At 72.0% G+C, this 56185-nt stretch carries 48 protein-coding genes and 2 pseudogenes (1 of these 50 only partly in view); 21 read left to right on the forward strand and 29 right to left on the reverse strand.

Features of this window, described 5'->3' with window-relative positions; all coding sequences use genetic code 11:
* Positions 1-104: 104 nt before the first annotated feature.
* From ACZ3X1_RS27745 to ACZ3X1_RS27760, 4 genes are all read right to left on the reverse strand, one after another.
* Positions 105-335: a DUF5133 domain-containing protein gene (locus ACZ3X1_RS27745; RefSeq protein ID WP_362632224.1), complete on the reverse strand. Its 231-nt coding sequence runs from the start codon at positions 333-335 to the stop codon at positions 105-107.
* A 524-nt stretch (positions 336-859) separates the two neighbouring features.
* On the reverse strand, positions 860-1072 hold the full coding sequence (locus ACZ3X1_RS27750) for a hypothetical protein (protein WP_467281366.1): 213 nt from the start codon (positions 1070-1072) through the stop codon (positions 860-862).
* Between the two features lie 690 nt (positions 1073-1762).
* Entirely contained in the window at positions 1763-1972 is a 210-nt protein-coding gene (locus ACZ3X1_RS27755) for a hypothetical protein (RefSeq protein WP_362632218.1), read from the reverse strand.
* A 97-nt stretch (positions 1973-2069) separates the two neighbouring features.
* The gene (locus tag ACZ3X1_RS27760) at positions 2070-3185 is read right to left on the reverse strand and encodes a glutamate--cysteine ligase (protein WP_467281367.1); all 1116 of its coding nucleotides are present in this window, start codon (positions 3183-3185) and stop codon (positions 2070-2072) included.
* Between the two features lie 166 nt (positions 3186-3351).
* Between ACZ3X1_RS27760 and ACZ3X1_RS27765 the strand changes: the two genes are divergently transcribed.
* From ACZ3X1_RS27765 to ACZ3X1_RS27775, 3 genes are all read left to right on the forward strand, one after another.
* Positions 3352-3534 carry a hypothetical protein gene (locus ACZ3X1_RS27765; RefSeq protein WP_030660954.1) on the forward strand — a complete coding sequence of 61 codons (183 nt, stop codon included), beginning with the start codon at positions 3352-3354 and terminating at the stop codon, positions 3532-3534.
* 609 nt (positions 3535-4143) lie between these two features.
* Entirely contained in the window at positions 4144-4623 is a 480-nt protein-coding gene (locus tag ACZ3X1_RS27770; protein ID WP_467281368.1) for a hypothetical protein, read from the forward strand.
* Between the two features lie 85 nt (positions 4624-4708).
* Positions 4709-6988, forward strand: coding sequence for a catalase (locus ACZ3X1_RS27775; protein ID WP_467281369.1), 2280 nt, complete (start codon positions 4709-4711; stop codon positions 6986-6988).
* Between the two features lie 682 nt (positions 6989-7670).
* On the opposite strand, the gene ACZ3X1_RS27780 is transcribed toward ACZ3X1_RS27775, so the two are convergent.
* The 6 genes from ACZ3X1_RS27780 to ctaD form a co-directional block, all read right to left on the reverse strand.
* Positions 7671-9863, reverse strand: coding sequence for a prolyl oligopeptidase family serine peptidase (locus ACZ3X1_RS27780; RefSeq protein WP_467281440.1), 2193 nt, complete (start codon positions 9861-9863; stop codon positions 7671-7673).
* A 57-nt stretch (positions 9864-9920) separates the two neighbouring features.
* A complete protein-coding gene (locus ACZ3X1_RS27785) occupies positions 9921-11702 on the reverse strand; it encodes an N-acetylglutaminylglutamine amidotransferase (RefSeq protein WP_467281370.1) in 1782 nt (593 codons plus the stop codon).
* 189 nt (positions 11703-11891) lie between these two features.
* The gene (locus ACZ3X1_RS27790; protein WP_467281371.1) at positions 11892-13331 is read right to left on the reverse strand and encodes a M20/M25/M40 family metallo-hydrolase; all 1440 of its coding nucleotides are present in this window, start codon (positions 13329-13331) and stop codon (positions 11892-11894) included.
* 356 nt (positions 13332-13687) lie between these two features.
* Positions 13688-14230 (reverse strand): cysteine hydrolase family protein, encoded by a 543-nt coding sequence (locus ACZ3X1_RS27795; protein ID WP_467281372.1) that lies wholly within the window; start codon positions 14228-14230, stop codon positions 13688-13690.
* Between the two features lie 458 nt (positions 14231-14688).
* The gene (locus tag ACZ3X1_RS27800; protein WP_390078117.1) at positions 14689-15027 is read right to left on the reverse strand and encodes a hypothetical protein; all 339 of its coding nucleotides are present in this window, start codon (positions 15025-15027) and stop codon (positions 14689-14691) included.
* Positions 15028-15040: 13 nt separating this feature from the next.
* Complete coding sequence (gene ctaD / locus ACZ3X1_RS27805; protein WP_390078119.1) at positions 15041-16780, reverse strand: aa3-type cytochrome oxidase subunit I; 1740 nt, start codon at positions 16778-16780, stop codon at positions 15041-15043.
* A 252-nt stretch (positions 16781-17032) separates the two neighbouring features.
* Between ctaD and ACZ3X1_RS27810 the strand changes: the two genes are divergently transcribed.
* The gene (locus ACZ3X1_RS27810) at positions 17033-17467 is read left to right on the forward strand and encodes an SPW repeat domain-containing protein (RefSeq protein ID WP_467281373.1); all 435 of its coding nucleotides are present in this window, start codon (positions 17033-17035) and stop codon (positions 17465-17467) included.
* Positions 17468-17479: 12 nt separating this feature from the next.
* Here the strand turns inward: ACZ3X1_RS27810 and ACZ3X1_RS27815 are convergent, their stop codons facing one another.
* Positions 17480-17884, reverse strand: coding sequence for a hypothetical protein (locus ACZ3X1_RS27815; protein ID WP_467281374.1), 405 nt, complete (start codon positions 17882-17884; stop codon positions 17480-17482).
* Positions 17885-18145: 261 nt separating this feature from the next.
* On the opposite strand from ACZ3X1_RS27815, the gene ACZ3X1_RS27820 reads away from it, so the two are divergent.
* The 3 genes from ACZ3X1_RS27820 (at position 18146) to ACZ3X1_RS27830 (ending at position 20488) form a co-directional block, all read left to right on the forward strand.
* Positions 18146-18577, forward strand: coding sequence for an NfeD family protein (locus ACZ3X1_RS27820; protein WP_362632195.1), 432 nt, complete (start codon positions 18146-18148; stop codon positions 18575-18577).
* Between the two features lie 2 nt (positions 18578-18579).
* On the forward strand, positions 18580-19593 hold the full coding sequence (locus tag ACZ3X1_RS27825; protein ID WP_467281375.1) for an SPFH domain-containing protein: 1014 nt from the start codon (positions 18580-18582) through the stop codon (positions 19591-19593).
* Between the two features lie 421 nt (positions 19594-20014).
* Positions 20015-20488, forward strand: a complete 474-nt coding sequence (locus ACZ3X1_RS27830) for a DUF1360 domain-containing protein (RefSeq protein ID WP_467281376.1) — start codon at positions 20015-20017, stop codon at positions 20486-20488.
* A gap of 169 nt (positions 20489-20657) precedes the next feature.
* Here the strand turns inward: ACZ3X1_RS27830 and ACZ3X1_RS27835 are convergent, their stop codons facing one another.
* From ACZ3X1_RS27835 to ACZ3X1_RS27845, 3 genes are read right to left on the reverse strand one after another with little or no spacing between them, the layout of a single operon-like run.
* Complete coding sequence (locus tag ACZ3X1_RS27835; RefSeq protein ID WP_467281377.1) at positions 20658-21326, reverse strand: DUF3618 domain-containing protein; 669 nt, start codon at positions 21324-21326, stop codon at positions 20658-20660.
* Positions 21302-21754, reverse strand: a complete 453-nt coding sequence (locus tag ACZ3X1_RS27840; protein WP_467281378.1) for a phage holin family protein — start codon at positions 21752-21754, stop codon at positions 21302-21304. Before ACZ3X1_RS27840 ends, ACZ3X1_RS27835 begins: the two co-directional genes overlap by 25 nt.
* A 1-nt stretch (position 21755) precedes the next feature.
* Positions 21756-22436: a hypothetical protein gene (locus tag ACZ3X1_RS27845; protein ID WP_467281379.1), complete on the reverse strand. Its 681-nt coding sequence runs from the start codon at positions 22434-22436 to the stop codon at positions 21756-21758.
* A gap of 590 nt (positions 22437-23026) precedes the next feature.
* Between ACZ3X1_RS27845 and ACZ3X1_RS27850 the strand changes: the two genes are divergently transcribed.
* Positions 23027-23275 (forward strand): type II toxin-antitoxin system RelE family toxin, encoded by a 249-nt coding sequence (locus ACZ3X1_RS27850; RefSeq protein WP_467281380.1) that lies wholly within the window; start codon positions 23027-23029, stop codon positions 23273-23275.
* A 635-nt stretch (positions 23276-23910) separates the two neighbouring features.
* The gene (dhaK, locus tag ACZ3X1_RS27855; RefSeq protein ID WP_390078136.1) at positions 23911-24915 is read left to right on the forward strand and encodes a dihydroxyacetone kinase subunit DhaK; all 1005 of its coding nucleotides are present in this window, start codon (positions 23911-23913) and stop codon (positions 24913-24915) included.
* 22 nt (positions 24916-24937) lie between these two features.
* Here the strand turns inward: dhaK and ACZ3X1_RS27860 are convergent, their stop codons facing one another.
* From ACZ3X1_RS27860 to ACZ3X1_RS27875, 4 genes are all read right to left on the reverse strand, one after another.
* Entirely contained in the window at positions 24938-25510 is a 573-nt protein-coding gene (locus ACZ3X1_RS27860; protein ID WP_467281381.1) for a DUF2231 domain-containing protein, read from the reverse strand.
* A gap of 87 nt (positions 25511-25597) precedes the next feature.
* Positions 25598-27943, reverse strand: coding sequence for an ABC transporter permease (locus tag ACZ3X1_RS27865; protein ID WP_467281382.1), 2346 nt, complete (start codon positions 27941-27943; stop codon positions 25598-25600).
* Positions 27944-27945: 2 nt separating this feature from the next.
* Positions 27946-28713 (reverse strand): ABC transporter ATP-binding protein, encoded by a 768-nt coding sequence (locus tag ACZ3X1_RS27870; RefSeq protein WP_467281383.1) that lies wholly within the window; start codon positions 28711-28713, stop codon positions 27946-27948.
* Positions 28710-29216, reverse strand: coding sequence for a PadR family transcriptional regulator (locus tag ACZ3X1_RS27875; RefSeq protein ID WP_030660918.1), 507 nt, complete (start codon positions 29214-29216; stop codon positions 28710-28712). Before ACZ3X1_RS27875 ends, ACZ3X1_RS27870 begins: the two co-directional genes overlap by 4 nt.
* A 168-nt stretch (positions 29217-29384) precedes the next feature.
* On the opposite strand from ACZ3X1_RS27875, the gene ACZ3X1_RS27880 reads away from it, so the two are divergent.
* The 5 genes from ACZ3X1_RS27880 (at position 29385) to ACZ3X1_RS27900 (ending at position 36304) form a co-directional block, all read left to right on the forward strand.
* Positions 29385-30659, forward strand: coding sequence for an ABC transporter substrate-binding protein (locus ACZ3X1_RS27880; RefSeq protein WP_362632172.1), 1275 nt, complete (start codon positions 29385-29387; stop codon positions 30657-30659).
* Positions 30660-30905: 246 nt separating this feature from the next.
* The gene (locus ACZ3X1_RS27885) at positions 30906-32621 is read left to right on the forward strand and encodes a glycoside hydrolase family 13 protein (protein ID WP_467281384.1); all 1716 of its coding nucleotides are present in this window, start codon (positions 30906-30908) and stop codon (positions 32619-32621) included.
* A gap of 44 nt (positions 32622-32665) precedes the next feature.
* The gene (locus ACZ3X1_RS27890; protein WP_362632169.1) at positions 32666-33997 is read left to right on the forward strand and encodes an ABC transporter substrate-binding protein; all 1332 of its coding nucleotides are present in this window, start codon (positions 32666-32668) and stop codon (positions 33995-33997) included.
* A gap of 10 nt (positions 33998-34007) precedes the next feature.
* Positions 34008-35342 carry an ABC transporter permease gene (locus ACZ3X1_RS27895; protein WP_390078148.1) on the forward strand — a complete coding sequence of 445 codons (1335 nt, stop codon included), beginning with the start codon at positions 34008-34010 and terminating at the stop codon, positions 35340-35342.
* The gene (locus ACZ3X1_RS27900) at positions 35339-36304 is read left to right on the forward strand and encodes a carbohydrate ABC transporter permease (RefSeq protein WP_467281385.1); all 966 of its coding nucleotides are present in this window, start codon (positions 35339-35341) and stop codon (positions 36302-36304) included. Before ACZ3X1_RS27895 ends, ACZ3X1_RS27900 begins: the two co-directional genes overlap by 4 nt.
* Positions 36305-36383: 79 nt before the next feature.
* On the opposite strand, the gene ACZ3X1_RS27905 is transcribed toward ACZ3X1_RS27900, so the two are convergent.
* A complete protein-coding gene (locus ACZ3X1_RS27905; protein ID WP_467281386.1) occupies positions 36384-37799 on the reverse strand; it encodes an amidase in 1416 nt (471 codons plus the stop codon).
* A 262-nt stretch (positions 37800-38061) separates the two neighbouring features.
* Here ACZ3X1_RS27905 and ACZ3X1_RS27910 point away from each other — a divergent pair, with 262 nt between their 5' ends.
* Together ACZ3X1_RS27910 and ACZ3X1_RS27915 are read left to right on the forward strand one after the other, a co-directional pair.
* Complete coding sequence (locus tag ACZ3X1_RS27910) at positions 38062-38685, forward strand: histidine phosphatase family protein (protein WP_467281387.1); 624 nt, start codon at positions 38062-38064, stop codon at positions 38683-38685.
* Between the two features lie 307 nt (positions 38686-38992).
* Positions 38993-39418 (forward strand): subtilase-type protease inhibitor, encoded by a 426-nt coding sequence (locus ACZ3X1_RS27915; RefSeq protein ID WP_390078152.1) that lies wholly within the window; start codon positions 38993-38995, stop codon positions 39416-39418.
* A gap of 217 nt (positions 39419-39635) precedes the next feature.
* Here ACZ3X1_RS27915 and ACZ3X1_RS27920 read toward each other — a convergent pair whose 3' ends face one another.
* The 5 genes and pseudogenes from ACZ3X1_RS27920 to ACZ3X1_RS27940 form a co-directional block, all read right to left on the reverse strand.
* A complete protein-coding gene (locus ACZ3X1_RS27920; RefSeq protein ID WP_390078390.1) occupies positions 39636-40373 on the reverse strand; it encodes an SAM-dependent methyltransferase in 738 nt (245 codons plus the stop codon).
* Positions 40374-40463: 90 nt separating this feature from the next.
* Positions 40464-41654 (reverse strand): annotated as a pseudogene (locus tag ACZ3X1_RS27925) (glycosyltransferase); the annotation flags it as partial.
* A 56-nt stretch (positions 41655-41710) separates the two neighbouring features.
* Positions 41711-42712, reverse strand: a complete 1002-nt coding sequence (locus ACZ3X1_RS27930) for a GNAT family N-acetyltransferase (protein ID WP_467281388.1) — start codon at positions 42710-42712, stop codon at positions 41711-41713.
* A gap of 67 nt (positions 42713-42779) precedes the next feature.
* Positions 42780-43421: a hemerythrin domain-containing protein gene (locus ACZ3X1_RS27935; protein WP_467281389.1), complete on the reverse strand. Its 642-nt coding sequence runs from the start codon at positions 43419-43421 to the stop codon at positions 42780-42782.
* A 123-nt stretch (positions 43422-43544) separates the two neighbouring features.
* Positions 43545-44438, reverse strand: a complete 894-nt coding sequence (locus ACZ3X1_RS27940; RefSeq protein ID WP_467281390.1) for a LysR family transcriptional regulator — start codon at positions 44436-44438, stop codon at positions 43545-43547.
* A 145-nt stretch (positions 44439-44583) separates the two neighbouring features.
* On the opposite strand from ACZ3X1_RS27940, the gene ACZ3X1_RS27945 reads away from it, so the two are divergent.
* Positions 44584-45798 (forward strand): glycosyltransferase, encoded by a 1215-nt coding sequence (locus ACZ3X1_RS27945; RefSeq protein WP_467281391.1) that lies wholly within the window; start codon positions 44584-44586, stop codon positions 45796-45798.
* A gap of 319 nt (positions 45799-46117) precedes the next feature.
* On the opposite strand, the gene ACZ3X1_RS27950 is transcribed toward ACZ3X1_RS27945, so the two are convergent.
* The 4 genes from ACZ3X1_RS27950 to ACZ3X1_RS27965 form a co-directional block, all read right to left on the reverse strand.
* Entirely contained in the window at positions 46118-46714 is a 597-nt protein-coding gene (locus ACZ3X1_RS27950; RefSeq protein ID WP_362632152.1) for a hypothetical protein, read from the reverse strand.
* Entirely contained in the window at positions 46711-48519 is a 1809-nt protein-coding gene (locus ACZ3X1_RS27955; RefSeq protein ID WP_362632151.1) for an alpha/beta hydrolase, read from the reverse strand. Before ACZ3X1_RS27955 ends, ACZ3X1_RS27950 begins: the two co-directional genes overlap by 4 nt.
* Positions 48516-48956: a hypothetical protein gene (locus ACZ3X1_RS27960; protein ID WP_362632150.1), complete on the reverse strand. Its 441-nt coding sequence runs from the start codon at positions 48954-48956 to the stop codon at positions 48516-48518. Before ACZ3X1_RS27960 ends, ACZ3X1_RS27955 begins: the two co-directional genes overlap by 4 nt.
* Before the next feature lie 186 nt (positions 48957-49142).
* Complete coding sequence (locus ACZ3X1_RS27965; protein WP_362632148.1) at positions 49143-49415, reverse strand: SH3 domain-containing protein; 273 nt, start codon at positions 49413-49415, stop codon at positions 49143-49145.
* A gap of 409 nt (positions 49416-49824) precedes the next feature.
* Here ACZ3X1_RS27965 and ACZ3X1_RS27970 point away from each other — a divergent pair, with 409 nt between their 5' ends.
* The 3 genes and pseudogenes from ACZ3X1_RS27970 to ACZ3X1_RS27980 all read left to right on the forward strand — a co-directional run.
* Positions 49825-51528, forward strand: a complete 1704-nt coding sequence (locus ACZ3X1_RS27970) for a M4 family metallopeptidase (protein WP_467281392.1) — start codon at positions 49825-49827, stop codon at positions 51526-51528.
* Positions 51529-51544: 16 nt separating this feature from the next.
* Positions 51545-53503, forward strand: a complete 1959-nt coding sequence (locus ACZ3X1_RS27975) for a M28 family metallopeptidase (protein ID WP_467281393.1) — start codon at positions 51545-51547, stop codon at positions 53501-53503.
* 643 nt (positions 53504-54146) lie between these two features.
* A pseudogene (locus tag ACZ3X1_RS27980) lies at positions 54147-54626 on the forward strand (NUDIX hydrolase); the annotation flags it as partial.
* 334 nt (positions 54627-54960) lie between these two features.
* Here the strand turns inward: ACZ3X1_RS27980 and ACZ3X1_RS27985 are convergent.
* Positions 54961-55164 (reverse strand): hypothetical protein, encoded by a 204-nt coding sequence (locus ACZ3X1_RS27985; RefSeq protein WP_467281394.1) that lies wholly within the window; start codon positions 55162-55164, stop codon positions 54961-54963.
* 334 nt (positions 55165-55498) lie between these two features.
* Between ACZ3X1_RS27985 and ACZ3X1_RS27990 the strand changes: the two genes are divergently transcribed.
* Positions 55499-56185: the 5' portion of an SGNH/GDSL hydrolase family protein gene (locus ACZ3X1_RS27990; RefSeq protein WP_390078167.1), read on the forward strand. The gene runs 123 nt beyond the window's last position; the window shows 687 of its 810 coding nt (coding positions 1-687); it begins with the start codon at positions 55499-55501; its stop codon lies beyond the right edge, outside the window.

Raw genomic sequence — 56185 nt, forward strand, 5'->3', positions numbered from 1 at the left:
ACCTCGGAGGCCGCGCCCGCCCTGTCGGCAGGGCGGCTGGGGTATCCGGCGCCTACCCACAGCATGTCGCCCCATCCCTCGGCCGGCCGTCGGCGGTGGGCCCGTCAGCCGGAGGCGAGCACGGAGTCGTCGAGGGCCCCCGCGCCGGGCAGGTGATGGCGGGCTGCGATCAGGGCGGCGTGCACGTCCGTCGTGCCGGTGGCCACGCACAGGGCTCGCTCGACGGCCTCGATCTCCCCGCGCACGGGAGAGTCGCCTTCTGCCGCATCGAGTACGGACAGCGCCCAGTAACGGTCGACGAGGCCGGGCAGCACGGCCGGGTGAGCCATCAGCATGGGTGTTCGCCTTTCGCCAGCGGATCGGTCACTCACGTGGCCCTCGCTTACCCTGTCGATCACCGTTGAACCCTGCCGGAGACAGTCGTCTCGCAGGTCACGACGGCTCGGCGGCGCTGTCGACGTCCGGGTTGAAGGGGGAACGGCGGTCAGGACGATGCCGACACGGGCGGCATGGGCGTGGTGGGGCGCTACGGGCGACCACGCAACGGTCGTCACCAGTCACGAGGCCGTCGACGCCTGACCCGGGTGCTGCTGCACCCCCCATCCGGCGCTGCCCCTCGTCCGCACGGACGGGCTCGGGATGCGGCCGCTGCCGGTGGCGCAGCGCGAGGCGAGGGAACCGAGGACCTACGTACGGCTGCGCTGTACGACTGCCCAGCCGCTGCTCTGCACCTGGTTCGGCGTCGGCCGCCGGCTGCGCGTCGGCCGCCGGCTGCGCGACCGCCACGGGGCCACCGCCGCGCAGGCCCTGCTGCACACCCACCGCCGCCCCGCTGCGGACGACCTCACCGAGGCGCTCGTCAGCGCCGCGCGCCCCCGCGGCAGGGCAGTGAGGCCGCTGGACTCGCGAAAGTCCAGCTGGCGAGGTCCACGACGAGGCGCTGATCCGGCTGGAGGGCGAGGCTGGTGACACGGTCGTGCAGTTCGCCGGCGGTGGCGCGGCCGAGGACTCCGACGACCTGCAGAGCCCGGCAGGTCGGGGCGCCTCGGCCGGTGATCTTCAGGTGGCTCATCCCGTCTTACCGGTTGCGGAGTCGGCAGCGGGTACGCGAGTGCGAGGAGTCCGGCGTCGTCGTCGAGGCCGTCGCCGAAACCGCCCGGCAGGCCGGTCGGGGCGTGAATGAGGGCGTGCGACGGTTCGGCGGCGTGGCCGGCGGTGCAGTCGCGTAGGGCCTCGTCCCCGTACAGGGTGGTGCGGTCCCGGCCGGCGCGGGCTGCGGTGAGGCCGTCGGTGTAGGGCGGGAGGGTGTCGGCGGGGCGAGGAGGGCCGTGGCGGCGGTGGATCGCGCGGCGCGCAGGACGCCGATGAGGAGGCCCGCCCAGGTGGGCGGGAAGTCGGCCGTACCGTCGGCCTGCATGGACCAGGGACGGGGCCGCCGGCGGCGGGCCGGCCGGCGACCCGGCCGCTGGCGGGATCGGGTCCGAGCAGGCCGAGGACGGCGGTGCAGTGGAGGGGCTCGCCGCCCGTGCACTACTGGTGGAGCCGCTGACCCATGGGGTCCCGACGCCCCGCGAAGAAGCGCGGGCAGCGAGGGCGAACGGCTCTACCTCGCCTCCGCGGCCGCACCACCCTGGCGACGGGGTCGACGGCGCGCCGGGCGCGAACGCCGTCCGGGCCGCCTTACGGCTCCGGGGTTGCGAACCATCCTCCACCGGGAGCCACGCGTCCGACGGCGTTCGGAGAGCCCCCTACGGGGAATCCGCTACTCGGGCATGCCGGCGTCTCCGGTCTTCTCGGCGGCCCGGCGCTGCGCACCGCTGTTCGGGGTCAGGGCGTCTCCGGCCTCGCCCTCGTTCGTTTCGGCGAGCGCCGCTTCGTCCGCTTCCTTGCGGGCCTCTGCGTCCCCGCTTTCGCCGGGTGCCTGCGAGGGCGGGGTGGGGGTCCGGCCGTGCTGCCGCCTCTGCTCACTCATCACGCGCTCCGATCCTCTGTGTCGACATCACCGTTGTGTCGACATCACCGTCGACATCACCATGGCTCGCGTCTGCCCCGGCGCCGCCCCCGCACTCTCACGGCCTGATCGTCAGCTCCGCGCACCGGGTGACGACGGACCCGAGGCTCTGCCCGTCGGCGTGCAGCCGTCGCTGCGTGCGGGCGCCGTTGCCCCGTTCGTGCAGCTGCGCGATCGCTTCGCGGACCCGTTCGTCGTCGTCGTGGTCCTTCAGCGCCTCGCGCACGTGCTGGTACAGGGCGTCGACGGCCTGCTCGGCGGACGTCTCCCGCATGGTTTCGGGGTGCAGCAGTGGCCCGTCCAGGCCCGAGCGACCGGCCCGCCAGGAGGCCAGCCGCAGCAGACCCGTACCGATCCGGGGCGGGGGCTGCCCGTCCTGCCAGGCGCGGGACGCCGTCTCGACCAGGCCGCGGATGAGCGCCGCGAGCAGTACGGGCGTGGACGCGTCCAGGCAGACGTCGGCGACCCGGACCTCCACGGTGGGGAAGGTGGCGGACAGGCGGGCGTCGAAGTAGATCATGCCCTCGTCGCGCAGCACCCCGGTGTCGATCATGGCGCGGACCTGTTCGTGGTAGCGGTCGGCGGAGCCGAAGACATCGACCGGGCCGGCGGAGGGCCACCGGTTCCACACCCGGCTGCGGTAGCTTCCGTACCCGCTGTCCTCGCCCTGCCAGAAGGGGGAGTTGGCGCTCATCGCCATCAGCACGGCCAGCCAGGGCCTGATGCGGTCCAGGACCGCGACACCCTCCTCGTCCGAGGCGACCGATACGTGGACGTGGCATCCGCAGGTCAGCTGTTCCTGCGCCGTCAGTCCGAACTGCTCGCCAATCCACCGGTAGCGGCGGCCGGCGTTGAGCGACGGCTGCACGGGCAGGGGCGATGTCGCGACCGCCGCGATCACGGCGCCAGCACTCGCGGCGTGGCGGGCCGCCTCGCCGCGGATTCGGACGATCTCTTCGTGGAGCTCGCCCATCTCCGTGATCGGCTTGGTGGCGAACTCCAGCTGTTCCTTGTGCAGTTCCTTCTCGAATTCGTGGTCCGGCCCGCCGCCGGTGCCGAGCTGCTGCCACGCCTGCCGGTCCGCGGCCGCCAGGACCGCCCCCGAGACGGCCCGTGGGGCACCGCTGTCCGCGTCCACGAGCAGCAGCTCTTCTTCCACGCCTACGCTTCGCATATCGCCACCTGTGGATCTAGTCGTCATCTGCCCCGCACCTGCCCCGACCCCCCGCGACCATGCCGCCGCGCCCGAACGGGGCGGCCCGTTGGCGCCGCCCCGGGCGCGGCTCATGATCCGGCCCGCACGGGGAACACGGCCGTCACCTACCGAAAGGGGCATGGACATGCTCGGCATCACCGCCGCAGTGCTGTTCTTCATCGCGTTCCTGATCAACGCGGCCGGCATCGCCACCAACGACGTGCTGAGTTCCACCAACTTCATGCTGATCGGTCTCGCCGCGCTCGCGCTGCACGTCGCCGGCATCGGCCACGGCTGGGCGGCCCGCGGACGCGGCCGCAGGCGCTGACCGGGGCCCACCCCCCGAAGGACGCTCCCCCGGCGTTTCCTCGGGTCTGCCTCTACGACCTGCGGCTGCGCGCATTCGTCCGGCTCTTACGGGGGCGCGAGCGCCTGAAGCGGGTGCTGATCCCCCTGTCGGTGGGCCGGAGCGTCGGCCCTGTGGCCCGGGGCCCGGCTCTGCGGCGCCGGGCCGGAAGGGGAGGCGGGATCCTGGTGCAACCGCGGCTGCACCCCTTGCATGTGGGGCGGCGGACTGGCCGCGTGGGCGTCCTCCCCACCACGTCGCCACCCCCGATCACCCCGCGCCCGCCCCCGCCCCGGAACCCCAGGAGGCCCATCCCGGCTTCGCCCCGTCGCTCTCACACCTGGCGGCGGCCGTGTTCGCGACCGCGTGGATCGCAGGGCGTTCACCGGCGGCGGATGCAGCGTTCCCCTCCGTTGCGCACTGCTCGGCACCCGCCGGCAGAGGTCGGCTGCCGCAGGCGCAGCGCGCGCGGTGCGCTGGTCGCACGGGCGTCTGCCGGACCAAGGGGGACGGTCGGACACGAGTGGTACCTTCGGGCGACCCTGGGGCCGAAAGGCTTATGCGGGCGGTCGGGCGGGGCACTGCCGAATTATGACGCGACGCGATGACGGCGGCCCCGAGCACGCACACCAACGCCCCGACGGAGTCAGCGACCTCACGGTGGAGGCCCTCGGGTCCTTGTCGAAGGCACTGGAGACGGTGGAACGCGCCCGCGGCCACCTGTACGGATTCCACCAGCTGACGGGCACGGCGGATCTGGAACTGGACCGCGCGGTCAGCCTGCTGAGGGCGGCCGGACACGACGGGTGGGCCGAACGCGTGGAGGAGGACATCCTGGGACGCAACGTCATCCCCGGCCACTGGACGTTCCAGATCGTGGAGGCGTACGACCGCACGTACTACGAGCCGTTCAGGAGTCTCGAACGGCAGGCGGTCGGGGCACTGGCGGCGGGCAGGCAGCACCTCTACGAAGCAAAGATGAAGGAGGCCCGCCGGACCGTCGGCCACCCCGACCACGTCGCCCGCCCCGACGATCTGCGGTCCGGCGCCGACGCCCCGGACCGGCAGTGACAGCCCGCACAGAGCAGTGCTCGTTTTCGAATGCACGGCTGAGGGTCACACCTGTAAGGCACCGTCCCCCGTGTCTGGAGATGTGATGTCAGAGAAGAATCCGATGAAAGCGGCCGCAGACAAGATCGCGGATGTCCTGCACGGCGACCCGGCAGCGGCCCAGGGTCCCGAGGAGGGGGTCCCCGGCAAGCCCGGACCCGTCTCGCCGCAGCTGAGCGAACCCGTCGAGCCGGTGGAGCCGCTGCCACCGAAGGCGGACCAGAGCGGTCCCGAGACGGTCGGCCCGACCGGTCAGCCCACCGGGGCGGACCATGCCCGGGTCGCGCAGAGCGGCGCGTACCTCACCACCGCCCTGGGAACGCGGCTGTACGACAGCGACCACTCCCTGAAGGCGGGGCCCCGCGGGCCGGTGCTGCTGCAGGACCACCACCTGCGCGAGAAGCTCATGCACTTCGACCACGAGCGGATCCCCGAGCGCGTGGTCCACGCGCGCGGCTCGGCCGCGCACGGCGTCTTCCAGTCCTACGGCACGGCGCAGGCGGTCACCAAGGCGGCGTTCCTCGCCCGGGACACCGAGACACCGGTCTTCGTGCGCTTCTCGACCGTGCTCGGATCGCGCGGCTCGGCCGACACGGTGCGCGACACGCGTGGCTTCGCCACGAAGTTCTACACCGAGGAGGGGGTCTTCGACCTGGTGGGGAACAACATCCCGGTGTTCTTCATCCAGGACGGGATCAAGTTCCCCGACATCATCCACGCCGGCAAGCCACACCCGGACCGCGAGATCCCGCAGGCCCAGAGCGCGCACGACACGTTCTGGGACTTCGTCTCCCTGCACACCGAAGCCACCCACCACACCCTCTGGAACATGTCCGACCGTGGTATCCCCCGCTCCTACCGGATGATGGAGGGCTTCGGAGTCCACACCTTCCGTCTCGTCAACGCCCAGGGCGTCACCACGCTGGTGAAGTTCCACTGGAAGCCCAAGCTGGGCGTGCACTCACTGGTGTGGGAGGAGGCGCAGATCCTCGCGGGGGTGGATCCCGACTTCCACCGCCGCGACCTCTTCGACGCCATCGAGTCCGGCGCGTATCCGCAGTGGGAGCTGGGCATCCAGACCTTTCCCGACACAGCGGACCAGACGTTCGAGGGCATCGACCTCCTCGACCCGACGAAGATCGTTCCGGAGGAGCTCGCACCGGTGAAGCCGGTCGGGCTGCTGACGCTGAACGCCAACCCGTCGAACTTCTTCGCCGAGGTGGAACAGGTCGCCTTCCACACCGGCCACTTGGTGCCCGGCATCGACGCGACCGACGACCCGCTCCTGGCCGGCCGGATGTTCTCCTACCTGGACACCCAGCTGACCCGGCTCGGCGGGCCCAACTTTCCGCAGCTGCCGATCAACCGCACCCACGCGCCCGTCAACGACATGCTGCGGGACGGCATGCACCAGACGGCCGTGCACCGCGGCGTGGCCCCCTACAAGCCGAACAGCCTCGACGGCGGCTGCCCCTTCTTCGCCGGCGCCGACACCGGGGCGTTCATCGAAGTGCCGGTGGAAGTCCCGGCCGGACGCAAGGTCCGCGAGGCGCCCGCGTCCTTCGGCGACCACTTCTCCCAGCCCCGCCTGTTCTGGCTCAGCATGAGCGCCGTCGAACGCGAACACATCATCGCCGCCTACACCTTCGAGCTGTCCAAGTGCTACGAGCAGGCCGTCAAGGAACGCACGCTGGCCGTGCTGGCCAACGTCGACGGTGAGCTGTGCGCCCAGGTGGCGGCCGGACTCGGGCTGCCGGTTCCGGCCCCCACCGAACCCCTCGCGGACGTCCGCCCCAGTCCCGCTCTGTCCCAGATCGGCCGCACCTGGCCCGTGGACGGTCGCACCGTCGGCATCGTCGCCGGCCAGGCCGTCGACATGGCCCACATCCACGAGGTCCGCAGGGCGGTCCTCGCCGCCGGCATGGTGCCCCTGGTCATCGCCTCTGCCGGTGGAGTCCTGGGCGCCGACGGCGACCCGGTCACCGTCCAGCGCACCTTCGCCACGGCCCGTTCGGTCGAATTCGACGCGCTGGTGTTCGCGGGTGCACCCGCAGCGGGCGCCGACGCCTACGGTGCCCGCGATGCCAAGGCGGCGGATCCCGGCCCCGCCGTCGGCGACCCGCGCGTCCTGGCACTGCTCACCGAGGCGTACCGGCACGGCAAAGTTCTCGCCGGCTGGGATGGGGCCGAAGCCCTCTTCGAGGCCGCCGGCATCTCCGTCGGCGAACCGGGCGTCATCGTCACGGACGGTGCCCGAGGACTGCCCCGGCTCATGGAACTGCTCGCGGCGCACCGCGTCTGGGAACGCTTCCCCGCCGCGATGTGACACTTCGGGCCCCGCCCGGGCGCGCCGTCACGGAACCGGGCCGCCCGGCGGCCGGCCCGATCGGCCGCCCGGGTGCCGGGTGCCGGGTGCCGGGTGCCGGGTGCCCGGCGACCCGCCGGGCACTTCTGAGCGCGGCCGGTCGGGAGGCCTCCGCCCGGGCCACTGCCCCGTACACCCGCACCACGGACGGACGCGCCCGGGTGGGGCCGGACCGGTCGGCCGCACGCCAGGACAGGACACCGGCAACGGGCCCCGCGCCCGCGCCGGGTCCCCCGCCGGGTGGTCGCCGCCGGGGTTTCGGCCGGCCCGGCCGCCGCGCTCCCGACGGGCTGCGGAGCGTCCGCCGTGCGGGTGGACGGCGCCCGGGACGCTGTGCGCCTCTGCGAGCGGGCCCTCCCGCGACTCCGCCGCAGCCCGAGAGGTACAGCCCGGCTCGCGGAGACGGCAAGCGGCGCGGGGCGGCCACTCGGCGACGGCGGGTGCACCACCGGATCGGACGGTGCTCGGCGCGGTGGGACCCCCCCGGCGAATCATCGTGGCAGGCACCCGCACGACCGCGGCCTGCTCCGGGCGCCGCGCCCGGCGCAGGCGGTGCGCGAGCCTGTGATCAGGCTTGACGCAGCGCCGGTGGGGGCCGCAGAAGCCGCCGGGCGGAGGGCACAAGGCCGCTGCACCCGGGCCGTCAGGGGGCCGGGCCGCCTCCGAGGTACCGCTCGAGCCAGTCCGCGGCGGCCCGCCGGTAGAGCCGCCTGTTGTCCGCCCGCAGGAACTCATGGCCCTCGTCGCGCAGCGTCAGCTGTCGGGCCGGCACCCCGCGTCCGCGTGCCGCACGGATGAACTGCTCCGACTCCGTCGGCGGCACGTTGGTGTCGTGTTCGCCGTGGACGGCCAGCACGGGAGCGCGCAGTTGATCGATGCGGCTCATCGGGGACAGGGCGCGCAGCAGCTCCCGGTCGTGTTCGGGGTGGCCGTACTTGGCGGTGGCGGACTGGGCGATCCACGGTTCCGTGCCGGCGAAGAACGTGGCGAAGTCCGACATCCCGCAGACGGCGACGCCGGCGCGGAAGAGGTCCGGATGCCACACGAGGGAGGCCATGGTGAGGTAGCCGCCGTACGAGCGGCCCATCACCCCGAGCCGCACGGGGTCGGCGTAGCCGAGCGCGACCACGTGCGCGGCGCAGTCGGCGACGTCGTCGATCGCCGCGAAACGGCCGGAGCCGAGGTCGGCGTCCACGAAGGACCGCCCCCAGCCGGAGGAGCCGCGGACGTCGGGGGCGAACACGTCCAGGCCCCTGCCGAGGAGCTCGTGGTAGAGCGGGCTGAACACCGGCCGCTCCTGTTCCTCCGGGCCGCCGTGGAGGTGGATGACGCACGGGGCGGGCCGGCCCGGTTCCCGGCCGGGTGCCCGGTAGTACCAGCCTCCCAGCGTCAGCCCGTCCCGGGCGCGGCAGCGCAGGGGCACCGGGCGTACGGGGGGCCGCCCGGGCGGCACCGCGTCCTCGTCCCGGGCCGACCAGCCGGCGCGCGCGGGCACGAGGCCCTGGTCGAGTTCCCAGATGCCGGGCCGGCGCCCGGAGCCCGCGAGCGCGGCGAACAGGCCGCCGCGTTCCAGGGGCGCGATGCGGGTCACGACTTCGTGCGGCAGGACCGGCCGGTGTCGCGGTCCGGTGCCGCCTTCCTCGTCGGCCAGAGGGAGGCCCACGCTCTCCAGCTCGGTCGCCCCGTGCACGTTCCAGGCGAGGAGGGCCCACCGTCCGTGGTCGGGCACGCTCAGCAGGTCGAGGGCGGACCCCTCGCGTTCGGCCGCCACGGACACGGCCGGGCCCGCTCCCTGCTCGTCCAGCCGTACCTTCAGGAGCGCCGCGAACTCGCGGTCGGTGTCGCTGCGCAGCCACACGGTGCGCGCGTCGGCGGAGAACCGCCCGATCCAGGGGTCTCCGTCGGCGACGTGCAGGGAGAAGGTGGTGCGGCCGGAGGCGGTGTCGAGGACGAGTGCCTCGCGCCGGCCCCGCGGACCGCGGCGGACGAGCGCGAAGCGGCCGTCCGGGCTCGTGTCGCACACGCGCAGCGACGCCGCTCCCTCTTCGCCGTACAGCAGGACGGGTGCGTTCGCGCCGTCCGGGTCGACCAGGTAGGCGGCCAGCCCGCCACCGCGGACCTGGCCGAGGTCCGGGACCGGGCCGCCCCTCACGTGCACGGACGACGCCCGGCCGCGGGGCGGGGAGGCCGGATGCGACGCCACGCCTCCGAGGAGGGTCGCGGTCGCCCCGCGTTCGGACCAGGCCGCGCCGGGGCCCCGCGCGCCGGCCGCCGGCACACCGTCGACGTCCGACGGGAGGTGTCCCGCCCCGGCGTGCTCCACGCCCGACACGGAGGGCTGGGCGACGGTGACGGCCAGGGCGGTGCCGTCGCGGGTCCAGCATCCGAGGTGTGCGGAGCTCCCGGGCTCGGCTCCGGCGAGCACCTGCCGGCCGGTTCCGTCCGGGCGCACCACCAACACGCGGGTGTGCTCCCCGCCGCCGGGCGCCGAGGTGTACGCGATCCAGCGCCCGTCGGGCGACCAGGAGACCTCGGTCACCGGATCGGGGTCGCCGTCCAGGACATGGGCATCGGTCCCCCGGGCGGGCCCGCTCCACAGCTGGGGGACGCCGGCCCGGTCGCAGATGAAGGCCACGTGCTCACCGGTGGGGTCGGCCGAGGGATACCAGCATCCGTGGGCGGTGAGCAGGGTGGGCGGGTCGGCGCTGAGGTGGTCGGGCATCCGCACGGGTACGGGTGCCGGGGCGGCCTCGGGCCCCCCTGTGCCCGGGGCCGCCACCTTCCCGCCCGCTGTACCGAGTGCCTCATCCACCGAGTTCGTCCGCTCCAGGGGCATGGCCACCTCTCCCAGGCTTCCGCTTCCTGAGTGTTCCCACCACTCGGTCCCGTCACTTCACCGGATGCCGTGCGCCTGGAGCCAGATCTCCAGCGTCGCCACCTGCCACAAGGTGTTGGCTCCGCGCCTGGCGCGGTGGCGGTTGGGCGCCGCGAGCAGCTCGTCCACGAGTCGCTCGTCGAAGATCCCGCGCCGGCGCGCTTCGGGGGCCGTCAGGGCGTCACGTACCCGGGCCAGTACGGGCCGGGCCATGTGGCGCACCGCCGGAACGGGGAAGTAGCCCTTGGGGCGGTCGACGACCTCGCGGGGCAGTACCGCGCGTCCCACGTCCTTGAGCACGGCCTTGCCGCCCTGCGCGAGCTTCAGCTCCGGCGGGCAGGCCGCCGCCAGCTCGACGAGGTCCTGGTCCAGGAACGGCACCCTGGCCTCCAGCCCCCAGGCCATCGTCATGTTGTCGACCCGTTTGACCGGGTCGTCCGGCATGAGTGCGTGGACGTCCATGCGCAGAGCGGCGTCGAGAGCGGTCTCGGCTCCGGGGGTGGCCATGTGGCGCCGGACGAAGTCCGCGGACGCGTCGCGGCCGAGGGCGAAATCCGGGTGGATCATGGCGGTGAGGTCGGCGTGGGTCCGGTCGAAGTACGCGCGGGCGTAGGCGTCGTCCGCTCCCGCCCGTGGGGCCGAGGCGATCTGCGGGTACCAGTGGTAGCCGGCGAACACCTCGTCCGCGCCCTGGCCGCACAGGACGACCTTGACCTCCTTCGAGACCTGTTCGGACAGCATGTGGAAGGCCACGGCGTCGTGGCTGACCATGGGCTCGCTCATGGCGCCGATCGCGGCCTCCAAGGCCGTGGGGAGCCGGTCGGACGGGATCAGGAACTGGTGGTGGTCGGTCGAGAACCGGCGGGCGACGAGGTCCGAGTACCGGAACTCGTCGCCGTCCTCGCCGTTCTCCTCCTCGAAGCCCATGGCGAAGGTCGGGACGTCGTCGTGTCCCTCCTCGGCGAGCATGGCGACCATCAGGCTGGAGTCCAGACCGCCGGACAGCAGCACACCCACGGGAACGTCGGCGACCGTGCGCCGCCGTACCGCCGTACGCAGCGCCTCGTGCACGGCTTCCCGCCAGAGCACGGGGTCGTCCCCGAGCTCTGAACGCCTGGTGTACGACGGCTGCCAGTAGCAGTGGTCGTGGCTGGTGCCGTCGGGCTCGACGACCCGGACGGTGGCCGGCGGGACCTTCCGTACGCCCGCCAGCACCGTGCGGGGTGCGACCACCGTGCCGTGCCAGCTCAGGTACTGGTGGAGGGCCACGGGGTCGATGGACGTGTCCACTCCCCCGCCCGCCAGCAGGGCCGGCAGCGAGGAGGCGAAGCGGAGGCGGTCGCAGTCCTCGGTGAGGTAGAGGGGCTTGATGCCCAACCGGTCACGGCCCAGAACGACACGGCCCGTGTGGTGCTCGGCGACGGCGAAGGCGAACATGCCGACGAAGAACTCGACGCACTCCCGGCCCCATTCCGCGTACGCCTTGACGACGACCTCGGTGTCGGAGTCCGAGAAGAAGCGGTACCCGAGCTTTTCGAGGCGGGCGCGCAACTGGCGGTGGTTGTAGATGCAGCCGTTGAAGACCACCGTGAGGCCCAGCTGTGCGTCGACCATGGGCTGGGCGCCGCGCTCCGACAGGTCGATGATCTGCAACCGCCGGTGCCCCATGGCCACCGCCCCCTGCGACCAGATCCCTCTGCCGTCGGGTCCCCGCGGCTCCATCGTATCGGTCATGCGTTCGACGGCTGCGAGATCGGGGCGCCCGCCGTCGAACCGCACCTCTCCGCTCAGGCCGCACACGGGGCACCTCCCCATGCGTCGGCACCTCGGGGCGCCCGGGTGACCCCGCTCTTCTCAGAGGACCAGGTCGCGTACTTCATGCTTCTACACTCCTGTGCCGGTTCAGCCGGCACGTGCGAGCCGGTCCGAACGGGCGATCGACATACCCCGCGCCTGCCCGCACCTGGGGCTTTCAAGCGGACGTCTCGCTCACCGCAGGCGGGTGCGGCGCGGCCCGGCCCTGCCGGGCCCGGCGTCCAGTTCGCCGAGGAACCGGGTCAGCGCACGTGTTCCGAGGCTGAGCGCGCGCATCTCCACGCGCTCCTCGGGGCCGTGCCAGCGGTCCCCCGGCAGGCCCGTTCCGAAGAAGAGCACGGGCGCGTCGCAGGCCCTGGCGAGCTGCGCGGCAGGGGTCGCCCCTCCGTTGCCGATGGGCCGGGCCGGAGCCCCGTACGCATGCCCGACCGCCCGGTGGAGCGCGGCGAGGGCAGGATGTTCCTGGGGTGTCCGGTAAGGGTCCGAGATGGTCGAGGAGACGTCCAGGTCGTAGGTGTATCCCGGCCGGCGGTGTCCCTCCACCCAGGCGCGCAGCTGGTCGGCGACCCGGTCGGCCCGCTGGTCGGGCACGAGCCTGAACAGCAGGTCCGCGCTCGCCGCCGCCGGGATGAGTCCGAGCGCCGGAGCGTCCGTACGGCCCGCCGTGAGGCGGGCGACCTCGGCGGAGGGGCGGGTCCACAGGCGTTCCGGCACCGAGAACCCGGCCTCGCCGGGAGCGGCGAACGTAGTGGTTTCGGCCCGCCAGGCCGAGAGGTCGAAGGGCAGGGTGTCCAGCGATGCGCGCAGGGCCGGGGCGGGCTCGGCCACGGCGTCGTAGAAGCCGGGCAGGGTGATCCGCTGCGATTCGTCGGTGAGCAGGTCCAGCACCCTGCACAGCTCGAAGGCCGCGTTGGAGGCGGCGCCTGACACGGCCCCGCTGTGGATGTCACGCCGCGCGCCGCGGACGGTGAGGGTCGCGGTGACGGATCCGCGGACCACGCCGCAGACGGCCGGTTCGTCCAACGACCAGAGCATGGAGTCGGAGACCATGACCACGTCCGCCCCCAGGTCGTCCGCATGCTGTGACAGCAGGTCGGCGAGATGCACCGAGCCGATCTCCTCCTCGCCTTCGACCAGGTACTTCACGGTCACGGCGGGAGCGGGGGCGTCGCGCTCGGCCGTGTGCGCGCCCAGAGCCCACAGGTGGCACATGACCTGCCCCTTGGCATCGGAGGCGCCCCGCCCGTACAGGCGATCGCCGTCACGCAGCGGGGAGAAGGGCGGCGTGATCCGCCACTCGGAGGGGTCGACGGCGTGTACGTCGTGGTGGCTGTAGACGAGCAGGACCGGTGCGTCGGAATCGGCCGCCGGCCGGCAGCCGTACACAGCCGGGAGGCCGTCCGTCTCCCAAACTTCCGCCCGGAGGAAGCCGGCGCGGCGCAGGGTGCCGGCCAGCCACCGGGCGGACTCGCGTACGTCGTCGGCCCGGTCCGGGTCGGAGGAGACCGACGCGATGCCCACCCACTCCGCCAGGTCCGCCACCTCTTTCCGGCCGGGCAGCGCCTGGCCGTGCACGGCGTCTGCAGTGTGCTCGGCGTCGTGCTCGGCGTTCATCGTCGCCGCGGCCGCGTCTTCACCGCTTGCCGCCGCCTGTACCGCGCGTGCGGCGGGGTGTCCTCGTCGGCACGGGGGCTGCGTCGCCCTGGCGGGCGCCTTCCAGGAGATCGAACATCTGGGCCAGGACCCTTTGGAAGTCAGTCCAGGGAGTCGCCCGGTCCTGGCCGTCGGCACAGGTGTCCGCAGGGCCTGCGCCCGCTCGGTTCGAGGTCATGTTCCACCTCTCGGGGTCATCGGCCGGCTCGTACCGGTTTTCGTCTCGCGCGCGCTCCGCGTGCCCGGGGCACCTGCCCCGGTGCCGGGGGTTCATGCGCGGCGGCGGCCTCACCCCGCCGGGGACCGTCGGCATCCGGTCAGCCGTCGAACTCGACGTCCTTCACCGTGCAGACGTCGGCGGACATGTTGCGGCTCATCATCTGCAGGGCCGCGTCGGCCAGATCCGCGTCGATGTGGGCCACCGCGTCGTCCGGCACGACGACGTCGAAGTGCCGGATGTGGGCGTCCAGCGCCGAATAGAGAACGCACTGCTCGGTCACCTGACCGCACAGGACCAGACGCTCCGCCTTCAGCTGGCCGAGCAGGTAGGCCAGCGGGGTTTCGAAGAAGATCGAGTGCCGTGCCTTGACCACGAAGAGCGAGTTCTCGTCCGGGGCGACCGGCTCCACCAGGCTCCGGTGGCGGCCCGCGAGGGCCGCATCGAGGATTTCGCCGTGGTGGGAGCGCCATTCGCCGAAATTGTCGTTCACGTAGACGACCGGCGAAGCGCTGGCGCGGGCGTGCTCGATCAGGGTCGCGATGCCGGGCAGCGCCTCTCGGACGGAGGCCACCAGAACCTCCGCGTCCTCGTGCTCGTAGGTGTTGATCATGTCGATCACGATGAGTGCCGTAGAGGGCATGGGGCCGCCGCCTTTCGTCTCGATCTCCGCGCGGTCTCTTCCCAGTCTGTGGCAGCCCGGGCCCCCAGGTTGTTTGCTCCCGCGGCGCAGGAATCGGTGGCTCGCGGCAGGTGTGGGAGGTCCGGTCCCGGGCAGACGGATCTCGCAGCCCCGCTCTCGGCGGGGCTGACCAGCTTCGCAGGGCGCACCGGTCGGGGGGCGGCGACCGGCGGACCCCGTTTCCGAGGAGGAGATCATGGTTCCCGCCGGGAACGACCGGGTGACCTACCGCGACGGCCGTGAGGACCCGCACCGGGGGCGGATCGAGGAAGTGCGCGATCCCGGCCGCACGCGGTCTACCGGATCCGCAACGAGCGCACCAACGAGCTGCAGATCATCACCCAGGAGCAGATCGAAGGAGAGCCGGGCGCGCCCGACGCTTGAGCGCGAGGACGACATTCCTCCGGCCTCGCGGCCCCTCAAAGACGGGACAGGAGCAGCAGCGCGCAGGTGCAGAGCGCGAAGGCGGCCAGGGCCAGGCCGGTGACCCTTCGGCGCAGGCAGGCGTAGCGGTGCGTGTACTCCGCTTTGAGTTCCTCAGCACGCGCCACGGTCGCCGCGAGCATCTCCTTGCGCAGGTCCAGATGGTGCTCGGCGAACCGGCGGCTGATCTCCTCCTGTTCGCCGGCGCCGAGCCAGGTGAGTGCGCGGGCGAACGCCTCGCCCTGCTCTCGGGCCTGCCTCAGCGCCGCCTGGCTCATCAAGTACCCCTCGATCCGGGCGAGCCCGGCCGCCGTCTCGTTCGGGCGGTCGCTCATCGCGGACCCCCGCCTATCGGGGCTGCTCCGGGTCCTTGCCGCGCAGGGACCCTCGGGGAGCGGAGGCCTTGTCCTGGTCGACGACGTCGCGTTTGTGGTCACCGGCGTAGTCGAAGGCGGCGATCTCCGGGTGGTGGAGGTCGAAGGCCGGGGACTCGGACCGTACGCGGGGCAGGGTGACGAAGTTGTGGCGGGGCGGGGGGCAGGAGGTGGCCCATTCCAGGGAGCGGCCGTAGCCCCACGGGTCGTCCACCTGCACGCGGGGCGCGAACTTGGCCGTCTTCCACACGTTGTAGAAGAACGGCAGTGTGGAGAGGCCGAGCACGAAGGCGCCGATCGAGGAGAGGGTGTTGAGGGCGGTGAATCCGTCCGCGGCGAGGTAGTCGGCGTAGCGGCGGGGCATGCCTTCGGCACCGAGCCAGTGCTGGACGAGGAAGGTCATGTGGAAGCCGAAGAAGAGGGTCCAGAAGTGGATCTTCCCGAGGCGCTCGTCGAGCATGGTGCCGGTCATCTTCGGCCACCAGAAGTAGAACCCGGCGAACATGGCGAAGACGACCGTTCCGAAGACCACGTAGTGGAAGTGCGCCACCACGAAGTAGGAGTCGGTGACGTGGAAGTCCATGGGCGGGGAGGCCAGGATGATGCCGGTCAGGCCACCGAAAAGGAACGTCACGAGGAACCCGATCGACCAGAGCATCGGCGTCTCGAACGAGATGGACCCCTTCCACATCGTGCCGATCCAGTTGAAGAACTTCACCCCGGTCGGCACGGCGATCAGGAACGTCATGAAGGAGAAGAACGGCAGCAGCACGGCCCCGGTGGCGAACATGTGGTGCGCCCACACGGTCAGTGAGAGCCCGGAGATCGCGACCGTCGCGCCGATCAGACCGAGGTAGCCGAAGAGCGGCTTGCGGGAGAAGACGGGGAAGATCTCGGTGACGATCCCGAAGAACGGCAGAGCGATGATGTAGACCTCCGGGTGTCCGAAGAACCAGAACAGGTGCTGCCACAGCAGCGCGCCGCCGTTCTCGGGGTTGAACACCTGCGCGCCGAAACGCCGGTCGGCCTCCAGGACCAGCAGTGCCGCGGCGAGGACGGGGAAGGCGAACAGCACCAGCACCGAGGTCAGGAGGATGTTCCAGGTGAAGATCGGCATCCGGAACATGGTCATGCCAGGCATGCGCATGCAGATGATGGTCGTGGCGAAGTTGACCGAGCCGAGGATCGTACCGAAGCCGGACAGCGCCAAGCCCATGATCCACATGTCGCCGCCCACGTAAGGGGTGCGTTCGCCGCCACTGAGCGGTGTGTAGGCGGTCCAGCCGAAGTCGGCCGTTCCCTGCGTGGTGAACAGGCTGGACACCACGATGATCCCACCGAACAGGAACAGCCAGAACGACAGCATGTTCAGACGCGGGAAGGCCACGTCGGGCGCCCCGATCTGCAACGGCATGATGGCGTTGGCGAACCCGGCGAAGGTCGGTGTGGCGAAGAACAACAGCATGATCGTGCCGTGCAGCGTGAAGACCTGGTTGTACTGCTCGTTGGAGATGATCTGCATACCGGGCCGCGCCAACTCCGCGCGCAGCAGCAGCGCGAGCACGCCGCCGATGACGAAGAAGCCGAACGAGGCGATCAGGTACAGGTGGCCGATCTTCTTGTGGTCGGTTGTCGTCAGCCAGGTGACGACCACGCTCCCCCATGAACGGCCCGGCACCGGGATCGGCGTGACGGGCTCGGTGGATGTCGCCATGGACGATTCCTTTGCGTCAGACACGGGGTCACATCACGCGCCGTACCGGAAAGTCTCTTACGCGCGGCTTACAGATGTACTACGGAAAGTGACGATGGGCTATGAGGCAGCCGCGCAGTGACCCGGTTGGCTCACGCGATGTAACCGGTGCGTGCGAACGAGCACGGGGCGGGTACGGCGGCGGCGCCGTCTCACGTGCCATGAGGGGCGTTACGGTCGGCGATAGGGGTAGGCGACGGTCAGGAGGATGCCATGGCTACCTACCACTCCCACCACGCTCCGGTCCCGGCGCGCCAGGCCCATGCCTACCGTCAGGGCATGCACGACCAAGTGATCGGACTGGTCATGTTCGCCGCATCTGCCGCCCTCTGGATCTTTCCGATGGCGACCCACGACGGGGCGAAGGACGCTCAGGTCAACGAGGCTGTGGTCGGGGGGATCCTGATGTTCGTCGTCGGCCTTCGGATCTACCGGGGCAGCACCTGGCGCTCCGATGCGGTCATCGGCCTGGCAGGCCTGTGGATGATCGCCTCTCCGTACGTACTGGGGCTGCAGAACGCCGCCGTCGACAACGGCAGCCGGGTCCTCGACATCGCCGTCGGAGTCGTGCTCGTGGTGACCTCGCTGATCTCCCTGCTGATCATGCGTGCCGACCGGCGGGCGCGAGGCGCTGACGCCGCTCCCTGATCGGCAGGATCGTCAAGACGAGGCCAAGACGGCGGTTCCCCACAGGCCGGCGCCCTGCCGCAGCAGAGCGAGGACCTGCTCGTCGTCGGGCGGGTCCGCTCCGGGGAGCCAGACCACGACGACGCGTCCGGTGGCGACCACCATCTCCGTCCAGGCCTCCGGCACGAGCCCGGGCGGAGGACGGTAGAACTCGACTCCGCCGTGGGCGACGACCACGGCGCCGTCCTGCAGGACCGCCGTCCAAGCCGTCGCGGGCCGCAGCAACTCTGCGACATCGGCGGGGAAGGGCCCCAGCCCCTTCCTCGTGAGCTGCTCGTGCACCGACTGCTCGTCGCCGTCGCCACCCGCGAACACCAGGAGCGGCAGATCGCCCACCGGTGTCCCCCGGAACCCGACCGTCTTGAACGCCCACGGCATGCGCTGCCCTCCGCTGCTCGTCGCCACCCCTCCCAGCCGGTCCGCTTCGGGGGGCCGAGGACCGGCCTCCGCCACCGTGCTCCTACCCGTGCCACGCCCTCCCATGGCCACTCGCAGGACGGGCCTCGGTGGAGGATTCGTCGCCTAGGGTCGCGCCCCGAGCGGATATCGGGTTCCTATGGGCCCAAATGGGTAAATTCCATGCGAAACGGAGCGGAGCGTGCCCGCACGTCTCCGTTCGCTCACGTGAGGAGGGCCTTCGTGGAGCCCTGGTTGATGTGGCTGATCGCCGCGGCGGTGCTGGCCGTCGCGGAGGTGTTCACCCTCACCGCCGCCCTGGGGCTGCTCGCCGCTGCCGCGTCGGTCACCGCCGCGGCCGCCGCGCTGGGTCTTCCCGTGCCGTGGCAGTTCCTGGTGTTCGCCGGCGTCGCGACGCTCAGCGTGGTCTTCGTGCGCCCCCTCGCGCTGCGCCGCCTCTCGCCCCGCCCAGAGGCGCGGTTCGGCGTGGAGGCACTGGTGGGGAAGCCGGCCTATGTGGTCAGTGAGGTGTCCGCGCAGGGCGGCAGGGTCCGCATCGGGGGCGAGGAGTGGACCGCTCGGGCCTACGACGAGACGCTGGTGATCCCTCCCGGAACGACCGCCGACGTGGTGGAAATCAGCGGCAGCACAGCATTCGTCTATCCCCGGGAGTGACCATGGAAGCCTGGGTCGTCGCCGGCGTCATCCTCGCGGTCTTCGCCGTCTTCACCGTGGTGCGGGCCGTGCGCATCGTGCCTCAGGCTCGCGCCCGCAACGTGGAACGGCTGGGCCGCTACCACCGCACCCTGAGACCCGGCCTGAACGTCGTCATCCCCTACATCGACCGCGTGTATCCCGTGATCGACCTGCGGGAGCAGGTCGTCTCCTTCAAACCCCAGCCCGTCATCACCGAGGACAACCTCGTCGTCGAGATCGACACCGTGCTGTACTTCCAGGTCACCGACCCGCGGGCCGCGGCGTACGAGATCGCCAGCTACCTCCAGGCGGTCGAACAGCTCACCGTCACCACCCTGCGCAACGTCGTGGGATCGATGGACCTGGAGAAGACCCTGACCTCTCGCGACACCATCAACAGCCAACTGCGCGGCGTGCTGGACGAAGCGACGGGCAAGTGGGGCCTGAGGGTCAATCGCGTGGAGATCAAAGCCGTGGATCCGCCACAGTCGATCAAGGACGCGATGGAGAAGCAGATGCGAGCGGAGCGGGACAAACGCGCCGCCATCTTGGGAGCCGAGGGGCAACGGCAGTCTCTGATCCTCACCGCCGAAGGAGACAAGCAGTCTGCTGTCCTGCGTGCGGAGGGTGAGCGCACGGCGGAGATCCTCCGGGCCGAGGGCCAGTCCCGTGCCATCGACGAGGTGTTCCAGGCGGTGCACCGCAACGACCCCGACCCCAAGTTGCTGGCCTACCAGTACCTTCAGGCGCTGCCCCAGCTCGCCCAAGGACCGGGCAGCACCTTCTGGATCATCCCCGGCGAGGTCACCTCCGCGCTCCAGACCGTCAGCCGCGCCTTCAAGGAAGTGCTGCCTCCGTCGCAGGCCACCCAGGACGGGCCCGCGGAGGACAGGGCGAACCAGGCCGCCGACGACGCCGCACAAGCCGCCGCAGCCGCCGCACAAGCCCTCGCGGACGCGGCCGAAGCCGACCCCACTTCCCGACCGCCGGCGTGAGGCCGCCGGCCACTTCCAGTGCCAGTTCGTCCGGGGCCTTCACCCTCGTACGACCGTGGTGCCGTAGGCCGACCAGGGTCCCATCCTGCGGTGCACTCCAGGGCCGACCCGAGTGGGGGCAACAGGCCGCCCGCGGTGCGCGATTCGCTGGTGCCCACCACCCAGTCCGCGGAACGCGAGGCGTCGGCGAGCACGGCCCACACCTCATGGGGGTGCGGCGTGGATGAGCACGGAGGTATGGGGAACGGCCGGGACCGCCCCTCGTGCCCGGCGCCTGCACGACCGGCGCGCCGCCACACCACCGCACCGCCTCGGCGTCCGACGCGTGTCCCGCCGGGAGCCGGGTAAGCGCCTGAGCAACAGCGGTGCCGCCGATCCACACGAGTGCACGAATGCCCGAGGGGCGGAGCGAGGCGATGAGATGCGGTCCATCCAAGGTCTGCGCACCCATTGCGGCCACGGGGCGGCGATGCTCGGGTTCGCCGCGTACACGGGCGGCTGGATCGTGCTGCGCCAGCGGCTCGCGCGCCCCCGTCCGGCCCCGCCCCGTCCTTGGGATCTACTGCTCACCGCAACGGCCGCGTTCCGCCTCAGTCGCCTGATCGGGAAGGCGACCGTGACGCGTCCTCTGCGCGCCCCGTTCACGCGCGTGGATTGCGCGGGGGCTCCGGCGGAACTCAACGAGTCCCCGCGCGAGGAGCCCGGTCGCAAGACCGCGGGCGAGCTGATGAGCTGCCCCTTCTGTCTGAGCGTGTGGTTGGTGACCACCCTCACCGGTGCCCGGGCCGTCTGGCCCGAGGCGACGAGCACGGTGACCGGAGCACTGACCGCCCTGACCGTCTCGGACGCGCTGCAGTACGGGCACTCGATGCTGTCCGAACGCGCCGGCCACTGAGCCTGGTTCCGTGGCGCGGGGTTCCGTGGCGCGGGTCAGGCCCAGGTGACGGGTAGGCGCCCGGTTCCCGCCTGCATGCTGCGCCGCCGGCCAAGCGAAGAGCGGACACGGCGCGGCCCGGCCTCCGGTGTTCTCGGAGGCCGGGCCCGCGTCGTCCCGGCAGCGTCTCCTACCCGGGCGGGCGCTGCGCGCCGGGGTCCGTGCGTATCTCGGCTGCGGTCTCGCGTCCGACCTCGCGCAGTTCGTCGGCGGTTTCCCGGCCGGCGCTCTGTGCGTGCCCGGCCGTCGTGGCCGCTGCCTCCTGGGCCGTGTCCTTGACGGAGCCCACGGCTTCCTCGACCGGCTCCTTCAGCTCGTCCCGGACTTCCTGGGCGGCATGGAGCGCGGTCTCCTTGACCGGCTCCAGCAGCTCGTCCGAGTGCTCGCGCAGTTGTCGGCCCGCCTGTTCCTCGACCTCGGTGGTCGGCAGGAGCGCGGCCGCGAGCATACCGGCGCCGAAGGCCATCAGGCCGGCCGCGAGCGGACTGCCCTGCGTCTGCCTCTTCATCCGGACCGGGGCCTGCTGAACGGCTTGCTGCACGTCGCCACCGATCTCCTTGGCCGTCCCCGTCACGCTGTCCGCGGCCTGGTGCAGGCTGGCGGAGGTGCCGTGCGCGGCATCCTGTGCAGTGCCCATTACCCGCTCCCTCACTCCGCTCACGTGGTCGCGCATGGAATCGACCTTGCGGCGGGCCACCCTGCGCGGGGTCATCCTGTCCGCCAAGCGGTCGACGTTGCGCGAGAGGTGTGCTCGCCGGTACTCCATGTCGCGCCTCAGCTCGTCAGGTGTCGTGCCCATCGGGCGTCCTCCTTCAAGGTGTCCACCGTCTGCTCCGGCTTGAGGTTGACCGTGCGCAGCCGCTCGCGGCCCTTCGCGTACAACACAGCGCCGACGACGGCCCAGACGGCGGTGACGATGAGAGCGGCCCAGGCCGGATCCATCACGTTGGCCAGGGCGAAGACCACGGTCAGGCTGGCGAACAGCAGGAACACGTGCCCGGCATATCCCGCTCCGCCCAGCATGCCGACTGCCTTGCCGGCCTTGGCCGATTCCTGCTTCATCTCGGCCTTGGCCAACTCGATCTCGTCCCGGACCAGCTGCGAAAGGTCCTGGCCGATCTCACCGACGAGCTCCCCGAGCGACGGCTCTGCTGCCCTCGTCGCGGGCGGGGGCGGGACGGAAGGCCGGGCGGGGGCCACGGGCCGTTCGTGGGAGGAGATGGCCATGTCAGACCCCTCCCCCGGGCCCCACCGAGCTGCCATGGGCCGGCGAACCGTTCGGCGGGTAGGCCGGCGGCGCCGGCATGACGTGCGGAGGTTCACCCAGCCCCGTGGAGGGGCTGGCGACCACGGCGGGGGTGTCCGCGCCGCGATCGGCGCCGGCGCCGTCGCGGTTCTGAGCCGAGGCGGCCGCGCTCACGCCCTTGCCGGCTCGCGCGACGACGAATCCGGCCAGCGCCGCGCCGGCGAGGAAGACCCCCGGGCGGCGGCGGGCGAAGTTCTGCAGGTCGGTGACCAGCCCGTCGGGGCCCCGCTTCTCGACGTGATCGGCCATCTGACGGCCGCCGTCGGCGATCTGACGGGCCACTCCCGCCATGGTGGATTCCGGCTGGCCGTTCTCGCCCAGCTCCCGGAGCTCCTCCGAAAGCCGGCGCACGTTCTGCGCCAGCCGCTGCGTCTGCGTCTCGGCCTGGCCGGTCAGCTGGGTACGAAGCTCCCCTACGAGGTCACGGGCCTGCGTGGTGGCCTCGCCCACGACGCGGGACGCTTGTTCCCTGGCCGTTCCGCCTACCTCGGCGGCTTTGTCACCGACCAGCGCCGCTCCCTCACCGGCCTTGTTCTGAACGGTCTGGGCTGCGGCCGCCGTCCTGCTCTCGTCCGGGCGGCTCGCGTTCTGGAAGTCACTCAAGGCTCCTCCTGGTGCATCGCGTTCGGACGTTGCACGAAAGCGCCTGCCCTGCTTCCAACACCTCACCCACCCCGAATCGCCAGAAATGCCTCGGATGCGACATCCACCGGAGCTCGTTGTCCGGGCCCCGCCCGTCCGGCATCATCGGCCAACCCCTGTACAGGCCCGTCCGGCAGCGACGAGGTCCGTCAGCTCGTCGAGCGTCCTTGACGGCCGGCCTGCGCACGGCATGGTCTTTCCGTCTGCGCGCATCGCCGGGGTGCGATCGCCCGTCTCCGGGCTCTGCCCCCGTTCTCGTGACCCCCTCGCTCGCCCTCGCCCCGCCGGAGGCGAAGTCGTTCCACGCGGGGGTCTTTCAGCGACCGGATCGACGTCAGCAGCAGCGGACGCCGATCGGCGGAGACGTACCCCGACCGTCGACGGCCCGTCGATACGGTCGTCCTCCCTTCACTCGACTGCGCATACGCGTGCGGCGATCGGCTCGACGGCCGCAGGCGTACCGGGCGGCGCCCCGGGCAGGCGCCGGGTGAGGTCCGCCCGGCTCGCGTACCCGCCGGCCGGGCTTCGTCCCGGTGGAGGGAGGGGCGCAGATGACGTACGGCATCGTGTGGGAGGAGTCTGCCGTGTACGCAGCGGCCCGACACCTCGGGGACGATCCGGCCGGGCTGCAACAGTTGCTGTCGGCCGTCGAACGGTTGTCCGGCGAGCCCTGCCCGCAGGGCGCTGCCGTCTTCGGCACCGGGCTGTGCCGGATCCACGTCGGCCGCTATCGCGTCCTTTACACCCTCACCCGCGATCCGGGAGCGGTCGTGATCCTGCACGTCGGCCGCCTGGGCTGAGCGACTCGCCCGGTGCCCCCACCGTCGGTGTGCGCGATCAATGTGCCCAGGTCTGGCGCGGCCGCAGGTCAGGACCGGCCTGCGGGCGAGGCCAGCGAACTCCGAGTTGTCCTGCTCGCTGTAGCACACCCTTCACCGTGGGCGAGCTCGCCCACGGTGAAGAGAGGGAGCGCGCCGCCTTCGTCCGCCGCACGGACCGGCGTGGCGCAGGTGCGGGGCGGCGAGGCCGGCCTCGCGGCACGCGCTGGGGCGGTCGCGGCAGGCGCGGCCCGGTGCCGCCTCGGCCGTTTCTTTCGGTCACCATCGGACACTCCTTGAAGCGGCCCGTCGTGAGATCGGCGAGGAAGCCCGGATGCCGCCCAGCGCCCTGTGCGACTCCCCCGCGCCGTCGGCAGTACGACCCCGGCCCGGCGCCACGCCCGAGACCCCGTCTGCCTGTCGCTGCGGGGCGGGCTGCCCTACCGTCGAAGCGAGCGGTGCGCAGTCGCCACGGTATCTGACGAGTCATCACAGAAGTCACCAGAACCTGCTTCGAGAGTCCAGGGACCGGCAAGGTCAATATCGCGAACCAATTGCCTTGACCTGCCAAAGCACTGCTCAGAGAGTCACCTGTCGTCCTCACCCGGAGATGCGCCATGAAGATGCTGATCAACAGTCCTGAGACCGTGGTCGCCGACGCCCTGCGCGGGCTGGCCGCCGCCCACCCGGACCTGGACGTGGACCCCGAGGCCCGGGTCATCGTACGGAAGGGCGCGAACGAGGGCGGTCGGGTCGGCCTGGTCTCCGGCGGCGGCTCCGGGCACGAGCCCCTGCACGGAGGCTTCGTCGGCCCCGGAATGCTGTCGGCCGCCTGCCCCGGCGAGGTGTTCACCTCCCCCGTGCCCGACCAGGTCCTGCGGGCCGCCAAGGCGGTGGACTCCGGCCAGGGGGTCCTGTTCATCGTCAAGAACTACACCGGGGACGTGCTCAACTTCGACATGGCCGCCGAACTCGCCGAGGAGGACGGCATCCGCGTCCAGCGCGTGCTGGTCGACGACGACGTGGCCGTCACCGACAGCCTCTACACGGCGGGCCGGCGCGGCACCGGGGCCACCCTGTTCGTCGAGAAGATCGCCGGGGCCGCAGCCGAGGAGGGCGCCGCGCTGGAGCAGGTCGCCGCTGTGGCCGAGCGGGTCAACAAGGCCTCCCGCAGCTTCGGCGTGGCGCTGAGCGCCTGCACCACCCCCGCCAAGGGCAGCCCCACGTTCGACCTGCCGGACGGCGAGCTCGAACTGGGCATCGGGATCCACGGCGAGCCCGGCCGGGAGCGCCGCCCGATGATGTCGGCCCGGGAGATCGCGGAGTTCGCGGTGGGCGCCGTACTGGACGACCTGGCGAACGTGGCCCCGGCCGACGGACCGGTCCTCGCCCTGGTGAACGGCATGGGCGCGACGCCGCTGCTGGAGCTGTACGGGTTCCACGCGGAGGTGGCGCGGGTGCTGGCGGACCGCGGCGTACCGGTGGCGCGGACCCTCGTCGGGAACTACGTCACGTCGCTGGACATGGCGGGATGCTCGGTGACGCTGTGCCGGGCCGATGACGAACTGCTGCGGCTGTGGGACGCGCCGGTGCAGACCCCGGCACTGCGCTGGGGCCGCTGACCGGCGGAGGAGGCGGCTGCCACTACGTGGCGGGATGGGCTCCGACGGCTTGTCGGTACGCGATGTGGCCGCCCAGCGCTCCGGTGACGGCCACCGCCGCCAGACCGGCGCACGACCACAGCCTGCCCTTCGCGGGGCGGCCGCCCAGGCGCGCCGCCAGGGAGACGGCGTAGCAGCCGACGGCAGCGGCGTTGGAGACGGCGTGGGCCAGGCCGACCCGTGCCTGTTCGGGCGGCAGGTCGGCCCAGTCCGCCCAGCCGGCGATCGCGGCCGGGGCCACACCCGCGAGGCCGACGGCCGTCAGGGTCGTGGCGGCGCGCCGCTCACCTGGTACGACGTCGAGTACCGCGGCGGAGAGCCAGCATCCGATGGGTACCTGGACGAGGACGGGATGGAGGGGATGGCCCAGTGGCCTTCCCCTGAGCAGGTCCCTCACCTCGCCCAGGGGGAGCGAGCGGATCCCCCGCTGGAGTACGCGGATCGCCGGGTCGGCCAGGGTGGTCCGTTCGAGGCGGTCCAGGGTCGTCAGCCACCACCCGGACGCGGCGTTCAGGGCGGGGGCGATATTCGAGGGGCGGAGGGTTTCGGTGTTCATGGATGGCGCCTACCCGGCTTCGGGCCCCCGCCCCACGTTGGTGTCGCCCGAATGGGGTGCCGTCACGGCCGCCGGCGCCGGGGGGCGTCAGAGGGTTTCGCCGAGCGAGTCCGCCAGCCGTCGTCGTGCCGTCCGGGTCGCCGGCAGCGCCGCGGCCGCGACCGCACCCAGCACCGCGCCCGCGATCACCGTCAACAGCACCGGCAGCGGGGGCAGCTGGGCAATGCCCGCGCCGATTCCGCTCGACGCGCCCTGGGTGTCCACCAGCCAGGTGCCGGACAGGACGCCCACCGTCGTCCCCACCAGAGCTGACACGAGCGCGGTCAGGCCGGCGGCCGTCACGATCATCGCCCCGATCTGACGGGGCGTCAGCCCGATGGCCTTCAGCGCGAGCAGGTCCCGGCCCCGGTCGCGTACGCCCGTGCCGATGAGCGTCAGCAGTTCGATCAGCCCGATGAGCGCCAGCACGGCGATCAGGGCGCCGATCACCCCGCGTGCCGGTTCCAGCCGGTCGGCCGGGTTGGGCGTCTCGCGGACCTCCAGTGGTGCGCCGGCCGCCGCGGCGAGGGCGCCGCTCACGGCCCGGGGATCGGCCCCCTCGCGCAGCTCCAGGGCGTGGAAGGCGGGCCGCAGCCGGGGGTCGCGCTCGCGCAGTGCGTCCAGGGTCGTGGTGATCACCCGGCCGCCGGAATCGGGCTCGATGGTGCGCCCGACGAGGTGCAGGATCTGCGGCCGTCCGCCGACGGTCATCCGTACCCAGTCGCCGACCCGTACGCCGAGGAGGTCCAGCAGCCCCTGGCCGGCCACGGCCTCGTCGGGGCCGGCGACCGCGCGCCCCTCCACCACCGCGGAGGGGTACGGCTGGCGGGCCGTGCCCAGGCCGCGCAGGGTGATGGTGCCGGTCTGCCCGGGGACGAGCGCCGCCATCTCCGCACCCGGATGGACGGCGGCGATGTCCGGGACCGTCGCGAGGGTCTCCTCCAGCTCCGCGTCCGAAGGCCCCGCGGGCTGCTCGGACCGCACGGTCAGCGCCGCGGCCAGCCCCACCTGGGCGGGGCGGCTGCGGAACTGGTCCAGCGTCGACCAGGCCACGAGGGCGACCGTGATGAGCACCAGCGGCAGCGCGAGCCTGGCCACCGCCACGAGCGTCCGCCCGCGCCGGGGGAACGCCGCACGCCATCCCAGGACCAGGGCGGGCGGCACCCGTACGCCGAGCGCCCGCTTGCCGAGGGCGGTCATCGGCGCGGCGGACGGCAGCGCCGCCCGCGCCACCGGCACCGGCGGCACCCGGCCGGCCCGCCAGGCCGACAGCCCGGTGGAGGCGGCGATCAACAGCACCGCGCCGCCGGGGATGCCGATCATCAGGGCGGTGTGTCCGGGCAGGTCCTGCCAGACGGCGGCGGCCTCCCCGATCCGCCCCGGTATCCGGGCGCCGAGCAGGGCGATCGCCGTGGTGCCGAGGGCCACGCCGAGGAGCGCGAAGGCCAGGTGCTGTACGAGGAAGCCGCGGGTGACCTGGCCGGGGGTGAAGCCGATCGCCTTCAGGACGGCGATGTCGCGCAGCTGGCCCCGGACGCGGGCGCCGACCGCCCCGGACGCGGCCAGGGCCGCGGCGAGCAGTGCGCCGAGGCCGAAGACGGCGAAGACCGTGCCCAGGAGCCGGTCGTCGCCGCCCGCCTCGGCGCGGGCCTGCTGCCACTTGGTGACCTCGGCGACCCGGTCGGCGCCGAGTACGGTGACCGCGCGCTGGACGATGAAGTCGGTGTCGTCGGGGTCCTCCAGACGCAGCCCGACGCTCTGCCCGGTGTCTGCGTGGGCGATCTCTTCGAGCGTGCCGGGGAGCACCCAGCCGATGCCGGCCGCGCCGCCCGGCTGGTAGCGGGGCTCGGCCGCGTCGGCCGTCCCGCTCACCCGCAGCAGGTGCGGGGCGCCGTCCGGTCCGGTGACGCGTACGGTGTCGCCCGGCTCCGCCCAGAGGGCCCGCGCGACGGAGGTCTCCAGCACGACGGAGCCGGTCCCCGAGCCGGTGCCGGTGTCGCCGGCGTCCGGCCGGGCGAGCCAGCTGCCCGCGGCGACGAGCGGCCGTCCGGTCTGCGGGGGCTCCGCTTCTGCGGCGCGGAGCATCACCCCGGCCCTGGCGCCGCGGGACTCGACCGTGGTCGCGGCCGTGCGGTAGGGCCCGGACAGCGCCGCGACGCCGTCCACCGCGGCCAGGGCGTCCGCGTCGGTGCCCGCCCCGGCGCGGGTGTGCAGCCAGATGTGCGCGCCCTGGGACTGGTTGAAGACCCGCTGCCAGGGGTTCGCGGCGTAGCCGAACAGCGCGCCGGCCAGCAGGAGCGAGGCGATCACGCCGGCGCTGGCGAGGACGACGAAGAGGGCTTCGCCGCGGTGTGCGCGGAAGTCGGCCTGCGCCCAGCGCAGAGTGGCCCGCACGGTCACTCCTTCAGTTCGAGTACGCCGGAGACGCCGCCGGCCGGGCCCGGGCGGCCGCCGCCGAGTTGTGCGTCGTCGGCTATTCGGCCGTCGAAGAAGCTGATGACGCGGTCGGCGGCGCTGGCCATCCGTGCGTCGTGGGTGACCATGATGATCGTCTGGCCGCGCTGGTGGAACCGCGTGAGCAGCCTGAGCACCTCACGGGTGCCCTTGCTGTCGAGGCTGCCGGCCGGTTCGTCGGCGAGCAGCAGTGCGGGGTGGTTGACCAGGGCGCGGGCGAGCGCGACCCGCTGCTGTTCGCCGCCGGACAGCTCTCCGGGCATGGAGCGTTCGCGGCCGTCGAGGCCGAGTTCGGCGAGCAGTTCGGCGCGGGAGTCGCGGGCGGCCTTCGGGGAGGCGCCGGCGAGCAGGGCGGGCAGTTCGACGTTGTCGGCGACGGTGAGGTTGGAGACGAGGTTGAAGAACTGGAAGACGACGCCGATGCTGCGGCGCCTGAGGACGGCCCAGCGGGCCTCGCGGTAGGCGTCGACGCGCTCGCCGTCGAGCCAGAGCCTGCCTCCGTCGGGCCGCTGGAGGCCGCCGATGAGGTGCAGCAGGGTGGACTTGCCGGCGCCCGACGGCCCGGTGACCGCGACGAACTCGCCCGGCTGGACGGAGAGGTCCACGCCGCGGACCGCCGGCACCGGGGTGCCCTCGCCGTGGTGCGTCTTGGTCAGGCCCTCGGCGCGGACGATGGGCACGACGGGAGCGGCGGTGGCGTCGTCGCTCATTCCAGCTCCTCCTGACAGCGTTCCAGCCAGTCGAGGTCGGCCTGCAGGTGCAGCATGGCGCCCTCGATCAGCAGTTGGGAGATCTTGTTGTCGCGGTCCTCGGCCGCGGCCAGCTTCGACAGGTCCCGCATGGTGTTGAGGTACTGGCGCCGCTGCTTGTTGATCAGGGCGATCGGATCGGCCAGACCCGACTGCGGTGCGAGCGCCAGCTTCATGAAGAACTCGTCCCGTACCCGGGGTTCCTCGGCGGTGTCCTCGAACCAGGCCAGTACGGCCTCGCGCCCGGCGTCCGTCAGCTTGTACGTGCGCTTGTTGGGCCGGCCCGACTGTTCGACGTCCTCGCCCTCGATCAGGCCGCTCTTCTCCAGCCGGCCGAGGGTGACGTAGATCTGGCCGACGTTCGGCTGAGGGTACGCGGCGCCCAGGAGCTTCTCAAGGTCCTGCTTGAGCTCGTAACCGTGCGCAGGGCTACGGGTGAGGAGCGCAAGGAGCGCGAGCCGCACTCGCCCCCCTCCTTCCCGCTGCGTAGTCAACTGTTCACTGGCACCCGGCCGGATGTCGCCTGTGTCCGGTCCGACTGCCTGGACGTCTAGTATCGCCCATGCCTAACGGGTATATATAGGCCCACGATGGGTCGGCGACGCAGCCGGATCGTGCACTGGGAGGAATCTATGCGGTGGATGCGTGCCGCGGGTAGAGCTCTCCTGGTGGTGGCGGTCGTCCTGGCGGGGTACACCGGTGTTGGGGTGCGCCCCGACGCGGGTACGGCCTCCGACGCCCGCGGCCCCCTGACGCTCGTCACGGCGGGCGATCTGACCGACTACCTCGGCCCCCTGCTCGACGACTGGAACGAGAGCCGCCCCGACGAGCGGGTCACTCTCGTCGAGCTGCCGGACTCGGCCGACGAGACCCGCGCCCAGATGATCAGCGAGCTGCGATCGGGCCGCGACCGGTTCGACGTGCTGAACATCGACGTCGCGTGGACGTCCGAGTTCGCGGCCGCCGGGTGGATCTCCCCGCTCGAACGCGGCCGGTTCCCCCTGGAGGCCTTCCTGCGGCCGGTCGTGGACACCGCGACCTTCGACGGCCGGCTGTACGCGGTCCCGTACGTCACGAACGCGGGCCTGCTCTACTACCGCAAGGACGTCCTGGACCTGGCGGGCGAGCAGCCGCCGCGGACCTGGTCCGAACTGGTCCGCCAGGCACGCACGATCGCCCCGCGGTACGGGCTCGACGGCTACGCCGGCCAGTTCCTCCCGTACGAGGGGCTCACCGTCAACGTCACCGAGGCCGTGCACTCCGCGGGCGGTTCGATCCTGCGCGACGACGGCGCCCGCGTCACCGTGGACTCCGACGGGGCGCGCGCGGGGCTGCGGTTCCTCGCGGACGGGGTGCGGGAGGGCTGGATCTCCCGTGACGCGCTCGGCTACAAGGAGGAGGAGTCCCGGAAGGCGTTCCAGGACGGCCGGCTGCTCTTCCTGCGGAACTGGCCCTATGTGTACGCGGACGCCGGCGCACCGGGGTCGAAGGTCGCGGGCAGGTTCGGCGCGGTGCCGCTGCCCGGCGCCGACGGGCCCGGCACCAGTGTGCTGGGCGGCTCCAACCTCGCCGTCAGCAGCCGCGCGAGGCACCCGGCGTCGGCGGCCGATCTGATCTCCTACCTCACCAGTGAACGGGTGCAGAGGCGCGTCCTCACCGAGGGCTCGCTGCCACCGGTGCGCGCCGCGCTGTACGAGGATCCCGAGCTGGTCCGCGCGTACCCGTACCTGCCGACCCTGCGCGAGAGCGTGCTGTCGGCGGTGCCGCGGCCCAAGAGTCCGCGCTACGACCAGGTGAGTCTCGCCGTGCAGGCCGTGGGGCAGGACGTGATGGCGTTGCGCCAGACGCCGGACGAGGCTGTGGCGCGGCTGGCGCGGGAGCTCGGGGCCATTTCCCGCACGCGCTGATCCAGCGGAACGCACACATCGCACGGATCGCATGGATCACACTTCTGCCCCTCTCCGAGGGCTTCTACTTACACGTTAAGTAGGAGCCCTCTTGCGTTTATGGGGCATCGATGGACAAACCACCCCAGCTTCTGCCTGATTCTGGACACATCGTTGACACCTTCCAGTCGCTGCTACTTAACATGCATGCATAACAGCGCACCTGATCCAGGGCGCTCTCGCATTCAGCAGACAGGTCGACGCGAGATGCTCAGCACCCTTCCGGCCGGTACCGGTCACCCCTCCCGCAGCGCCGCCCCCTCCCTCCCCTGGTGGCGCGACGCGGTGATCTACCAGGTCTACGTCCGCAGCTTCCTCGACAGCACCGGGGACGGCGTCGGCGACCTCGCCGGCGTCCGCGCAGGTCTCCCCTACCTGCGCAAGCTCGGCGTCGACGGCATCTGGCTCAGCCCCTTCTACCCGTCGCCGCAGCACGACCACGGCTACGACGTCGCCGACTACTGCGGCGTCGACCCGGTCTACGGCGACCTCGCCGAATTCGACCGGCTGGTGTCCGACGCCCATCGGCTCGGGCTCAAGCTGCTGCTCGACATCGTCCCCAACCACTGCTCCAGCGAGCACCCGTGGTTCCGCGAGGCGCTCGCCGCGGCCCCGGGCAGCGCGGCGCGCTCCCGGTTCCACTTCGCACCGGGTCGCGGCCCGGACGGCGCGGAGCCGCCGAACAACTGGCACGCCATGTTCGGCGGCCCGGCCTGGAGCCGCACCACCGGGCCCGACGGCACCCCCGGTGACTGGTACCTGCACCTGTTCACCCCCGAACAGCCCGACCTGAACTGGCGCGAGCCCGTCGTCGGCGACGACTTCGAGCGGGTGCTGCGCTTCTGGCTGGACCGGGGCGTCGACGGTTTCCGCATCGACGTGGCCGCCGGGCTGTTCAAGCACCCCGACCTGCCCGACTCGGACGACCCCGGCGCGGACGAACGGGCCCGCGACGCCGTCAACCAGCTGGCCTGGAACCAGCCCGAGGTGCACGGCGTGTGGCGCCGCTGGCGGGCGGTCTGCGAGGAGTACACCGCACGGGACGGTCACGAGCGGCTGCTGGTCGGCGAGGTGTCCGTGCCCACCGCACGCGAGCACGCCGAGTACGTCCGCCCCGACGAGCTGCACCAGGCGTTCTTCTTCGACCTGCTCAGCGCGCCCTGGGACGCCGACGCCTTCCGCGCGACGATCACCGAGGCGATGCGCGACATCGTCGGCACCGGCTCCACCGTCACCTGGGTCCTCAACAACCACGACCAGGTCCGCACGGTCACCCGGTACGCGGGCGAACCGGGGGTCGAGGGCAGCGGACTGGGAGCGGCCCGCGCCCGCGCCGCGGCCCTCCTGATGCTCGCCCTGCCCGGCGCCGCCTACGTGTACCAGGGCGAGGAACTCGGCCTCCCGGAGGTCCTCGACCTGCCCGACGAGGTCCTCACCGACCCGATCTTCCGCCGTACCGGCAGCCGCAAGCACGTGCGGGACGGCTGCCGCGTGCCCCTGCCCTGGTCCGGGCACGCCTCCCCGTTCGGCTTCAGCCAGGAGACGGCCGGCGTGAAGCCGTGGCTTCCGCAGCCCGAGTGGTTCGCCGAGCACGCCACCGACCGCGCCCTGGCCGACACCCGTTCCTTCTGGCACCTCTACCGCGACGGCCTCCAGCTGCGGCGCACCCTGCCACAGCTCGGCGACGGCACCCTGCGCTGGCTGGACGCGCCCGCGCAGGTACTGGCCATCGCCCGCGGCGAGGGCCTGATCTGCGCGGTGAACTTCGGCACGGAGCCGGTGCCGGCGCCGGTCCCCGGTACTCCGCTGCTCGCCAGCGGGCCCTGTCCCGACGGAGTGCTGCCCGCGGCGACCGCGGCCTGGTGGACGGGAGAGGACCCGGCCCCCGGCGGCGCGGCAGCCCCGCAGCCCGTGACCCCGTAGCAGCCCCTTCTCCCCAGCCCCGGACTTCCCCGAGAGGACTCATCATGCGACGACAGAGCAAGACGACCCGCCGGAGCGCCGCCACCGCGACGGCCGCCCTCGCCCTCGCCCTCGGCACCACCGCCTGCGGCGGCGCCACCGGACCCGCGAGCGGCGGCGAACTCAGCGGCCAGACCGTCACCGTCGCCGGCGTCTGGACCGGCGCCGAACAGCAGAGCTTCAAGAAGGTCCTCGACGCCTTCGCGCAGAAGACCGGCGCCCAGACGGTCTTCGTCCCCTCCGGCGACAACGTCTCCACCTTCGTCGGAAGCAAGATCGAAGGCGGCAACGCACCCGACGTGGTGATGGTGCCCCAGGTGGGCGTGCTCCAGCAGTTCGCCAAGAAGGGCTGGCTCCAGCCCTTGTCCGACCAGACCGCCCAGACGGCCGGGTCCACCCTCGCCCCGGTGTGGAAGAACTACGGCACCGTCGACGGCCAGTACTTCGGCCTCTACTTCAAGGCCGCCCACAAGTCGACCGTCTGGTACGCCCCCGAGGCCTTCTCCCAGGCCGGCGTCGGCGAGCCCAAGAGCTACAGCGACATGCTGAAGGCCGGCCGCACCCTCGCGGACTCCGGCCGCCCGGCCTTCGCCATAGCCGGCGAGGACGGCTGGACCCTGACCGACTGGTTCGAGAACATCTACCTCTCCCAGGCCGGCCCGGAGAAGTACGACCAGCTCGCCCAGCACCAGCTGAAGTGGACCGACGAGAGCGTCGTCAGGGCCCTGACCACCCTCGGGGAGCTGTTCAAGGACAAGCAGCTCGTCGCCGGCGGCGCCCAGGCCGCACTGGGGACCGACTTCCCCTCTTCGGTCGCACAGGTCTTCGGCCCCGAGCCCAAGGCGGGCATGGTCTACGAGGGCGACTTCGTCGGCGGCATCGCCAAGGGCCAGTTCGGCAAGAAGCTCGGGCAGGACGCCAAGTTCTTCCCCTTCCCCTCGGTCGACGGCGGCAGGGCGCCGGTGGTCAGCGGCGGTGACGCGGCGGTCGTCCTGAAGGACGGCAAGAACGGCAAGGCCGGCATGAAGCTGGTCGAGTTCCTGGCGAGCGCCGAGGCGGCCGAGGTCTGGGCCGGCGCGGGCGGCTTCCTGTCCCCGAACAACGAGGTCGACTTCGCCAAGTACAGCGACGACACCACGCGCAGCACCGCCAACTCCCTGATCGCGGCCGGTAATTCGATCCGCTTCGACATGTCGGACCAGGCCCCCGCCGCGTTCGGCGGCACCAAGGGCGCGGGCGAGTGGAAACTCCTCCAGGACTTCCTGCGCGACCCCTCGGACCCGCAGGGCACCGCCGCGAAGCTCGAGGCCGAGGCCGCCAAGGCCTACGGGAACTGAGGCGACCGACATGGCTGACACCGTGACCGCCCGCCCCCCGGCCGACGGGCGGCGACGGGCCCAGCGCAGGAAGCGCCGCCTCGCGGTCGTCTTCGTCCTGCCGGCCCTGCTGCTCCTCGGCGCGCTGGTCGTCTACCCCGTCCTCTTCTCCTTCGGCCGCAGCCTCTTCGACGCGGACGGCGAGCGGTTCGTCGGAGTCGCGAACTACACGGCGATCGTGCAGGACCCGGCCACCCTCAAGGCGATCCGCAACAGCGCCATCTGGGTCGTCGTCGCCCCCACCCTGCTCACCGGGCTCGGGCTGATGCTCGCCGTGCTCACCGAGAAGGTGCGCTGGGCGACCGCGTTCAAGCTGGTCCTCTTCCTGCCGATGGCCGTGTCCTTCCTCGCCGCGGGCATCATCTTCCGGCTCGCCTACGAACAGGACCCGGACCGGGGCGTGCTCAACGCCGCCGTCGTCGGTGTCCACGACGGCTTCGACGACGCCGCCGCGTATCCGACGGCACGCGCCCGGGAGGGCCACGGCCTGACGGGCGGGGCGGGCGGCCCGTACAGCAGCGCGTCGACCGTACGGCCCGGGGGCTCGCTCGGCCTCGGGTTCATCGGGGTCGCCCCCGATGCGATGCCGGCCGGCGCGAAGGCCGCCGCCGCGGACGCGGCTGCCGGCACGGACGCGATCGGGGGCGTCGTCTACCTCGACTTCGCCCCCGGTGGCGCGGGCACGCCGGGCCGGGTCGACCCCGGCGAGAAGGGGCTGCCCGGCATGACGGTCGAGGCCGTACGGGACGGCCGGGTCGCCGCGACCGCCACCACGGCCGACGACGGCACCTTCCGCCTCACCGGCCTCGCCGACGGCGAATACACCGTCCGGCTGCCGGCGGCCAACTTCGAAGCCCCCTACCAGGGCGTGGACTGGCTCGGTCCGGCGCTGGTGACGCCGGCCATCATCGGCGCCTACCTGTGGGTCTGGACCGGCTTCTCGATGGTCCTGATCGGCGCCGGCCTCGCGGCCATCCCGCGCGACGCGCTGGAGGCGGCGCGCATGGACGGCGCCACCGAGGGCCAGATCTTCCGCAAGATCACCGTGCCGCTGCTCGCACCGGTGCTCACCGTCGTCTTCGTGACCCTCGTGATCAACGTGATGAAGGTCTTCGACCTCGTCTGGATCATCGCGCCCGGACCCGTCCAGGAAGAGGCGAACGTACTGGCCACCCGCATGTGGCTGGTGTCCTTCGGCGGCGGCGACGACCAGGGGCTCGGCAGCGCGCTCAGCATGGTGCTCCTGCTGCTCGTCGTCCCGGCGATGATCTTCAACGTCCGGCGTTTCCGAAGGAGTGGAGCATGAGCGGCCACAGCACCGTCGAGCGGCGCGGCCCGTCGCCGTCACCGGCGTCGTCCACACCGGCGCTCTCCGCAACACCTCCCCCGGCGCCGTCCGCGTCCTCCTCCGCGCCCGGACGGCGTCGCGGGGGGCGGCTCTCACGCCTGCTGGCCAGCTCTGCCGTCCAGGGCGTCCTGATCCTGGTCGCCCTCGTGTGGATCACGCCGCTGGCGGGCCTGCTGCTGTCCTCCCTGCGCTCCGAGCAGGACAACGCCACCGACGGCTGGTGGACCGCGCTCACCGACCCGTCGCAGCTGTCCCTGGACAACTACAGTGCCCTGCTGCGGGATTCCGGCATCGGGGCGGCCTTCTGGAACACCGTCCTGATCTCCGTGCCGACCACCGTCCTGGTGGTCGTCATCGCGGCGCTCGCCGGATACGCCTTCGCGTGGCTGGAGTTCCCCGGCAGGGACGGCGTGTTCCTGGTGGTCGTCGGGCTCCTCGTGGTGCCCGTACAGATCGGGCTGCTCCCCGTGGCAAAACTCTTCGGCGCGGTGGGCCTGTTCGGGACGGTCGCGGGCGTCGTCCTCTTCCACGTCGCCTACGGCCTGCCGTTCGCGATCTTCCTCCTGCGCAACTACTTCGCAGAGATCCCGCGCGAGATGCTGGAGGCCGCCCGGATGGACGGCGGCAGCGAATGGCGGATCTTCTCCCGGCTCGTGCTGCCGCTCGGCCGCCCGGCCATCGCGAGCCTGGCCATCTTCCAGTTCCTCTGGGTGTGGAACGACATGCTCGTGGCACTGCTGTTCGCGGACAACGGCTCGCAGCCGCTCACGGTCGCCCTGCAGTCCCAGATGCGGCAGTTCGGCAGCAACATCGGCGTCCTCGCACCCGGGGCGTTCCTGTCGCTGGTGGTTCCGCTGGTCGTCTTCTTCGCCTTCCAACGGCACTTCGTCCAAGGCGTGATGGCGGGCTCGGTGAAGTAGCCGCCGGGACCGGCCCCGTACACCGCCTCCGCACGAGTGCACGTACTCGTGCGGAGGCGTCCGCGCGCCCGCCCCGTCGTCAGGTGGCCGGCAGCGGCGGGCGGCGCTCCGCCCACGGCCGGGCCTCCTCCAGCTGCGCCGCCACCCGCAGCAGCGACACCTCGTCGTCGCGGCGGCCCACCAGCTGCACGGCGAGCGGCAGCCCGTCGGTGCCGAAGCCTGCGGGCACGGACGCCGCCGGGTGGCCGGTGACGTTCCACAGGGCGGTGTAGGCGACCATCGGGCGCGAGCGCGCCAGCGCCGTCAGCAGGCCGGCGCCGTCCAGCGCGCCCACCGGGCGCGGGCGGGCGGCGATGACCGGGGTCAGCAGCAGGTCCATGGACGTGAACATCCGGTCGGCGCGGTCCGCCAGCCGCTCCCCTGCCCGGATCCCGCGTTCCACGGCGGATTCGGGGACGAGGCGGGCGAGCGCGAGAGTGCTCCGGGTGCGCGGCTCCAGCAGGTCGGGACGTTCGACGGCGGCGGCCTCGGCGCGTACCCCGCCGCAGAACTGCGCCGCGAACGGGGCCGTCGCGTCCGGGTAGCGGGGGTTGACCTCGCGTACGTCGTGGCCGAGTTCACGCAGCGCCCGTACGGTCTCCAGCAGGGCTCCGACGTGCTCGGCATGCGGGCGGACCCCGGGCACGGCGGGCTTGGCGGAGTACCCGATGCGCAGTCGGCCGGGCGGGTTCTGCAGGGCCCGCATCCAGCCGGTGGTGACGGGGCGGGCGCTCCAGCGGTCGGCGGGGGTGGCCCCGGCGAGGACGTCGTAGAGCAGGGCGGCATCGCGGACGGTGCGGGTCAGCGGTCCCACGGTGCCGAGGGCGTACCAGAGGTGGGGATTCGGGGCGGTGGAGACGCGGCCGCGTTGGGGCTTGAGGCCGAACAGCCCGCAGCACGCGGCCGGGATGCGGATGGATCCGCCGCCGTCGCCGCCGAGCGCCGCCCCGATCAGGCCGGCCGCGACGGCGGCGGCGCTGCCGCCGCTGGAGCCGCCCGGGGTGCGGGTGGTGTCCCACGGGTTGCGGGTGCTGCCGTGGGTGGCGGACTCGGTGAAGGGCCACTGGCCGAACTCGGGCATCGTGGTCTTGCCGATGACGACGGCTCCGGCGGCGCGCAGGCGGCGTACGGCCTCGGAATCGGCGGCGACGGGGGTGCGGTTGGCGGCGCCGCCGAAGGTGGTGACCTGCCCGGCGACGTCGAGCTCGTCCTTCACCGCGATGGGCACGCCGTGGAGCGGGCCGTGCGTCTGCTCCTCTTCCGCGTCGCGGGCGTCGGCCTCGGCGAGCGCCTCCTCGGCGAGGACGACCCGGAAGGCACCGAGCGCGGGGTCGAGCCGGATGATGCGGCGCAGCGAGGCCTCGACGAGGGCGCGGGAGGTCACCTTGCCGGTGCGCACCAGCTCGGCCTGCCGCTCGACTCCCTGGAACAGCAACTCCGCGTCGTCCCTGTCCATGCCCACCCCTTCACCCCTACCTATCGGTAACCCCGGGCAAGGCTGTCGCCCCGCTGCCCCTGCGTCAAGCGAGCGCCGGCACTTTCGGCCTCCGTGCCGGCGCTCGCAAGATCACGAACCGGAAGCGGCCCGGGACGCCGGCGTCCCCACTCGGCGGGGGGCGGGCCGTCGTCGCGGCGGTTCGGGCCCGTCGCGGAACCGGCCCGCGCACGTCGGCGTCTCTTCACGGGTCCACAAGATCGACTTCCCTGGAGGATGTCCCATGCCCGGTACGGCCGCCCGCTACCTGTATCTCACCCGCCACGGCGAAGCCTCGTCGGACGAGAGCGAACTGACGGATGCGGGCCGCCGCCAGGCCGCCCTGCTCGGGCAGCGGCTCCGGGGCGTCCCGCTGCAGGCGATCCACCACGGGCCGCTCGCCCGGGCCGAACAGACCGCCCGGCTGGTCGGGGAAGAGCTGGACGGCGTCCCCCGCCATCGCTGCGAGGCCGCCGGCGACTACGTCCCCTACCTGCCGTCACGCGAGGAACTGCCGCCGGAGGCAGCCGACGCCTGGACCGAGTTCCTCGGCCGGTTCACGGCCGAGGAGCGGGAGCAGGGCCCCGGGCTCGCGGCGGCGGCGCTGGCGGCTTTCACCGGGCCCGCCGTCGGCGACGCACCGCGCCACGAGCTCGTCGTCACCCACAACTTCCTCGTGGGGTGGCTCGTCCGCGCCGCACTCGCCGCGCCGGAGTGGCGATGGCTGGGCATCAACCATGCCAACGCGGCCCTTACCGTCATCCGCTACGCCCCCGACCGCCCGCCGGCCGTCCTCCTTTTCAACGACACCGGCCACCTCCCGGCCGACCTCCGCTGGACCGGCTTCCCGCAGGAGCTCCACGTCTGAGACCCCGGCGTGACCGCCTTCATCGCGTCACCCTGCAAGGGAACCCGGCGGACCGCGCACCGGCGCCACCAGGGAGGGAGGGATCGTGCCACGCGGCGAACCCGGCCTGGTGAGCCGCGCGGGGGGCCTGGGACGTGCCCCGCGAGCTGCGCGAACACCCGCCGGGCATCCGGTATTCGAATGATCTGTCCGTAAATCGACCACCCATTGGCGACCCTCCTTCGTACCTGCCAGGCTCGTCTTCAGTTGAGCGTCAGATCACAGGCATCGAACCGCAGTCAACCTTGAATCGAAGGCGAAACCTGTCATGCGTCACCACATCATCGCCGTATCCGCCGCCAGTCTTCTGTGTCTTGCAGGCAGCACCGGTCTCGCGGAGGCTCAACCCGCCAGTGCGCACGGCCCGTCCGCGATGGTCTTCACCGTCGTCCAGGGGTCCGGCGCGCCCACGGACACCGTCCTGCGCGCGTCCACCCTCAGCTGCGCCTACACCGCCGAGGGCACCCACCCCGACCCGAGGGCCGCGTGCGACGCCCTCAACGCCACCCACGGCGAACTCAACCGCCTGCTGGCGGCGCCGAACCCGTCGCGGGCCTGCCCGATGTACTTCGACCCGGTCACGGTCACGGCGGACGGTGTCCTGCAGGGCAGGCGCGTCGCCTGGAAGCACACCTTCTCCAACGCGTGCGTGATGTCCACGACCCTGAACGAGAACCCGGTGTACGCGTTCTGACACCGCGCGGCCGACCGACCGAACCGCAGGGCGCCCCGCCCTGGAAGGGCTCGGCGGCCCGCAGCAGGCGGGCGCGAGGGCGTCGGCCGGGGCGCCGCCACTGCTGGGCACGCCGGTCGGCTCCTTCCCGGAGCGGAGCGGCACGCGGATTCGCCCTCCGCGTGCCCTCCCTCCACCATGACCCGTTTCCACCCGTTCAGCGGGGTGGGGCGGTCGATCAGTCCGACGTTCGACGCAAGACCAGGCAGAGGAACCCGAAGCTGTCCCGGTAGCCGTGCAGCCATTGCGCACGCTGGGCATCGGCCGTCTCCAGCACGTGCGCGGCGGCCGGATCGGCGGGGTGGTCGAGCGCCCATGCGGCCAGTGAGCCCCAGCAGGCCCACTCGTAGTCGTCCAGCTCACGGCGGGTGCTGACATGGCCGTGGACGGGGGTCCAGCCGTCGGCGACCACACGGTCCACGGTGGTCGCCAGGTCGTCGAGGTCACCGAACATCTCGACGGCCTCCGGTGAGGGGGTGCGGTTCCAGAAGGACTCGCCGATCAGGACGCGGCCGCCGGGAGCCAGGTGCCTGCGGGCCGCGGCCAGGGTGGGGAGGAGGCCGCCGAAGGCGTGGGTGGCACCGACACTGATCACCAGGTCGAACGGCTGCGCGGAGACGAAGTCCGCGGCCTCCTGGTGGTGGAGGACCAGCCGGTCGTCCACCCCCAGGCCGCTCGCCGCCCGGCGGGCCTGCGTCAGGGCGACCTCGGACACGTCGACGCCTTCGGCGTGCAGGTGCGGGCGCGTCGCCAGGGCGCGCAGCAGCCATTCCGCGGTACCGCAACCGAGGTCGAGCACTCGCTCGTCGCCCCGCGGGAGGCCTCGTTCGAGGAGCCCTCTGACCGAGTCGTCGTCGAGCGGGGACTTGATCGGGTGGTCGGCGTGGGCGATGCCGGAGATCTGTTCGCGGCTCACGGGCGGCACGGCGTCGGCGTGCTCCGTGGGCTCCGTGTGCTCCGTGGGCTCCGTGTGTCCTGTGTGCTCCGTGTGTCCCGTGTGCTCCGTGTCCAGGAGCAGCTTCGCGGCCACGGCCGCCCCGTCGGTGCGGACCGTGTCGGCGACGGCCTTCGCCCGCGCTCGCGTCTCGGGGGCCAGGGCCGTCCTGAGTGCGGCCGACAGCGACTCGAAGGTCGGGGTCGGGCCGTCGTGTGCGGCGCCGATGCCCAGGTCGGCCACGCGGGCGGCCCAGTGCGGCTGGTCCACGAACTGGGGTACCACCACCTGGGGTGCGCCGGCGCGGGCGGCGGTGGTCGTGGTTCCGGCGCCCCCGTGGTGCACGACGGCGGCGACTCGGGGGAAGAGGGCCTGGTGGTTGACGTCGCCGACGGCGAAGCAGTCGTCCGCGTCGTCGATCAGTCCCAGGTCGGCCCAGCCCCGGGAGACGAGTACGCGGCAGCCCTGCGCGCGGGCCGCCTCGACCGTCGTCCGGGCGACGTCGGCCGCCCCGCTCAGGGGCATGCTGCCGAAGCCGACGTACACGGGCGGGGTGCCGGCGTCCAGGAAGCCGTCCAGGTCGGCGGGCAAGGGGCGTTCGTCGGGCAGGATCCACGCGCCGGTCTGTAGGAGGTCCAGGTTCGTCAGGTCCTGCCACGGGCCCAGGACCGGGTCCGCCGCCAGCCACGGCCGTTCGGTGAAGACGTGGTCGCGGACGTTGTCCACGGGCGCGAGGCCGATCGCCTCGCGGTGGGCGTTGAGGGGCGCGAGGTAGAGGGCGTTGACCTTCTGGACGTCCAGGTCCCACAGCTCCTGCCTGTCCGTCATGTCGGGCGGGGCCGCCGGGCCCGGGCGCGGCGCCGGCCCGTAGTGCGCCGAGGGCATCTCGAACGGATGGAAGGCCGCGTACACGTAGCGGATGCCCAGCTTCTCGGCCACGGAGCGGGCGCCGGCCGGCATCAGGCCGCTCGCCACGAGCACGTCACAGCCCTCGGCCGCCTTGCCGACCGTGTCGAAGTGCGCGGCGACCAGCTCGGCCGCGAACCCGGCGGCGTCCGACGGCGGCGCCACCGTCCGCAGCGCGCGTACGTCGCGCCCGAAGGGCACCACCTCGGCGCCGACGCCGGTCAGCAGTTCCGCGAATTCCTCGTCCGGCGGTGCGCACACGCGTACCTCCGCTCCGAGTCCGCGCAGCTGCGCCGCCAGTCCCGCCAGCGGCGCGATGTCGCCGCGCGATCCGTACGCCATCAAGAGCACTCGCATGCTGTTTCTCGTTTCTGTGGAAGGTCCGTGGAAGGTCCGCGGAAGGATCTGGAAGGTCAGATGGCGGGCACGTCGAGCTGGAACTCGCCGGTGCGCCGGTAGGAGCGGAAGCCCAGTGCGGTGTTGACCGCCAGCATGTGGGCGTTGTCCTCGGCGTTGTCCGTCTCGATCTCGACGACGCCCGGGTGCTCGGCGCGCAGACGGCACACCATGGCGGCCTTGACCCACAGCCCCAGCCCGTTGCCCCGGTGCGCGGGCACGACGGCGGTGTCGTACTGCTGGGCCCGCGTGGGCGCTCCCTGGGGAAGCAGGATCTCCGTGTAGCCGGCCATGGTGCCGTCGTCGTGGACGGCCGCGATGGTCAGCAGTGTGTCTCCGCGGTCGACGATCACCTGGGCCATGGCCCGGACGCGGTCGGCGTCCCAGGTCACGCGGCCGTAGTCCAGATCGCCGACGGGCATGTCGTTCATCGCGTCCTTGGCGGTGGCGAAGGCGTCGGCGAGGTCGTCGGGAACCGTTCCGGTCCAGCCGGCCAGCCGGTAGCCGGGGTGCTCGGCATCGGCGAGCCTGCGCGGTCCGGCCTCGTCCTGCTCTTCGAGGTGCAGCATGAGGTGGTCCAGGGTCAGTACGCGGCGGAAGCCCCGCCGTTCGCTGAAGAACTCGCCCGGACCGCCTGCCGCGGCTGTGGCGACCAGGCTGCGCCGGTTCTCGGTGCGGCAGGCCGCCACGACGGCCGACAGGAGGAGGGAGCCGGTCCCCGCGCGCCGGTGTGCGGGGGCGACGTGGAGTTCCAGTTCGGCGAGGTGCTCCTGGCCCGGGGAGGTGAAGAGCCGCAGGCCGGCGACCCCGACCGGGACGCCGTCCGCCCCGGTGGCCAGCCAGGTCAGCCGGTGGCTGCCCAGTGCGGGCTTGGTGAGCTGGGCGCGCACCTGTCCGGGGGCGGGGGGCGGTACGCCCGGCAGGTCGTGGGCCATCGAGGCCGCGACGACCTGGTGCCACGCTGCGGCCTCGGCGGCCGAGACGTGCCGGAGCGGAGTGATGTGTACGGATGGGGACATGGTGACGGCTCTCTCGGTCGAGTCGGTCGAGGTGCTTCCGGGGCGGGGCGGGGCGGTTGCGTGTACGTCAGGCGGCGGTGCCCGGACTCCAGCGGTCCAGAGCGGCGTACTCGGGGATCCACCGGGTGGTGCACGCGGCGTACGCGGATGCGGGCAGGCGGGCGAGGAGCCGCGCCGCAGTGCGTTCGTCGGCGCCGTCCAGCAGCCACGGCAGCAGCAGCGGGTCTCCCCGGCCGATGTGGCGGGCGTGGGCCCGGCACAGCCGGCCCGACTGCTCGGCCGTGAGCACCTGCCGGACCAGCGGGAGGGCGGCGCGCTCCTCGTGTTCGAGGTGCCCGGCCAGCCCGCGGGTCAGTGCGTCGATCAGTTGGCCCGGCAGCAGCGGGTCGACACAGGGGTCGGTCAGTGCGTCGTCGACGGCCTGGACGACCGGTTCGATGGCGGCGTGTTCGACCTCCATCACCTCCACGAGGGCCAGGTCCTTCGGCCTGCCGGCCAGCCCCTGTCGCAGCGACGGCCACAGCGCTTCGTCCTCGGCCGCGTGGTGCGCGCGCAGGGCCGCCTTGAAGAGCTTCCATCCGGCGGCGGTGGGCAGGACGTGCCGGGGGTCGCGGCCCACGGCGGTGGTGATCCGGTCCAGGTGGACCAGTTCCCGGCGCAGGGCGCCGTGCATCGCGTACATCACGGTCAGGTCGATGGCGTCGCTCACGGGGGTGGGGTTCTCACGCGTGTGTGCATGCCCCCAACGATCTTGCGACCGGCACGGCTGATCAATGGGATTTTCCGCGCGGTTCGATAACCGCTGGGTTATCGACGTACACCTCGCGCAAGGTCAGAACCGGTAGGCGCCGAGGTCTCGTACCGTGTCGGCCAGGGCGCGGACGAGCTCGTTCTCGGCTTCGGTGCGCCAGACGAGGGAGAAGGTCATGCGGCCCATCTCGGGGACGGGAAGCCATCGGATGTTCGACAGGCCCCAGTACCTGGTGACATGGCCCGGGAAGGTGTGGATGATCTCGCCCATGCCGACGTGGCTGATCAGCTCGTCGGCGTTGTCCGAGGCCGCAGCTGTGATGCGCCGGATCGGCCGGCCTCGTGGGGTGTGGAAGGGCAGGTAGCTGTCCTCCCAGTAGTCGGGCAGGCCGAGGGCGGTGCCGTGCGGGAAGTCGGCGAGCAGCTCCAGCGGCACGGAGTCCCGCCCGGCGAGCCGGTGGTCGGCGGCCACGGCAAGGATCCGGGAGTCGGTGCACAGGGTCGGCCCGACGGTGAAGTCCGGCTCCTCGACGGGCAGCCAGACGACCAGGACGTCCATGGCGCCGTTGCGGAGCTGGCCGAAGACATCGGTGAAGGTGGCCTGACGGACCTGCAGTCCCCACTGCGGGTGGCGGGCGCGGAACGCCTTCCAGTAGGGGTACAGATCGGCCACGTTGAAGGGCATGAGGCTGACGCGGAGCTGTGCGGTGATGCCTCGCGCGGCCAGCCGGGCGCGTTCCAGTGACTCGTGCAGGCCCGCGTAGACCGGTTGCAGGTCGTCGCGGAACTGCCGGCCGACCTCGGTCAGGTGAACCGAGCGGCTGGTACGGGTGAACAGCTCGGCGCCGATGCGCCGTTCCTGCTTCTTGACGGCCTGGCTGACGCGCGCCTGGGAGACGTGGAGTCGCTGTGCGGCCCGGCCGAAATGCAGTTCCTCGGCCAGTACGAGGAAGATCTCGATGTCCCGCAGCTCCACCGGCTCCCAGCCCCCGTAGCCTCCGCCGATAACCCAGCGGTTATCGAACCGCGCGGAAGTCTACCTTGATCATTTCGATGGCCGGAGGGATGGTGGGGCACGACCGGGAGCCGAGGCCGGACCACGAAACGAGAACGGAAAACGCATGAACGTCTTGCTGATGGCGTACGGATCGCGCGGGGACATCGAACCACTGGCCGGACTCGCGGTGGAGTTGCGTGCGCTCGGCGCGAAGGTGCGGGTGTGCGCACCCCCGGACGAGGACTTCGCGCAGCGATTGGCGGGGATCGGTGTGCCGATGGTGCCCGTCGGTCCGTCGGCCCGCGCGCTGATGAAGGCGGCCCCGCAGCCGTCGTCCCTTCCCCGGCGCGCCGCCGAGATCATCGCGAGCCAGTTCGAAGCGGGGCTTCCGGTGGCCGAGGGCTGCGACGTGGTGCTCGCGACCGGCGCGATGCCCGCCGCGGCCGGAGCCCGGTCGGTGGCCGAGAAGCTCGGCATTCCGTCGGTGTCCGTCACCTTCCAGCAGCTCACCCTGCCGTCACCGCGGCGCGCGCCGCTGGCGTACCCGGGCCGGCCGTTCCCCCCGGGGGTGACCGACAACCGGGCGTTGTGGGACCTGGACGCCCAGAACATCAACGCGCTGTTCGGCGAGGCGCTGAACACGAACCGGGCATCGTTCGGTCTGCCGCCGGTGGAGAACGTCCGCGACTACGTCTTCGGCGAGCGGCCGTGGCTGGCGACGGACCCGGCGCTCGACCCGGCGCAGGAGGGGCTCGGCTTCGACATCGTCCAGACCGGCGCGTGGATCCTGCCCGACGGCAACCCGCTCCCGCCCGAGCTCGTGGCGTTCCTGGACGCCGGTGCGCCGCCCGTGTACGTGGGCTTCGGCAGCATGCCCCTCCACGCGTCGAAGGACGCCGCCCGGGTGGCGATCGAGTCGGTCCGGGCCCAGGGCCGGCGCATCATCGTGTCCAGCGGCTGGGCCGACCTGACCCTGATCGACGACCGGGCCGACTGTTTCGTGGTCGGCGAGGTCAACCACCAGGCGCTGTTCGGCCGGGTGGCCGCCGTCGTCCACCACGGCGGCGCGGGCACCACGACGACGGCCACCCGGGCGGGCGCACCTCAGGTCGTGGTCCCGCAGATGGCCGACCAGCCCTACTGGGCGGGCCGGGTGGCCGAGTTGGGCATCGGCGTGGCGCACGACGGTCCGGCGGTCACGTTCGAGTCCCTGTCGGCCGCGCTCCGGACGGCTCTGGCCCCCGAAACCCGCGCCCGGGCAACGGCCGTGGCCGGCGCGGTCCGCACCGACGGAGCAGCTGTGGCGGCCGAACTCCTCCTCGCCACGGCCGCCCGGTAAACGGCCGGACACGACCTGAGCGGTGTCGCCGGAGGCAGGTTGCCCTGGTTCTCCGGGCGGAAGACCAGGACCTCCCCGGCGTCGTGGACGTAGGTGGGCGGGGCGAGCAGCACGTCGTGGTTGCCGGTCAGGTCCCGGCGACGGCGGAGGAGCAGGCACGCCTCGCGCAGCGCTGCCGGCAGCCGGATGCCCAACCGCTCCTCCGCCGTGCGCAGTTCCTCTTCCGGGCAGCCGTCACCGCTGCCCGGCGGCCCGGCCCGGGGGCGGCGAGGCCCTCGATGAAGCTCCACGCCCCGCCGAGGCCGACGGGCAGAGGCGCTCAGGGCGCGGGGGTGGAGCCCGGCACCGGGGTTTCGGCGGACCAGAAGTCGGAGCGGACGTTGGGGGCGGGGATGGCGGTTTCGCCTTCGTACGTGGCGCCGTTCGCCACCTTGGTCGGTGCTGCCACCTTGGAATTCTTCACACAGGGGCTGGTGACCTCGAAGAAGGCCTGCCCCTGGTGGCCGAAGAGGACCATGATGCCGAAGCCGTCCGGGGACGTGGCGACGATCTCGGGCATGTCCTTGTCCGGATTCACCGTCTTGATCTGGTACCCGCTCGCCTTCCAGAAGTTCTCGACCACACCGAGGAAGTTGCCGCGGCGCTGCTCGGAGACGACCGTCATCACCGTCCAGTAGCGCGTCACGTCGCAGCTGCCGGCCGTCGTGGTGTCGTGGACCCACTCGATGTCCGGCTTGATCGCCCCGACCGTCGCGTAGAACATCGCGTCGGCACGCTCCGCCGCTCCCTGCATGTCCATGCCTGCCACTGCTCCTCGCCCGTCCTTGGTGCCGTCCGTCGGTCCGCATCCGGCCAGCAGCGCGCCGGCCACGGCCAGCGCGCAGGTCAGGCGAATGGTCCGGGTGATGCGCTTCATCGGTATTCTTCCCTCACGATTTTCTCAGGCTGTCCGGCGACGATCCTGGCGATGTTGTTCGCCGACGTCTGGTCCTTCTCCGGAGTGAAGTACTGGGAGTGGGCGTCGAAGCCTCCGCCGTCGAAGACCATCCTCGGCCCGTCGTCGACCAGGAAGCGCTGTGCCCCGAAGGCCTTGCTCGCCGGGTCCTTGCCGAAGTACACGTCGTCGTTGCCGATGTCGAAGAGGTCACGTCCGACCCCGACGCCCACCGGGCCTCCCAGCAACCAGCCGAGCGCCGCCTCGTCCTTCGAGGGCAGGTGGGTGACCGGGTCGTTGTCGGCGGCGCCGACGAACACGTGGTCCTTGCCAACGCCGAGCTCCGTCGCCTTCTGCGCGTCCACGCCGGGGCTGCCGAGCAGGATCACGTCGTCGACGCCCGGGATGCCGCCGGACTGCTTGGCGGCCGTGCCCACGGTGAGGGAGCCGTAGGAATGCCCGATCGCCGTCACGTGCGGGTCCGGGTTCTGGTTCGTCGCCGAGAGGCCCGCCATGAACTGGTTGTACGCCGGGGCGCCCCGCTGCGCGTCGCCCCTCGTCATCACGTCCACGTTCTGCGGGGCGTCGTAGCCCAGCCAGACGATCGAGGCACTGGACGGGTCCAGGCGCTGGGCGCCCTTGGCCGTGTCCTGGGCCCGCTTCATCGTGTCCGTGACGAACTCGTCGTTGAGCCTGGTACTGAGGCCGGGGACGTACGCTGACACGTTCTTGGAGGTGTCGGGGTTGCCGTACGAGACGATCGCGCGCCCGTTGCCCTCGTCTCCGATGCCCAGCAGGAACATGGGCGGGCGGCTGGGCTCGTTCAGCTTGTCCTGGATCCCGCGGAGGGCGCTGAGCTTGGTCTCCGCGTCGTCGCCGCCGTGCCGCGCCAGGTCGTCGATGAGCACGGGCAGGTAGTTGCGGTTCGCCTCGTCGCGGGCGACCGCCGGAATGCCGTCCAGGCTGCCGACCAGGTCCGGGGCGATCTCCAGGTACTCCTGGCGCTGTTCCTCGGTCAGGCCGTCCCACCACTTCTTGCGCTCCGCGGGGCTCTTGTCCTCGGGGACGCTCTCGCCGAGGTACGTGCCGGCGGCGGAGCGGACGTCGGAGGTGTCGCGGAAGACGTCCTTCAGCGTGGCCTCGGTGACGTCGAGGCCCTTCTCCGCCTTCAGGCCGTTGAGGGTCTTCGCGTACCGGGCGTCTATCTCCTGTGCGGACCGTACGGCCCGGGCCACGCGGTCGGCCACGTCCTGCGCCTTCGCCGCGTTCGGGTTCAGCGGCTTGAAGCCCGAGTAGCCGGGGTACAGCGGCGACTGGCCCTGCTGGCCGAAGCCGGGCGGTTCCAGCGGGAGGCGGGAGCTGCCCTGGACCTTGCTGCCCGGGGCCTCCTTCTTCGCCCCGGTCAGGTCCTCGACCTCGACGGCCGGGTAGCTGACGGACCCGTCGTCGTGGACGGTGAAGTTCAGGGCGGCGGCGTCCGCGAGCGCCTGCTTCAACTGGGTCTGGGGCTCGGCGAGATCGCTGGCGAGCCCGTTGAGCGCCGTACGGACGAGCCCGCACTCGCTGTGCAGGTACTGGAAGTTGCGGCTGAGGCGTTGGAGCCTGCCGAGGGCCGCCTCCGCCGACTCGCTCTTCTGGGTCTCGCGGAGCTTCGCGGACATCGCGCGGTCGACCCGTACGCGGTCGGAGTCCGAGCGGTCAGAGACCTCGTGCCACTTGTCGCCCGCGTCCGTGAACTCGGAGGTCTTGAGGTCGCGCAGTTGCTTCCAGGTGAGGGTTCCGGTCATCGCTTCTCGTCCGCCTTGGAGCCGCCGTCGACACCCTTGAAGGACGTCTCGATCGCGGCGTCCGTCTCGCCCATCTCCTTGGCGACCTTCAGCAGGGTCCCCTTGAGCTGCTCGCACTCGTCCCGCACGGACTGAAGGCGTTCCTCCCAGGACGTCAGCACGCTCTTGAGCGCGGCGACGGAGCTGAGGCCGGCGGCCCCCGTGTCGACGCCCTCGTGGCCGGGCCCGAGCGCCGCGCGGCTCGTCTCCGTGCTGGTGCGCAGGTCGCCGGCGGTGCTGGAGGCGCTGGTCCAGGGGCCCTTGCTGTGCTTGAGGTCCGGGGCCCCGCCCCCACCGCCCCCGCCGCCCCCGGAGTCGGGGGCCGTCGAGGCGAGCTTCATCGCGGGCCCGCCGTCCATCGGTCCGAACAGCTCCTGCCAGCGCTCCGAATAGGACACGGCTCCCCCGTCTACGTCTGCGTTCCGCTCCTGCGCCCCGAGAGACTAACGCAGGTCACGCACGTGTGTGCGATCGGGAACGGGTTACGCGGACGGGTCTCCCGTACCGCCCCCGATCCGCCCCGGGGGCAGCCGCAGCGGGCTGCCCCCGGGACGGCGTCGCTCGGGTCGCCGGCCGACCCGCCGTCAGCCCTGGGGGGCGGCCGGCTGGGCGTCCTTGGAGAGCGGCACCTCTCCGGTGTTGTCGACGTGGCGGGCGGAGACCCACACGGCCTGGTCGCGCAGCAGGTACCAGATGCTGTTTCCGTCGATGGTCTGCGCGTGCACCTTGCTGTGGAGGCCGACTTCGGCGCCGTGGTTCAGGTTGCCGACGAGGGACGAGTCGGTACTGGGATACCTCCGCAGGTTGACGCCGCTGCTGCTGACGACCTTGCCGAACGGCTGAGCTGGACTGGGCATCTTGACCTCCACGGGAACGCCTGTGCGGCGGGACGTAGTCCGGTGTGCGGACGGGTTGTCTGCACGGTAGAGCCAATGCCCGTCGGGGAGCCGGAGGCGTGCGGGGCACCAGGACGACCGGCGACCGGGCGTCATCCCGTTGGTCCGCCGTCGCCCCTGCTTCAACGATCCAGCAGGACAATGATGACAGTTCAATTACTCGGCGTAATGGACTGCGCCGGCTCCGACCACTGTCGCGAAGAGCACGGCAGGCCGACATGAGACGCGTGGCAGGGCTCGATGGCCCGCAGGCCGGATCGTGACCCGGTGGCCGCCTCCGCCTTCCGGTTGCCCCGTTCATCACGTTGCGTGACGATCGAAGAAGGGGTAAGGCGTCAAGGCGGGCGGGGCGGCGAAAGGGGTTGCGGCGATGTCGGACTTGGAACGGTATCGCTATCACGTTGCCGACGACCCGGAGGTGCGCGGCACGCATCTGGGCCGCGAGAGGGTGCGCGGCATGTCGGCGACCGACGGCGAAGAGGGCCCGCAGGCGTTCAACTCGGCTGAGTCCGCTGCGCGGTTCTACCTGGCCGAGAAACTCGCCCGGGAGGAGTCACCGGGGCTGCGTCACGCGGTCCGGGAGGACCGGCCCGAGCGGGTTCCGGATCTGGCCCTGCTCGAGGCGCCGCGCCGTCAGGCCGGTATGGGCACCACTTTGGTCCGCTTCGAGCAGACGCAGCAGGAGATCCCCATCTTCGGCACCGAGGCGCTGGTCGAGATAGACGAGGACCAGCGGTTGGTTTCGATGGACTGCCGTCTCGGTGAGGTGAGCGGTGTCGGCTCCGTGCCGGAGCTGTCCGGGACGGACGCGCTGGAACGCGTCAAACAGGCGACGGGGAGCACGGTCGCCGCCGAGGACCTGCCGCCCGCGACGCTGGCCTACGTCGAACAGGACGACGGCTGGCACCTGGCCTGGCACCTGCGTGAGGTGCCGGCGCAACTGCCGGCCATGCGCCGTGAGCCGGGCGGCCGCGGCCACGGACTCGGCCGGTCCCCGCGTGAGGACTCCCCGCTCACCGGTTACCTCGTCGACGCGTTCTCCGGCGAGATCCTCCGGTCCTACGGAATGACGCCGACGGTGATGGTGCCGACGCGGCTGGAGGGCGAGGACGAGGCCAGCGTCCACCACAGGTTCCACGGCAGCCGGCAGAACGGCTCGTACCTTCTGGATGACCGGTGGCGGCAGATCACCACCTATGACCTGGCCTTCGCCGACCTCGCGCGGGCCGCCGCGCTCCCGGCCTCGGCGATCGGTTCTTCGCAGGCCGACTTCGGCACCGACCACCGGGCCGGTGTCTCGGCCCACGTCAACGCCGAGCGGGTGGCCAGGTTCTACCGCGACCAGCTGTACCGCAACGGCATCGACGACGCCGAGATGGATCTGACCTCGGCGGTCAACTGCACCTACAGCGAGGACGGGCCGGGGCCCGAGTGGGTCAACGCCGTCTGGTGGAAGGGGCGGATGTGGTACGGCCAGGTCTCCGTGGACGCCCGCCTGGTCAGTCTGGCCCGCCATCTGGACGTCATCGCGCACGAGCTGACCCACGGCGTCATCGAGACCTCCAGCAACCTCGTCTACCAGGACCAGTCCGGCGCCCTGAACGAGTCGCTGGCCGACACGATGGGCATCATCATCGCCAACTGGTACCAGGCGCCCGACCGCGACGACGTGCTCACCTGGACCTGGGAACTCGGCGTCGGGCTGGGCGGCAACGGGCTGCCGCTGCGCGACATGAGCGACCCCGCCCGCACCGGCGACCCCAGCCATATGAGCGAATACCTGCGCACCACGGGCGACAACGGCGGTGTCCACACCAACAGCAACATCCACAACAAGGCGATGCACCACCTGCTCACCTCCGTGGACGCGGCGGGCACGCCGGTCCTCACCGTCGAGGAGTGGGCCCTGCTGGTCTATCTCGCCTTCGTACGCCTGCTGAGGCTGTCGAGCTTCGCGGACATGCGCCAGGCCCTGCGGGACGTCACCAACACGTACCTCGCCGGCAACACCGCCGCACGGACGGGCGCCCTGAAGGCGGTCGACGACGCCTACCAGAGTGTCGGCATCACATAGAAGCGGATGAGCCGAGATGACCACAATCTTCTTCGACATCGGGGCGACCTTGGCGGACGGCCGTCTCGAAGCGGACGGATCCTGGCTGTTGCGTCCCTGCCCCCGCGTCACGCAGGTTCTCGACGCTTTCCCGGAAGTGCCCAAGGGCATCATCTCCGACCCGGGCACCGAGCCGGATGCGGCCGCGCAGATCGCGGAAGCCCTCCATGAGGCGTTCCCCGGCCGGTTCCCGGACGACCACCTCATCCACTTCGGCCCCAAGACCAGCCGCACGATCTTCGACGACGCGGTCGGGAGCACGGGCGGCGCGGCCGACGACTGCGTCTTCGTGGGCGAGGACCCTGACGAGCGCGCCTTCGCCCGCACGGCGGGCATGCGCACCGCACCCCACTCCGTCTTCACCCGGGCCGCCATCGAGAACCGCCCCGTCTTCTGGACGAGGATCGACGTGCCCGAGGCCGGGGCCCTGAGCGGGCTGGAGTCGGTGGCGAACGGCACGGAGGCCGTTGCCGTGCACGTCGCCTCCCCGCGGCTCGTGCTCGCGATGGCGACCGCACTCGGGATCGAGGCGCTGCAACAGGCCGGGTTCACCACCGACGTCCGGGGACAGGTGGAGGACACTGCGGCGTTCCTGCTCAGGGACGACCGCTCGGTCCCCGTGCCGGAGGCCTTCGCGGGCGCCTCGGACGAGTCCCGGACGGCGACCGAAGGGGCCATGCGCGCCACGGCCGCGTTCTGCTTCGTCGCCGGCGAGCTCACCGGGTACCCGGGGCAGATCACGTCGCTCGGGCCGGCACCCGGCGGGGTGTACGTCGCCGCGCCCGCCGGTGTCCCGATCGAGGAGGTGCACACGCCGGGAGCCAAGCCCGGACACACCGAGCGCCTGCTGCCGGACCCGGCGCTCCTGTCACGCCCCGGTGAGACGCAGGCCGAGGAGTTCACCGCGGCCCTGCCCGCCGGGTTCGACGAGGAGGCGGGCAACGGTCTCCCCTCCCCCGAAACGCTCTCGGCCGTACACGCGTCCGTGACGCCCGAGGTGCTGCATGCTCACGTGGCACGCATCTCCGGCGTCGAACCGCTGGTCCCGGGCGAGCCGCTGAAGGTCCGCAGCCGTGACGCGGCACACGCCGACAACGGGCTCGTCGTGGACGCGCTGGTCCGGCACTTCCAGGATCTGGGGCTGGTGGTCCGACGGCACTCGTTCAAGTGGCGGGGACACCGGTTGTTCAATGTCGAGGCGGAGCACCGCGTCGAGGGGGCCGACTCCGCCGTTCTCATCACGGGACATCTGGATTCGACGGCGGAGAGCGGTGATTTCGTCGACGCGAACGGCGATCCCCGCCGCTACGACCCCAGGGTGGACCCGGCGCCCGGCGCGGACGACGACGGGAGCGGCACGGCGGCGGTCATGGCCGCGGCGGAGTGTCTGCACGCGCTCGTCGAGGAGGGCAGGGAGCCGACGCGTCACGTTCGTTTCGTCCTCTTCAACGCCGAGGAACAGGGGCTCTTCGGAAGCAAACGCTACGCGCGCGCCGCGGCTGCGGCGGACGACCGCATCGCGGGCGTCTTCCAGATGGACATGATCGCCGGCCTGCAGGACGGCAGCCCGCCCGCGGTGGAGATCCACGCGGGATCCTCCGTACCGGGGCCGGTCGTGGCCGCCTCCGACGCGCTCGGTGACCTGGTCGCGCAGACCGTCCCCGCCATCGCCTCCGGCTTCGCGGTCCAGCAGCTCACCGGACCCGGGGACCCCGCCCTGGGGCGGAGCGACCACGCGAGTTTCCACGAGCGGGGATGGGCGGCGATCGCCGTCTCCGAAGACCTCTTCCGTCCCGACGGCAGCCAGGGCGCAACCGGCACACGGAAGTACCACACGCCCGGCGACACCCTCCTCGACGAGGACCACGACACGCAGTACGCGACCGCGATCGCCCGCTCCGTCACCGCCACCGCCCTGACCTTCGCGGGCCTGTAACGGCCCCCAGGGGCGCCGGCCCGCCTGCGGCGACCTCGCGCACAGCGTGACCCGCCGCTGCCGTACGACATGAGGTGGGGGCGGGTCCGCTCCATGTGCTCCGCGCCCTAGCGCTCGCGGATCCGCGCGGCGGGCGCGATGGCCCGGTCGAAGCGCGGGCTCGGGCCGCGAAGTCCTTGCACGTGGAGACGGCCGCCCTCACCTTGCTCATCCACCCCTTCGCCTCACCCTCCGGGTGGCTGGTGGGTACGACGCTCCCGCCCCCGGCGGCCCCGTCCCGGGCGTCGAGGGATGCCCAGGCGGTAGCGGTGGCCTCGAGCTCGGGCGTGACGCTCCGCAGGTCCGCCAGCGGCTGGCAGGCGGGATCGGCCGCCGTGACCAGGTCCGCGTCCTCCAGCAGGGGCTCACTCCGGGGCAGCGCCTCGAATCCGGAGTGCTTCCCGCTCAGTACGGCGTCAGAAAACTCCGCGGAAGTGAGCGGCGTGCCCCCTTTCCCGCCCGTCTCCCCGCCGGTACGACCGGCCGCCGCGGAAGACAGGGCGAGGAGCACGCCGCTCCCCGTATGAAGCCGCGCACGCCGATCTCCCCCACCCGTCGAACCATGAAGATCGCAGTCTGCCAGTGCGGGCCTACGCTGTCGGGCATGGCTACCCGTGACCCGTCATTCATCGTCGCCGACGACATCGAGGTGCCCCTTCCCGCGGCGGGCGAGGTGTGGACCGTCGGCGCCGTCATCCTCAACCGGGACGGCGCGGCCTTCGCCCAGAAGCGGAGCCCGGACCGGCGGCTCTTCCCCGACACCTGGGACATCGTGGGCGGCCACGTCGAGGCCGGCGAAACGGTCTTGGAAGCCCTCGCGCGCGAGGTCGAGGAGGAGACCGGCTGGCGCCTGAGCCGCGTTCGGCGGTTCCTCGGCGCCACGACCTGGACGGGGGACGACGGCGGCGGCCTCCGTCACGAGGCCGACTACCTCGTCGAGGTCGACGGCGACTTGGACGCCCCCGCGCTGGAATGGTCCAAGCACTCCGCCTACGGCTGGTTCGGCTGCGACGACCTCGACCGCCTCAAGGAGAACCGCGGGCCCGGGGAGTTCCTGATCCACGACCTCGTCGCACGAGCCCTTGACGGGCGCCCGTACGGGGCCGCCGCCGTGCGCCCAGCTGCGAGGGAGACGTCAAGGCCAAAGGGTGCCCGCGTCAAGCCGCAAGCCACAGGAGCCCGCGGCCCCTCCTCCATCAAGGCGCCGCGCACTCAACCGCTACGGCTGACCGTGCTTCCCACACGCAGCGACGGAAGGCCGGCCTGAGCCCCCGACGTGCCCCACGGCTGCTCGGCTGCTCCGCGTTTCGCACAAGGCATGGTCGCCGGACGCGAACGGCACGGTCTACAGCGCGTCAGCGGGGAGGGAAAGCGGGGGGTGCGAGTCCGGGCACTCGCCGGCGGGCCGAGGGAGGTCTTCAGATCTCGTCGCCTTCCGGGGCCGGTTCGGCCGGCGGTCCGGCGGCCAGCAGTCGTTCGACGGCGGCAGTCACGTGGGCGGCGAGGTCGGCGGCGTCCGGCGACGCTTCCGCGGCACCGTCCAGGTAGTTCACGATCGCGGCTTCGATGACCGTGCGCAGGGCTTCGCTGTCGGTACCGGTGGCGTGCACGGGACGGCTCATGGGCTGCTCCTCCAAGGGGACGGGGCCGGGCGGCGGCATCGGACCGGCCAACCCACCCATCATCGCGTCACCGACCACGTCCATCCCTGGTCGAGCGCGCACGCCTGGCGGCCTGCGGCTCTGTGATGCGGACGAAGTCGGCCACCCCGGCCGCGGCGGCGGCTTCCCGGGCAGGACGGGCCGTATCGCGCAGGGCGCAGGGCACAGGGCGCAGCCAAGCTCGCGGAAATAAGCAAACCATTGCCCACACCTATCGCCAGGGGCTCCTGCGCTGCTAGAAGAGTGACGCTTCAACAACTCCTGTTCCCCACAACACATCGAGGAGTTACTTGTCATGTTCGCGACACGAGCAAGACGGGTTCTGCCCGCTCTGCTGGCCCTTGTGGCCGCGACGACTCTCGGTCTGGCACAGCAGGCCTCCGCAGCCCCGGCGGCGGGAGAGCGCTTCGTCGCTCTCGGCGACTCGTACTCCTCAGGGGTGGGCGCCGGAAGCTACCTGTCCGACAGCGGCAGCTGCCAGCGCAGCAGCAAGGCCTACCCGTCCCTGTGGGCGGCGGCCAATGCCCCGGCCTCGTTCTCGTTCACCGCCTGTTCGGGAGCCACGACCGGTACGGTCAAGAGCAACCAGCTGAGCCCGCTCAACAGTTCGACCACGCTCGTCAGCGTCACCGCCGGCGGTAACGACGTGGGGTTCGCGAACGTCATGCAGACCTGCGTCCTGCAGAGCGAGGCGACCTGCCTGAGCGCCGTGGACAACGCCATCGGGCAGATCAACGGCACCCTGCCCGGGAGCCTTTCGTCCCTGTACGGCGCCATCCGCGGCAAGGCCCCCCAAGCTCACGTCGTCGTCCTGGGCTATCCCCGCTTCTACCAGCTCAACGGCAATTGCATCGCCGGCCTGAGCGAAGGCGAACGGGCTGCGATCAACCGGGGCAGCGACGCTCTCAACGGGATGCTCGCGAAGCAGGCCGCCAACGCGGGATTCACCTACTCCAGCGTCGTGGACGAGTTCACCGGCCAC

This window comes from Streptomyces sp. NPDC023541, assembly GCF_055559995.1.

Excerpts from the sequence above, each read along its gene's own strand:
- ACZ3X1_RS27765 (WP_030660954.1), top strand. The coding sequence starts at position 3,352 with ATGCTCGGCATCACCGCCGCAGTGCTGTTCTTCATCGCGTTCCTGATC.
- ACZ3X1_RS27850 (WP_467281380.1), top strand. The coding sequence starts at position 23,027 with ATGACGTACGGCATCGTGTGGGAGGAGTCTGCCGTGTACGCAGCGGCC.
- ACZ3X1_RS27860 (WP_467281381.1), bottom strand. The coding sequence starts at position 25,510 with ATGAACACCGAAACCCTCCGCCCCTCGAATATCGCCCCCGCCCTGAAC.
- ACZ3X1_RS27890 (WP_362632169.1), top strand. The coding sequence starts at position 32,666 with ATGCGACGACAGAGCAAGACGACCCGCCGGAGCGCCGCCACCGCGACG.
- ACZ3X1_RS27900 (WP_467281385.1), top strand. The coding sequence starts at position 35,339 with ATGAGCGGCCACAGCACCGTCGAGCGGCGCGGCCCGTCGCCGTCACCG.
- ACZ3X1_RS27775 (WP_467281369.1), top strand. The coding sequence starts at position 4,709 with ATGTCAGAGAAGAATCCGATGAAAGCGGCCGCAGACAAGATCGCGGAT.
- ACZ3X1_RS27950 (WP_362632152.1), bottom strand. The coding sequence starts at position 46,714 with ATGAAGCGCATCACCCGGACCATTCGCCTGACCTGCGCGCTGGCCGTG.
- ACZ3X1_RS27915 (WP_390078152.1), top strand. The coding sequence starts at position 38,993 with ATGCGTCACCACATCATCGCCGTATCCGCCGCCAGTCTTCTGTGTCTT.
- ACZ3X1_RS27800 (WP_390078117.1), bottom strand. The coding sequence starts at position 15,027 with ATGAGCGACCGCCCGAACGAGACGGCGGCCGGGCTCGCCCGGATCGAG.
- ACZ3X1_RS27830 (WP_467281376.1), top strand. The coding sequence starts at position 20,015 with ATGCGGTCCATCCAAGGTCTGCGCACCCATTGCGGCCACGGGGCGGCG.
- ctaD (WP_390078119.1), bottom strand. The coding sequence starts at position 16,780 with ATGGCGACATCCACCGAGCCCGTCACGCCGATCCCGGTGCCGGGCCGT.
- ACZ3X1_RS27835 (WP_467281377.1), bottom strand. The coding sequence starts at position 21,326 with ATGGGCACGACACCTGACGAGCTGAGGCGCGACATGGAGTACCGGCGA.
- ACZ3X1_RS27760 (WP_467281367.1), bottom strand. The coding sequence starts at position 3,185 with ATGCGAAGCGTAGGCGTGGAAGAAGAGCTGCTGCTCGTGGACGCGGAC.
- ACZ3X1_RS27985 (WP_467281394.1), bottom strand. The coding sequence starts at position 55,164 with ATGAGCCGTCCCGTGCACGCCACCGGTACCGACAGCGAAGCCCTGCGC.
- ACZ3X1_RS27885 (WP_467281384.1), top strand. The coding sequence starts at position 30,906 with ATGCTCAGCACCCTTCCGGCCGGTACCGGTCACCCCTCCCGCAGCGCC.
- ACZ3X1_RS27905 (WP_467281386.1), bottom strand. The coding sequence starts at position 37,799 with ATGGACAGGGACGACGCGGAGTTGCTGTTCCAGGGAGTCGAGCGGCAG.
- ACZ3X1_RS27970 (WP_467281392.1), top strand. The coding sequence starts at position 49,825 with ATGTCGGACTTGGAACGGTATCGCTATCACGTTGCCGACGACCCGGAG.
- ACZ3X1_RS27770 (WP_467281368.1), top strand. The coding sequence starts at position 4,144 with ATGACGCGACGCGATGACGGCGGCCCCGAGCACGCACACCAACGCCCC.
- ACZ3X1_RS27955 (WP_362632151.1), bottom strand. The coding sequence starts at position 48,519 with ATGACCGGAACCCTCACCTGGAAGCAACTGCGCGACCTCAAGACCTCC.
- ACZ3X1_RS27895 (WP_390078148.1), top strand. The coding sequence starts at position 34,008 with ATGGCTGACACCGTGACCGCCCGCCCCCCGGCCGACGGGCGGCGACGG.
- ACZ3X1_RS27825 (WP_467281375.1), top strand. The coding sequence starts at position 18,580 with ATGGAAGCCTGGGTCGTCGCCGGCGTCATCCTCGCGGTCTTCGCCGTC.
- ACZ3X1_RS27965 (WP_362632148.1), bottom strand. The coding sequence starts at position 49,415 with ATGCCCAGTCCAGCTCAGCCGTTCGGCAAGGTCGTCAGCAGCAGCGGC.
- ACZ3X1_RS27930 (WP_467281388.1), bottom strand. The coding sequence starts at position 42,712 with ATGTCCCCATCCGTACACATCACTCCGCTCCGGCACGTCTCGGCCGCC.
- ACZ3X1_RS27745 (WP_362632224.1), bottom strand. The coding sequence starts at position 335 with ATGCTGATGGCTCACCCGGCCGTGCTGCCCGGCCTCGTCGACCGTTAC.
- ACZ3X1_RS27790 (WP_467281371.1), bottom strand. The coding sequence starts at position 13,331 with ATGAACGCCGAGCACGACGCCGAGCACACTGCAGACGCCGTGCACGGC.
- ACZ3X1_RS27880 (WP_362632172.1), top strand. The coding sequence starts at position 29,385 with ATGCGGTGGATGCGTGCCGCGGGTAGAGCTCTCCTGGTGGTGGCGGTC.
- dhaK (WP_390078136.1), top strand. The coding sequence starts at position 23,911 with ATGAAGATGCTGATCAACAGTCCTGAGACCGTGGTCGCCGACGCCCTG.
- ACZ3X1_RS27870 (WP_467281383.1), bottom strand. The coding sequence starts at position 28,713 with ATGAGCGACGACGCCACCGCCGCTCCCGTCGTGCCCATCGTCCGCGCC.
- ACZ3X1_RS27755 (WP_362632218.1), bottom strand. The coding sequence starts at position 1,972 with ATGAGTGAGCAGAGGCGGCAGCACGGCCGGACCCCCACCCCGCCCTCG.
- ACZ3X1_RS27750 (WP_467281366.1), bottom strand. The coding sequence starts at position 1,072 with ATGAGCCACCTGAAGATCACCGGCCGAGGCGCCCCGACCTGCCGGGCT.
- ACZ3X1_RS27780 (WP_467281440.1), bottom strand. The coding sequence starts at position 9,863 with ATGCCCCTGGAGCGGACGAACTCGGTGGATGAGGCACTCGGTACAGCG.
- ACZ3X1_RS27815 (WP_467281374.1), bottom strand. The coding sequence starts at position 17,884 with ATGCCGTGGGCGTTCAAGACGGTCGGGTTCCGGGGGACACCGGTGGGC.
- ACZ3X1_RS27975 (WP_467281393.1), top strand. The coding sequence starts at position 51,545 with ATGACCACAATCTTCTTCGACATCGGGGCGACCTTGGCGGACGGCCGT.
- ACZ3X1_RS27910 (WP_467281387.1), top strand. The coding sequence starts at position 38,062 with ATGCCCGGTACGGCCGCCCGCTACCTGTATCTCACCCGCCACGGCGAA.
- ACZ3X1_RS27810 (WP_467281373.1), top strand. The coding sequence starts at position 17,033 with ATGGCTACCTACCACTCCCACCACGCTCCGGTCCCGGCGCGCCAGGCC.
- ACZ3X1_RS27945 (WP_467281391.1), top strand. The coding sequence starts at position 44,584 with ATGAACGTCTTGCTGATGGCGTACGGATCGCGCGGGGACATCGAACCA.
- ACZ3X1_RS27840 (WP_467281378.1), bottom strand. The coding sequence starts at position 21,754 with ATGGCCATCTCCTCCCACGAACGGCCCGTGGCCCCCGCCCGGCCTTCC.
- ACZ3X1_RS27795 (WP_467281372.1), bottom strand. The coding sequence starts at position 14,230 with ATGCCCTCTACGGCACTCATCGTGATCGACATGATCAACACCTACGAG.